General features: G+C 35.6%; 44 protein-coding genes (2 of these 44 running past the window's edge). 25 read left to right on the top strand and 19 right to left on the bottom strand.

All coding sequences use genetic code 11. From position 1 onward, the window contains the following. Nucleotides 1-771 carry the 3' portion of an L-serine ammonia-lyase gene (locus tag ACY0M5_RS06190; RefSeq protein WP_124993184.1) on the top strand. It extends 435 nt beyond the left edge of the window, so only the last 771 of its 1206 coding nucleotides appear in the window; its start codon lies off the left edge, out of view; the stop codon is at nucleotides 769-771. A 64-nt stretch (nucleotides 772-835) separates the two neighbouring features. Here ACY0M5_RS06190 and ACY0M5_RS06195 read toward each other — a convergent pair whose 3' ends face one another. Further along, on the bottom strand, nucleotides 836-2482 hold the full coding sequence (locus tag ACY0M5_RS06195; protein ID WP_461631147.1) for a M28 family metallopeptidase: 1647 nt from the start codon (nucleotides 2480-2482) through the stop codon (nucleotides 836-838). A 191-nt stretch (nucleotides 2483-2673) separates the two neighbouring features. On the opposite strand from ACY0M5_RS06195, the gene ACY0M5_RS06200 reads away from it, so the two are divergent. From ACY0M5_RS06200 to ACY0M5_RS06235, 8 genes are all read left to right on the top strand, one after another. Then, nucleotides 2674-3096, top strand: a complete 423-nt coding sequence (locus ACY0M5_RS06200; RefSeq protein WP_461631148.1) for a DoxX family protein — start codon at nucleotides 2674-2676, stop codon at nucleotides 3094-3096. A gap of 4 nt (nucleotides 3097-3100) precedes the next feature. Then, the gene (locus ACY0M5_RS06205) at nucleotides 3101-3616 is read left to right on the top strand and encodes a hypothetical protein (RefSeq protein ID WP_461631149.1); all 516 of its coding nucleotides are present in this window, start codon (nucleotides 3101-3103) and stop codon (nucleotides 3614-3616) included. Between the two features lie 315 nt (nucleotides 3617-3931). After that, nucleotides 3932-4249, top strand: coding sequence for a hypothetical protein (locus tag ACY0M5_RS06210; protein WP_461631150.1), 318 nt, complete (start codon nucleotides 3932-3934; stop codon nucleotides 4247-4249). A 262-nt stretch (nucleotides 4250-4511) separates the two neighbouring features. Next, a complete protein-coding gene (locus ACY0M5_RS06215; RefSeq protein ID WP_156196041.1) occupies nucleotides 4512-5822 on the top strand; it encodes a sigma-54-dependent transcriptional regulator in 1311 nt (436 codons plus the stop codon). Between the two features lie 72 nt (nucleotides 5823-5894). Continuing rightward, complete coding sequence (locus ACY0M5_RS06220; protein ID WP_124993178.1) at nucleotides 5895-6419, top strand: TlpA disulfide reductase family protein; 525 nt, start codon at nucleotides 5895-5897, stop codon at nucleotides 6417-6419. A 710-nt stretch (nucleotides 6420-7129) separates the two neighbouring features. Next, nucleotides 7130-7756, top strand: a complete 627-nt coding sequence (locus ACY0M5_RS06225; protein ID WP_101311281.1) for a hypothetical protein — start codon at nucleotides 7130-7132, stop codon at nucleotides 7754-7756. A 101-nt stretch (nucleotides 7757-7857) separates the two neighbouring features. Further along, a complete protein-coding gene (locus ACY0M5_RS06230; protein WP_461631151.1) occupies nucleotides 7858-8802 on the top strand; it encodes a tRNA-dihydrouridine synthase in 945 nt (314 codons plus the stop codon). Nucleotides 8803-8806: 4 nt separating this feature from the next. Further along, the gene (locus tag ACY0M5_RS06235; RefSeq protein WP_461631152.1) at nucleotides 8807-9481 is read left to right on the top strand and encodes an adenosylcobinamide amidohydrolase; all 675 of its coding nucleotides are present in this window, start codon (nucleotides 8807-8809) and stop codon (nucleotides 9479-9481) included. Here the strand turns inward: ACY0M5_RS06235 and ACY0M5_RS06240 are convergent. Next, on the bottom strand, nucleotides 9447-9995 hold the full coding sequence (locus ACY0M5_RS06240) for an AAA family ATPase (RefSeq protein ID WP_461631153.1): 549 nt from the start codon (nucleotides 9993-9995) through the stop codon (nucleotides 9447-9449). The two genes, ACY0M5_RS06235 and ACY0M5_RS06240, sit on opposite strands and share 35 nt — an antisense overlap. Nucleotides 9996-10001: 6 nt before the next feature. Next, nucleotides 10002-11474: a cobyric acid synthase gene (locus ACY0M5_RS06245; RefSeq protein ID WP_461631154.1), complete on the bottom strand. Its 1473-nt coding sequence runs from the start codon at nucleotides 11472-11474 to the stop codon at nucleotides 10002-10004. Between the two features lie 375 nt (nucleotides 11475-11849). Here ACY0M5_RS06245 and ACY0M5_RS06250 point away from each other — a divergent pair, with 375 nt between their 5' ends. The 4 genes from ACY0M5_RS06250 to ACY0M5_RS06265 all read left to right on the top strand — a co-directional run bounded on the left by ACY0M5_RS06250 (nucleotide 11850) and on the right by ACY0M5_RS06265 (nucleotide 27668). Further along, nucleotides 11850-12305 (top strand): Lrp/AsnC ligand binding domain-containing protein, encoded by a 456-nt coding sequence (locus ACY0M5_RS06250; RefSeq protein WP_101311276.1) that lies wholly within the window; start codon nucleotides 11850-11852, stop codon nucleotides 12303-12305. 141 nt (nucleotides 12306-12446) lie between these two features. Next, complete coding sequence (locus tag ACY0M5_RS06255; RefSeq protein ID WP_461631155.1) at nucleotides 12447-13832, top strand: aminopeptidase P family protein; 1386 nt, start codon at nucleotides 12447-12449, stop codon at nucleotides 13830-13832. Nucleotides 13833-14199: 367 nt separating this feature from the next. Continuing rightward, entirely contained in the window at nucleotides 14200-26442 is a 12243-nt protein-coding gene (locus ACY0M5_RS06260; RefSeq protein WP_461631156.1) for an Ig-like domain-containing protein, read from the top strand. Between the two features lie 230 nt (nucleotides 26443-26672). Then, the gene (locus ACY0M5_RS06265; protein WP_461631157.1) at nucleotides 26673-27668 is read left to right on the top strand and encodes a PorP/SprF family type IX secretion system membrane protein; all 996 of its coding nucleotides are present in this window, start codon (nucleotides 26673-26675) and stop codon (nucleotides 27666-27668) included. A gap of 91 nt (nucleotides 27669-27759) precedes the next feature. Here ACY0M5_RS06265 and ACY0M5_RS06270 read toward each other — a convergent pair whose 3' ends face one another. From ACY0M5_RS06270 to ACY0M5_RS06280, 3 genes are all read right to left on the bottom strand, one after another. Beyond that, nucleotides 27760-28473 carry a hypothetical protein gene (locus ACY0M5_RS06270; protein ID WP_124993171.1) on the bottom strand — a complete coding sequence of 238 codons (714 nt, stop codon included), beginning with the start codon at nucleotides 28471-28473 and terminating at the stop codon, nucleotides 27760-27762. Between the two features lie 105 nt (nucleotides 28474-28578). Continuing rightward, nucleotides 28579-29349, bottom strand: a complete 771-nt coding sequence (gene yaaA / locus ACY0M5_RS06275; protein WP_461631158.1) for a peroxide stress protein YaaA — start codon at nucleotides 29347-29349, stop codon at nucleotides 28579-28581. A gap of 164 nt (nucleotides 29350-29513) precedes the next feature. Then, nucleotides 29514-32096 carry a S9 family peptidase gene (locus tag ACY0M5_RS06280; protein ID WP_461631159.1) on the bottom strand — a complete coding sequence of 861 codons (2583 nt, stop codon included), beginning with the start codon at nucleotides 32094-32096 and terminating at the stop codon, nucleotides 29514-29516. Between the two features lie 603 nt (nucleotides 32097-32699). On the opposite strand from ACY0M5_RS06280, the gene ACY0M5_RS06285 reads away from it, so the two are divergent. Then, the gene (locus ACY0M5_RS06285; RefSeq protein ID WP_461631160.1) at nucleotides 32700-34136 is read left to right on the top strand and encodes an MATE family efflux transporter; all 1437 of its coding nucleotides are present in this window, start codon (nucleotides 32700-32702) and stop codon (nucleotides 34134-34136) included. Nucleotides 34137-34504: 368 nt separating this feature from the next. Here ACY0M5_RS06285 and rlmD read toward each other — a convergent pair whose 3' ends face one another. Then, nucleotides 34505-35914: a 23S rRNA (uracil(1939)-C(5))-methyltransferase RlmD gene (gene rlmD, locus ACY0M5_RS06290; RefSeq protein WP_124993167.1), complete on the bottom strand. Its 1410-nt coding sequence runs from the start codon at nucleotides 35912-35914 to the stop codon at nucleotides 34505-34507. A gap of 209 nt (nucleotides 35915-36123) precedes the next feature. Between rlmD and ACY0M5_RS06295 the strand changes: the two genes are divergently transcribed. Then, the gene (locus ACY0M5_RS06295) at nucleotides 36124-37239 is read left to right on the top strand and encodes a glycoside hydrolase family 10 protein (RefSeq protein ID WP_461631161.1); all 1116 of its coding nucleotides are present in this window, start codon (nucleotides 36124-36126) and stop codon (nucleotides 37237-37239) included. A gap of 217 nt (nucleotides 37240-37456) precedes the next feature. Here ACY0M5_RS06295 and ACY0M5_RS06300 read toward each other — a convergent pair whose 3' ends face one another. Further along, nucleotides 37457-38050 (bottom strand): hypothetical protein, encoded by a 594-nt coding sequence (locus ACY0M5_RS06300; RefSeq protein ID WP_461631162.1) that lies wholly within the window; start codon nucleotides 38048-38050, stop codon nucleotides 37457-37459. A gap of 11 nt (nucleotides 38051-38061) precedes the next feature. Between ACY0M5_RS06300 and ACY0M5_RS06305 the strand changes: the two genes are divergently transcribed. The 5 genes from ACY0M5_RS06305 (at nucleotide 38062) to ACY0M5_RS06325 (ending at nucleotide 43881) form a co-directional block, all read left to right on the top strand. Continuing rightward, nucleotides 38062-38808 (top strand): AAA family ATPase, encoded by a 747-nt coding sequence (locus tag ACY0M5_RS06305; protein ID WP_461631163.1) that lies wholly within the window; start codon nucleotides 38062-38064, stop codon nucleotides 38806-38808. 85 nt (nucleotides 38809-38893) lie between these two features. After that, on the top strand, nucleotides 38894-40834 hold the full coding sequence (locus ACY0M5_RS06310) for an ABC-F family ATP-binding cassette domain-containing protein (RefSeq protein ID WP_461631164.1): 1941 nt from the start codon (nucleotides 38894-38896) through the stop codon (nucleotides 40832-40834). 58 nt (nucleotides 40835-40892) lie between these two features. Beyond that, nucleotides 40893-42134, top strand: coding sequence for a DUF418 domain-containing protein (locus ACY0M5_RS06315; protein ID WP_461631165.1), 1242 nt, complete (start codon nucleotides 40893-40895; stop codon nucleotides 42132-42134). A gap of 12 nt (nucleotides 42135-42146) precedes the next feature. Continuing rightward, nucleotides 42147-42887 (top strand): 23S rRNA (guanosine(2251)-2'-O)-methyltransferase RlmB, encoded by a 741-nt coding sequence (gene rlmB, locus ACY0M5_RS06320; RefSeq protein WP_124993161.1) that lies wholly within the window; start codon nucleotides 42147-42149, stop codon nucleotides 42885-42887. 133 nt (nucleotides 42888-43020) lie between these two features. Then, nucleotides 43021-43881, top strand: a complete 861-nt coding sequence (locus ACY0M5_RS06325; protein ID WP_156195068.1) for a tetratricopeptide repeat protein — start codon at nucleotides 43021-43023, stop codon at nucleotides 43879-43881. A 278-nt stretch (nucleotides 43882-44159) separates the two neighbouring features. Here the strand turns inward: ACY0M5_RS06325 and ACY0M5_RS06330 are convergent, their stop codons facing one another. The 4 genes from ACY0M5_RS06330 to ACY0M5_RS06345 form a co-directional block, all read right to left on the bottom strand. Next, nucleotides 44160-45245 carry a 3-oxoacyl-ACP synthase III family protein gene (locus ACY0M5_RS06330; protein WP_461631166.1) on the bottom strand — a complete coding sequence of 362 codons (1086 nt, stop codon included), beginning with the start codon at nucleotides 45243-45245 and terminating at the stop codon, nucleotides 44160-44162. Nucleotides 45246-45522: 277 nt separating this feature from the next. Beyond that, on the bottom strand, nucleotides 45523-46077 hold the full coding sequence (locus ACY0M5_RS06335; protein WP_124993158.1) for a chalcone isomerase family protein: 555 nt from the start codon (nucleotides 46075-46077) through the stop codon (nucleotides 45523-45525). Nucleotides 46078-46117: 40 nt separating this feature from the next. Next, the gene (locus ACY0M5_RS06340) at nucleotides 46118-46411 is read right to left on the bottom strand and encodes a PQ-loop repeat-containing protein (RefSeq protein ID WP_101310816.1); all 294 of its coding nucleotides are present in this window, start codon (nucleotides 46409-46411) and stop codon (nucleotides 46118-46120) included. Nucleotides 46412-46413: 2 nt separating this feature from the next. Further along, a complete protein-coding gene (locus ACY0M5_RS06345) occupies nucleotides 46414-47652 on the bottom strand; it encodes a mechanosensitive ion channel family protein (protein WP_124993157.1) in 1239 nt (412 codons plus the stop codon). A 110-nt stretch (nucleotides 47653-47762) separates the two neighbouring features. Here ACY0M5_RS06345 and ACY0M5_RS06350 point away from each other — a divergent pair, with 110 nt between their 5' ends. Then, complete coding sequence (locus ACY0M5_RS06350; RefSeq protein WP_461631167.1) at nucleotides 47763-49046, top strand: M64 family metallopeptidase; 1284 nt, start codon at nucleotides 47763-47765, stop codon at nucleotides 49044-49046. A 79-nt stretch (nucleotides 49047-49125) separates the two neighbouring features. Here ACY0M5_RS06350 and ACY0M5_RS06355 read toward each other — a convergent pair whose 3' ends face one another. Beyond that, a complete protein-coding gene (locus tag ACY0M5_RS06355; protein WP_321320873.1) occupies nucleotides 49126-49461 on the bottom strand; it encodes a DUF6249 domain-containing protein in 336 nt (111 codons plus the stop codon). Nucleotides 49462-49822: 361 nt separating this feature from the next. Between ACY0M5_RS06355 and ACY0M5_RS06360 the strand changes: the two genes are divergently transcribed. Both ACY0M5_RS06360 and ACY0M5_RS06365 read left to right on the top strand, forming a co-directional pair. Next, complete coding sequence (locus ACY0M5_RS06360) at nucleotides 49823-50398, top strand: RNA polymerase sigma factor (protein WP_124993154.1); 576 nt, start codon at nucleotides 49823-49825, stop codon at nucleotides 50396-50398. A 30-nt stretch (nucleotides 50399-50428) separates the two neighbouring features. Beyond that, entirely contained in the window at nucleotides 50429-50851 is a 423-nt protein-coding gene (locus ACY0M5_RS06365) for a hypothetical protein (RefSeq protein ID WP_124993153.1), read from the top strand. 98 nt (nucleotides 50852-50949) lie between these two features. Here ACY0M5_RS06365 and ACY0M5_RS06370 read toward each other — a convergent pair whose 3' ends face one another. From ACY0M5_RS06370 to ACY0M5_RS06395, 6 genes are all read right to left on the bottom strand, one after another. Next, entirely contained in the window at nucleotides 50950-51324 is a 375-nt protein-coding gene (locus ACY0M5_RS06370; RefSeq protein WP_124993152.1) for a DUF3127 domain-containing protein, read from the bottom strand. A gap of 20 nt (nucleotides 51325-51344) precedes the next feature. After that, nucleotides 51345-51782 (bottom strand): peptidylprolyl isomerase, encoded by a 438-nt coding sequence (locus ACY0M5_RS06375; RefSeq protein WP_101310809.1) that lies wholly within the window; start codon nucleotides 51780-51782, stop codon nucleotides 51345-51347. Nucleotides 51783-52132: 350 nt separating this feature from the next. Next, the gene (locus ACY0M5_RS06380; protein WP_124993151.1) at nucleotides 52133-52834 is read right to left on the bottom strand and encodes an FKBP-type peptidyl-prolyl cis-trans isomerase; all 702 of its coding nucleotides are present in this window, start codon (nucleotides 52832-52834) and stop codon (nucleotides 52133-52135) included. Between the two features lie 31 nt (nucleotides 52835-52865). Then, nucleotides 52866-53468 (bottom strand): FKBP-type peptidyl-prolyl cis-trans isomerase, encoded by a 603-nt coding sequence (locus tag ACY0M5_RS06385; RefSeq protein WP_101310808.1) that lies wholly within the window; start codon nucleotides 53466-53468, stop codon nucleotides 52866-52868. Nucleotides 53469-53625: 157 nt separating this feature from the next. Then, entirely contained in the window at nucleotides 53626-54318 is a 693-nt protein-coding gene (gene mnmC2 / locus ACY0M5_RS06390) for a tRNA (5-methylaminomethyl-2-thiouridine)(34)-methyltransferase MnmC2 (RefSeq protein ID WP_461631168.1), read from the bottom strand. Further along, nucleotides 54293-55810 carry an MATE family efflux transporter gene (locus tag ACY0M5_RS06395; protein WP_461631169.1) on the bottom strand — a complete coding sequence of 506 codons (1518 nt, stop codon included), beginning with the start codon at nucleotides 55808-55810 and terminating at the stop codon, nucleotides 54293-54295. Before ACY0M5_RS06395 ends, mnmC2 begins: the two co-directional genes overlap by 26 nt. Nucleotides 55811-55975: 165 nt before the next feature. On the opposite strand from ACY0M5_RS06395, the gene dinB reads away from it, so the two are divergent. Both dinB and ACY0M5_RS06405 read left to right on the top strand, forming a co-directional pair. Continuing rightward, on the top strand, nucleotides 55976-57043 hold the full coding sequence (gene dinB, locus ACY0M5_RS06400) for a DNA polymerase IV (protein WP_461631170.1): 1068 nt from the start codon (nucleotides 55976-55978) through the stop codon (nucleotides 57041-57043). Nucleotides 57044-57146: 103 nt separating this feature from the next. Beyond that, nucleotides 57147-57671: the 5' portion of a 5'-nucleotidase C-terminal domain-containing protein gene (locus ACY0M5_RS06405; RefSeq protein WP_461631171.1), read on the top strand. 258 nt of this gene lie beyond the right edge of the window; 525 of the gene's 783 nt are visible here — the first part of the coding sequence; its start codon is at nucleotides 57147-57149; its stop codon lies off the right edge, out of view.

The following is a 57671-nucleotide window of genomic DNA, read 5'->3' on the forward strand; positions in this document are numbered from 1 at the left end:
TACGTGGAATTGATGGAGGGAGACGGTATTTGGGACTATCTGGATGAGGTTTGGACTGCAATGAAAAAGGCTGTAAAAAGAGGAATGAACAAAGAAGGTGAACTTCCGGGAGGTTTAGAGCTGGAGCGCAAGTCTCATTCATATCGATTAAAAGCGAAAACTTTAAGCGGGCCGATGAGAAAACGATCCATGTTGTATGCATTTGCCTTGGCTGTTTCAGAAGAAAATTCTAGTGGAGGTGTAATTGTAACTGCTCCAACATGTGGAGCCTGTGGTGTTTTACCTGCAGTTCTTTACTATCATAAGAAATTCTATAAGTTTGGGAAAAAGGATGTATTGAAAGCTTTAGCGACCGCGGGATTAATTGGAAATTTGGTCAAGACCAATGCTTCAATTTCGGGAGCAGAAGTTGGTTGTCAGGGAGAGGTGGGAACAGCTTGTGCCATGGCTTCCGGAGCTGCTACTCAGTTGCATGGAGGAACTGTATATCAGGTTGAATATTCTGCCGAAATGGGTTTGGAACATCATCTGGGGCTTACTTGTGATCCCGTTCTTGGTTTGGTTCAAATACCATGTATTGAACGCAATGTTTTTGCGGCAGCGCGCGCATTAAACCACAATACCTACGCGTTACTTTCAGATGGCCGTCACAGAATTAGTTTTGATCAGGTAACTGAAACAATGATGAAAACCGGACTTGATTTACCATACACGTACAAAGAAACATCTTTGGGAGGATTGGCTTCATTAAAGGTCTTTAATTATAAATAAAACACGAATAAAATGAGCTTGATTCTATTATAAATCAAGCTCATTTCTTTTAATGGATCTAAATTTATTTTAGATCTTTTTCTCGTCTTGCTTTAAATTCCGATCCGTCTTTCCATTTCGGAAATTCATCTTGATTGGCAAGTTCCCAGCCAACGCGAAAAAGTAACCGGGCATCTTCGGCAACACCATCTAAATTCCACCATTCTTCGTATTCATCAAAAGGTTTGTGGTAATTGTTGCTTAGCCATTCTTTTTCTTTTGCAGACATGTATTCTATGCCTTTTTCTCTGCTATCGTTGTTGCCACGAGCAAATAATGCCGGAACACCTACGCGGGCAAAGCTGAAATGATCCGATCGGTAATACATTCCCGATTGAGGATTAGGATCAGGCAGGATATATCTATCTTGTTTTTCTGCTTCGATTTTTACTATGTCTTCCAGATCTGATTGTCCATATCCTGTAATCATTACATCTTTCATGCGCCCATAAGGCAACATCAGATCATTGTTAATATTTGCAACAGTTTTGTTTAGCGGAAAAATTGGATTGTCTACATAAAATCCGGAACCATTTAATCCTGACTCTTCTGCAGACGGAGCTAAAAAAACAATTGACCGGCGAGGTTGATGAGGCATGGCTTTAAATGCTCTGGCAATTTCAAACATCCAGGCAAGAGAGGTTCCATTGTCAACAGCACCATTGTAAATTGAATCTCCATTCATTTTTGGACCAATTCCAAGATGATCCCAATGTGCAGAATAAAAAACATATTCATCTGCCAGATCTGTTCCTTTTATTATTCCGAGTACATTGTGTGTAACGTCAAAATGCGCTGAATTTTTAAAGACAACACTTAATTTTGTGCTTAAATTAAAACCTGTAAATTCTTTTTGCTTGGCTAATTGAGTCTCAGTGTCCAGATTCTTATCTGCATCAGCAAATAATTGTTTGGCAGCATCAAAAGTTATCCAGCCTTCAACTAAACATCTTGATTGATAATTATCCTTAGCTTGCTGATATAATTTTGGAACCGATGCCGAATTTAAGACAACTGACCATGGGTATCCCGCTGGTCTGTCTTGATGAATAATCAGTATTCCTTCGGCTCCTTGACGGGCTGCTTCCTCGAATTTATAGGTCCACCGGCCATAATATGTCATTTCATTGCCTTTAAAGAAACTTTTATCAGTTGAGCCAAAACCAGGATCGTTCACCAAAACAATTACGGTTTTTCCTTTAACATCCAGATCTTTATAATCGTTCCAGCCGTATTCCGGTGCTACAATCCCGTAGCCTGCAAATACTAAGTCAGATTCTGTTAATACGATTTCATCCTGAATGCGTCGCGAGAACGTGACAAAATCCTCCCCATAAGTTAGTTTTTTCACCTTGCCATGTGATTTTAAACTAAGAAATTGGGGAGCTGTAAGTGATATCTCGACTAATGGAACGTCCTGAAAATAGGATTCCTTGTTGATTGGATCAAGCCCTATTTCTTTATACCGCTGCGCGATATAGTTAATTGTTTTTACTTCACCTTCAGAAAATGGTTTTCGTCCTAGATATTCATCAGATCCCAATTCTTTGATGTAATTGATCATTCTCTCTGTTGAGATAACCGATTCTGCATTTTTTAAACTTTCATCGGAAGAACTGCACGCCATTGTTAGTGCGGCGATTGTTAGTGTTAGTAGTGTTTTTATTTGCATGTTGTTTGTTTTGCTTAAAAGTAGGAAACAAAGTTTAAATAATTGTAATGCATAACATATATTGTTTCTGTCTTTTTAATGTGATTCAGCTTACAATTTATGATTGGGATTCAAGCTATCTTGCATTTTAATAAGAAACTTAGAATACGTCTTGCAATTTTTGTAGTTTTAAAAAAAAAGTAAAAATTATTATGAAGCCAAAACGAAAATATCGAACTGTTGAAATGTTGCTAAGAATAGTAACAGCTATTATATTGATTCAAACATTACATTTTAAATTTACAGGTCATCCGGAGGCTGTTCATATCTTTTCTGCAATTGGGATGGAACCTTGGGGACGGTTTGGTATTGGAGCAATTGAATTGATTACGGGCATTTTGTTTTTTTTACCTAATTTATGGAAAGCAGCAGCTGTAATAACCTCAGGATTGATGATTGGGGCAATTGGGATTCATTTATTTACTTCGGTAGGTATTGTTGTTGAATATGATGGTAGTTCTGATGGAGGTCAGTTATTTGCAATGGCGGTTGTTGAATTACTCTTTAGCTGTATATTAATGTATAGGGCTAATTTGCCGGAGATGTATAAGGACTATTTCTCTAAAGAAGATTAGGTTAATGGTGGAAAAGCTTTCATATCAGGAGAAATGTGCTTGTTCCCGTAGTAGTTTTTGTAAGTATGTGGAGCGTCAGGAATATTTTACTGTTTACGAAAAAGAATATCTGGTAAAGATTATCGTGAATGATAATTTGTCTGGAGTGTTATACGTTAGTTCTGTTTTAGTTGTTTGGAGTTTTATTGCAGGAATAATTGATGCAGTGCTTTTTCCTGGAATTATTGCTTATGCCATTTTTCATGGAGTTGTCGATTATAAAGTTCTTACTCCGCCGGTTTTATTTCTGCTTGTTAATTTTTTAGTCAAGTTAATTTACATTGCAAGCAACTTAAAAGACAGAGTAAAGCGCAATGATATATTTATTTCAGCCTTGCCGTATACTGGTTCTGCTTATCTTCTGAAAAAATTTCTGATTGATGATAAATTACTATCGAAAGCTGTAGTTCTTTACTTGAAAGAGAAAAAGCTACAAGCTAAAGATTATTTTCTAAACTTGATTATTAAAAGAAATAAGTAATCGAATAGATGTTCTTTATAATACACCCTTTGCTCCAATTCTTTATAATTCCCTTTAATTTATATCTAAAGAATAAATAACGTGCTGTAAATTTATTTTATAGTAAATAAAAAGTGGAATTTATCCCCACATAATTGTGTAGTCTACAATTTTATGATGAAGTGTTTATTAATGCTTGTATTTATTTAAGATTTGTAATTTTCACAAATAGAGTGTTTTGCGGTGTCGCTTGTCGCTGTATGTCATTTGTGGCATAGAAATTTCATAATAGATCATGTTATTATATTTTAATATTTATATAAAAATTGATTAGTTATGAAAAGAGTTTTGATTGTATCAGCAGTAGCATTAATGTTTAGTGTAAGTATTCCAACATCAGTTTCGGCAGCAAATTTAGTTTCAGGGACAAGTTTTGTGCAGGAAGATGTTAAATATGAGGAATTAAAAGCTGAAGAACTTCCTAAAATGGTTCAGACAGCAATTACGGAATCATATTCGGATTATGCAATTCTTAAATCATTTATTGGAAATGATGGATCGTACAAGATTATCTTATCAAAACCAGAGGGAAATATTGCTGTTTATTTCAATGCGAAAGGAGAATTTGTAAAACAGGAAGATCTGGCGGTTTAAGGAATAGATCCATTTAAGCAATTTACCCAAATTTTTAATGCTTATACCTCTATCGAAGTTGTATTTCAATATTTCGATAGAGGTAATCTTGTTGTCTTTTAAATATCAGAGGAGTTACATTTTACAAAACAAAATTGATCAGTATTGTGAAACGTCTATGACAAGGATATTTTGATACGCAGGGAAATTATTTCAGTATGGCAAGTTCTCCCGAAAAAATTTCGGGACAGGCTATATGGCAAAAATATACAATTATAATGATATGAATAGTATTCTTATTGTGGATGATGATGCAACACTTTGTTTGATGCTGAAAAAATTTTTTGAGAGAAAAGAGTTTTTTGTTACTACTAGTTTTTCATCGGTTGAGGCAAAAAAAAAGATTCAGTCGAAATTTTATGATATCGTACTTACTGATTTGAGAATGCCGGAGGTGTGTGGTATGGAAATCATAAGTTTTGTGAAGAAAATAACTCCAAAGACTGTAGTGGTTATGATGACAAGTTATGCAGATATCTCATCTGCAATAAAATCGATTAAATTGGGAGCTTATGATTTTATATCGAAACCATTTGGACCCGATGAAGTTTTGGATATTGTTAATAAGGCTCTTTTACATCAAAATCCCGTTGTAAAATCGAAATCGCAAGTATCATCAGGTATTCAGGATTATTATCAGGGCAAAGGAAAATTATCGAAGCAATTACTAAAACATATTGATTTAATTGCACCAACTCTGATGTCAGTATTAATTGTAGGTGAGAGTGGTACCGGAAAGGAAATTGTAGCGAAAATGATTCATGAAAAAAGTGATAGGTCTCAAAAACCATTTGTTGCCGTCGATTGTGGATCTATTTCAAAGACGCTGGCTTTGAGTGAATTTTTTGGACATGAAAAAGGTGCTTTTACAGGTGCTGTTACTGATAAAATCGGACATTTTGAGGCTGCAGATGGAGGTGTTCTGTTTTTGGATGAGGTAGGAAACCTTAATCATTCTACGCAAGTTCAATTATTGCGTGCTTTACAAGAAAGAAAAGTAAAGCATGTAGGCAGTAATAGAGAGGTATCGGTTGATGTTAGGATTCTGGCTGCAACAAATGAGGATTTAAATGAGTCGAAGCAGATTGGTGCTTTTCGGGAGGATTTATATCATCGCTTAAATGAGTTTCAGATTAATGTTCCTCCTTTAAGAGAAAGAAAATCCGATATTATGCATTTTGCAGAATTTTTTTTGAATATGGCCAATAACAACCTTGGGAAATCGGTAGTTGGTTTTGATAAAAGTGTAGAATATGTTTTTACTAATTATGCTTGGCCAGGTAATTTAAGAGAAATGAAAAATACCGTTCAGCGTGCAACACTTCTTACAAAAAGGGAGTTAATTACTTTAAATGAGTTGCCGTCTTCTTTTTATGAAAATACTCAGGAGTATCTAAATCCTTTATTTGAATCCGAAGGTGAGAGGATTAAAAGAGTTTTAAATATTTCGGATTATAATAAAAGTAAGGCTGCACGCTTGTTAAATATGGATAGAAAAACCCTTTACAGAAAAATTAAGATCTATAAATTATGAAGTAGATGGTAAAGCTTATCTGAATTTTATCTTTATTTGTTTATTGATATTTTTTTTAATCTGAGAATAGAAATGAATAAGGTAATTATAACAATTGGTTTTATTATGGGATTGGTTTTTTCAGGAATGGCGCAAGTTCAGGATTCCAGAGGGTATATAGTGAAAGTAGGAGATATGGCACCTGATTTTGAAATGAATTTGACCGATGGAAGTAAATTAAAGTTGTCTGACTTAAAAGGAAAAGTTGTGATGTTGCAGTTTACGGCTAGTTGGTGTGGAGTTTGTCGCAAAGAAATGCCGTTTATCGAGAAGGAGATTTGGCAGAAGCATAAAGAGAAGGATTTTGCCTTGTATGCTTTAGATTTGGACGAGCCACAAGAAAAGGCTGAAAAATTAATAGCCGCAACAGGAATAACTTATCCGGTTGCATTGGATGAAGGGGCAGTAATATTTACTAAGTATGCACACAAGGAAAGTGGTGTGACTCGTAATGTAATTGTTAATAAAGAAGGCAAAATTATTTATCTCACCAGATTGTTTAATCAGGAAGAGTTTGAAGGGATGAAAGTGGTGATCGAAAATGAATTAAAAAAATAATTTGTTTTTTAAGGAAAATGCAACAGGTGAAATTAATTGCATTTTTTTAGCGTTTATACTTCCATGTAAGGAGCAAAATGGATTTTCTTTTGCTTAAATGAAATGCATCTAAAAAGAAAAAGGGCGGTGACTAGCCGCCCTAAACTACTACTTAAATTTACTTATGAATTAGTACAATCAATCACCTAAGTGTTTAACAGACTTTCTTCACCAACAAAGATAATGTATGATGTTAATTTTTATTGTTAAAACACATCCTTTTTTATGAACCAATGATTTTGATAAATGAATCGCCATTTATTAATGAATAGTTATTTCTTTTTTTGGGAGAGGAACTCTAATTTTTTTTGCATTTGCATTATTGTGATTCATTTCAGGTCTTAGTTAGTATAAAAAATAAATCAGAAAGTCTGATATGTTAAGATGGATTAAATTCATCAATAGGTTTATCATTAATTACTCCATTCAGCCCTGTTTAGTTCTTCGTAATAAAATCTTTTAAAACCCTAATTCCTCTTGGATAGCTAATTTGTCCCCGATTGCCTTTGTGAATATATTTTCTCTTTTTCTTAATTTTTAGTTACAGATATTTAAATCACTAAAATATTCATTTGTTTTACTTTCACAATTGAAAAATGCCTAATTTTATGCCTATCTTAAGGGGATCAAAAAGATTTTGATTTAGTTTAATTATTTAGCAGTAATAGTTTATGGACAAGGATTTTATTCATATTATAGAGAAGGTAAGGGCTTATTTGTTCAAAAATGGTTTAAGCGGCTTTTCTTTTGATAAAGTTAAAGATTTTGGGGTGTCGCCATCTGATGTATCCAAATTTGTTGATTCAGTAGAGGAGTTGGTAGAAAAAATTCTTGAATACGAACGAAAATCGTTTGAGTCCATTTTTACTCAATACAATTTTGAAGGTCAGAATGCGATTGATATATTATTTATCGTAAGTCAGGAGATGAATGATCGTTTCGAAAATTTAACACCATCCGTTACAATGGAATTTGAGAGTCATTTCCCGGAAGTGTATAAAAAGCATATGGATGAGCGGATGGAATTTATTTTTGATAAAATTAAAATAAATGTTGAAAAAGGAATAGCTCAAGGCATGTATCGCGATGATCTTAGCAGCGAGATTGTTGGACGGATGTATCTGGCGAGACTTGAAGACATGCATAATCCTGAACTATATCCTCCGGAGAGATTTAAGTTTGGTACAATCTACGATACAATGATTGATCAATTTGTAAAAAGCATTGGTACCGAGGATGGAATTAATTATTATCGTCAGCGTAAACAATTACTGGGTGTTTTAAGTTTTGGACGATAAAATGATATTTGCAGGAATAAGTTCTCCTGTATTTTGGACTATTTATTCAGGCGATTGCTTCCAAAAATATTTGGGAGCGACAAACAAGAAATTATAATCACATGAAAATTTCATTAGCACCTCTTCAGGGATATACTGATTGGGTGTTCCGACAAGCATATGAAAAATGCATTGGGGGCGTAGATGAATTCTATACCCCTTTTCTTGTTCTTCAAAATTCAGGAGAAATAAGAACCTCGCACAAAAGAGAAATAGAACCTTTTTTGGAGAGAAATAATCGATTGGTGCCTCAGTTTTTAAGTGGATCTGTTGAGGAGTTTCAATTTTTTGAGACGTATCTTTCAGATTTAGGCTATGAAAAAATGAATTGGAATTTAGGTTGTCCTTTTCCTATGGTTACCGGGAAAAAGAAAGGATCTGGCTTGTTGCCATATCCTGAAAAGATAAAGGATATTCTGGAATGTGGATATTCCGGGAAAATTGACCTGTCGATTAAAATGCGGTTGGGTTTGGAAGATAAATCGGAGATACTTTCGGTCTTGGATGTGATGAAAAACTTTAATATTGATGAAATTATCGTTCATCCTCGCATTGGCAAGCAAATGTATAAGGGAAGTGCCGATCGGGATTATTTTCAGCAAATACAGGAGGGTTTTAATAAAACAATTGGTTTTAATGGTGATATTGAGACACTTGATGACTTTGAGAACTTGAATGCTCAATTGCCAAATCTAAATCATGTAATGATAGGAAGAGGAGTTCTGAAAGATTATTGGTTGCCGGCAAAAATAAAGGGAATAGAAATTCCATCTGCAGATATTCGTAAAAAAGCATTGCGTAAAATGTACGATGAAATTTTTTCTACTTATACTTCATTTTTAAGTGGGGATACGCAAATCTTACAAAAAATGAAGCCGTTTTGGGAGTATTTCTCCAGTCATTTTGAGAATGAGAGAAAAGTTTACAAAGGAATCAAGAAATCGGGAGGCTTAAAAAAATATCACGAGGCTGTTTCGTTTGCATTCCAACAAAATGTAAAGGAGTAGAAGAATGAAATTTTCAATCGAATTAACGGATCAATTCCTTCATGTTGAGTTTCAGAATCCGGTTAGGATGGTAAGTTCTGCAATTTTAAAAGGAGGTTGCCAAATTGTTGACCATTTTTTGAATACAAAGGTTGATGCTAATTTTAAAGGAGAAAGAACTGATTTTGAATCTCCGGATATTACACTTAAAGGAATAGCTGACTCCCAAAATTGGGAAGGGAATTGTGTTGGAATGATGACTGCGGCCTTAATGAGTTCATTCCGAAGAATTCGAGTTGAAAAGCAGGGGGTTTGGATAGAGGTTTTTGTTACATCCGGAGTGTCAAATGCCCGCAGGGCAGGAGATGAGGCCGATTATCAATTCGTGAATGAGGAGTGTCAAAAAATAGGAACTATTAATATTCTGGTTACTACTAATGCTAATCTTTCTGATGCAGGTATGGTTGAATGCATTATGATGGTGGCGGAAGCCAAAGCAGCTTGTCTGCAGGATTTGAAAGTTCTGAGCCCGGTTAGTGGATTATTGGCAACGGGAACAGGAACTGATTCCACGGCAATTGCATGTGGAACAGGTCCTGTAGTTCAGTATTGCGGCAAACATGTTTTGTTTGGGGAAATGTTGGCAAAACAACTTATGAAGCCATTTATAAATCATTATCGGTGGCTAAATAATTGGTAATAAATTGAGCTCTTTCTGTTGCTGAATATTTAGGAAGTTCAATAACAGTAAAACCCAATTCTTCATAGGTGTTTTTTAAGAAAACAGATATTTCCTTTGCTTCTTCAAATGATTCAGGTCTTTCTGCATCGTTAATAAAAATTTCTTTCCAAGGAGGGGCAAGAAATACAGTTTTGTTGTATTGGTCGGATTTCTTAAAATATTTTAATGGAACAGTCAAGCCTCCTCGTCTTACGTAGGCAATAATGTCAGGTAACCCACGATCAAAAAAACACTTTCCTTCGGCTTTGCATTCAGTAAGTTGATAACTCATGCGCTCATAACAAATTTCAGCAAATTCGGATAGATTCTGCCAGGGAACTTTGTCTCCGCTAATTTGATGTTGTTCCTGAATAACAATCCTTGATATTTCTTCAAAACACAGATAGCCTTGTTCTGATAATTTATTTAACAGGGTCGATTTTCCTGATCCCGGACCACCAGTAATTATGTATCGATTATGGTACTTGTTCATGTTCAGTTAATCTTCTTTTAAATGAGCGTAAAATAGATCCATATCGATGTTTTCTCTTATTAAATCAGCCAGTTTGTCGTATTGGTTTTCTTTAAATTCCTGATAATTAAAATCACTTTCTTGTTCCAGATTGAATCCGGATAACAGATGTTGAATCACAATTTTGTTGTCCAGAATACCATGAATATAACTTCCCCAACAGTTCTGGTTTAGAAAATAGCCATCAGTTTTTCCATTGGATAAAATGCATAGTGGTATGTTATTCTGGACAGCAATAGTTTCTCCCATATGAATCTCATATCCAAAGCAGTCTTGATTTGAATCCCTGAATTTGAAAGCGCATTGTTCTGTGAGTTTTTCATTAGTGATCGTTGTTTCTATTGGCAGAATCCCAAGACCTGCAATGTTTTCAATGTTGCCTTCAATTTGAAGTGGATCGCTAATCTTTTCACCCATCATTTGATAGCCACCACAAATACCAATTACTTTTTTCCCATTTTTGTGTGCTTTAACAATAGACAAGGCAACACCGTTTTGTTTTAGTTCCTGAAGATCAGAAATGGTATTTTTGCTTCCTGGCAGGATTATGATGTCGGCAGTTTCTATTTCTAAAGGATTGTTTGTATAGAAAAGATGAACTCTTGGATCATGTTCCAGAACGTCAAAATCAGTAAAGTTGGCCATGCGTGGTAAAATAACAACAGCACAGTTAATTTTTTCTTTACTGGATGTTTTTGATTTTTTTCCGAGACTAACAGAATCTTCTTCCTCAATATGGATATCTTTAAAATAAGGAAGGATTCCGATAACAGGTTTGCCGGTAAGATCTTCAATAATCTTTTTCCCGTCTTCGAATAGTTTTATGTCTCCTCTAAATTTATTGATAATAATTCCCTTGATTTGCTTTCGCTCGTTTTTATCAAGTAACTGAATACTTCCATAAACACTCGCGAAAACACCACCTTTATCTATATCAGCTATTAAATAGGTAACCGCATTGGCTTCAACAGCCATTCGCATGTTGGTGATGTCACGGGTTTTTAAATTTAGTTCGGATATGCTGCCCGCTCCTTCCAATACTACGGGATTGTATTTTTGGTTCAATCGATGAAATGCAGATTTTGCTTCTTCAAATAAAGCATGCTTATTATTTCCCATAAAATATTCGACCGCAGTTTGAGTACCAATAGGTTTTCCATTCAAAACAACTTGTGAACTTTTATCATTTGTAGGCTTTAATAAGACAGGATTCATATCGGTATGACAAGCTAATCCGCAGGCTTCAGCTTGAACAGCCTGCGCTCGGCCAATTTCAAATCCTTCCGGTGTTGCGAAAGAGTTTAGTGACATATTTTGAGCCTTGAATGGAGCCGGTTGATAGCCATCTTGCTTAAGAATCCTGCAAAACCCTGTGTTGATAATGCTTTTTCCAACATCCGATCCTGTTCCGACAAACATTAATGGTCTTAATTTAATCATAAAGTGTTTATTTTTAATTCAACTAAAGAAGATAGTTGATATTTAAAAAGAGCAATTTCAACTGGCTTCCAAAATTAGTCTTTTTTTATCGAGTTGTTTTTGTTGTAAAACAGTAAATTTGGGAAATTTAGTGAAGTTTGACTAAAATAAAATGTAAGGTTGAGGCCTGAGTGAATTGGTTCTAAATATTGTTGATTTGTAGTTTTAGATTTTATTTGCTTATGAATTAGTAATAATTTTGCTAATATTGTAATGAATTGTAACAAGTGGTCTCTTTATAATATTAAACTAGCTACATGACAATGTGGCTTATGTAGAATATTTAAATTTTTTGGAACCATTGACTAACTATTTAAATCTAAATCATAACTACTAATGAAAGTTCAAATTGATGCTGTAGATCAGAAGATTCTATCTTACTTGATTAAAAATGCAAGGATTCCATTTTTGGAAATAGCCAGAGAGTGTGGAATTTCTGGTGCAGCAATTCATCAAAGAGTTAAAAAACTGGAAGATGCAGGGATTATTGATGGATCTAGATTTATTGTTAAACCACGAGCTTTAGGGTATGAGGTGTGTGCCTTTGTTGGTATTTCTCTTGATCATGCGCATCAATATAAAATGGTTGTTGAGAAAATTGATGCTATTCCTGAAATTGTAGAATGTCATTTTACCACTGGTAACTTTACATTTTTGGTAAAGATGCTTTGCAGGGATAATCAACATTTAATGGATATTTTAATTAATACACTACAGAATATTCCCGGGATATCAAAAACGGAAACATTTATTTCTCTGGATCAAACAGTTGACCGGGAAATTAAACTGTAATAATAATTTATTGAATTAGGAGGCTTTCATTATCGGAAGCCTTTTTTTGTATCTATAAATAGTTGTTATCGTTTACCAAATAACTCTCTTTTTTGTATCTTTCGAATTCATTTTACAAAACACTTATAAATACAAAGCAATATGTTTCCAAAAGAAGTATATATTAAAAGACGTAACCAATTACGTGAAATAATGAAAGACGGAATTGCATTGGTATTAGGTAATCCTGAAGCGCCAATGAATTACGCCGATAATGTTTATCATTATCGTCAGGATAGTACATTTTTGTACTTTTTTGGTATCGATCATCCTGGTTTTGCCGGTGTTTTTGATATCGATAATAATAAAGATTACATTTTTGGTAACGATGTTGATATTGATGATATAATTTGGATGGGACCACAGCCAAGTGTTGCAGATCAAGCTGCACGTTTTGGTGTTGAAAACACAGCTCCGTTTAATGATTTGAAATCTTTTGTTGCTGAAGCAATAAAAGGAGGTCGAAAAATTCATTTCTTACCTGTCTACCGTGCCGAAAATAAAATCTTGATTCATGAAATGATTGGCACACCATTAAATGCAATTAAGGAGAATGCATCTGAAGAATTTGTTAAAGCTGTTATTTCGCTTCGAGAAATAAAAGATGAGTACGAGATTAAGGAATTGGAGCGTGCGGCTGCAATTGGTTATGAGATTCATACCACAGCAATGAAAATGGCCAAAGATGGAGTTTATGAAAGAGAAATTGCCGGAGAATGTGAAGCCATAGCATTAAGAGCGGGAGGACTGCTCTCATTTCCAGCTATTGTTTCAAGAAGAGGAGAAACCTTACACAATCACGAGCATGGTAATCTGCTTAAAGCGGGAGATTTATTGCTTGTGGATAGTGGTGCTGAAACCGATTCTCATTATGCTTCTGATAATACCCGAACAATTCCTGTGGGAGGAAAGTTTAGTCAAAAGCAGAAAGAAATATATGAGATTGTGCTGGCTGGAATCAACAAAGGGAATGAGTTGATTCGTCCATGGGTTACTTATCAGAGTATTCATCTGGAGGTTTGTAAAGTACTTGCCAAGGGCTTAAAAGAGGTTGGTTTAATGAAAGGTGATGTTGAAGAGGCTGTGAAAGCTGGAGCTCATGCCTTATTTATGCCGCATGGGCTTGGGCATATGATGGGCTTGGATGTGCACGACATGGAAAATTTCGGTGAGAATTTGGTTGGATACGATGAAAAGGTACAACGGATTGATCAGTTTGGAACTGCTTATTTGCGTCTTGGAAAAGAGCTAAAGCCAGGTTTTGTAATCACTAATGAGCCGGGGATTTATTTTATTCCGGCGTTAATGGACAAATGGAAGCAGGAAGGATTGCATTTGGACTATATCAATTACGATAAAGTTTATGAATATCGTAATTTTGGAGGTATTCGCTTGGAAGATGATGTGTTGGTAACTGAACAAGGAAATCGTTTGATTGGAAAGAGGATTCCAATTAGTATAGAGGAAGTAGAGAATATAATGCGTTAAATACACGTAGTAAGAATATTTTAAAGGCAGCATTTCTGGAGAATGCTGCCTTTTATTATTATCGTTAATTCGTTTAATTTTACTTAAACTTACTTTTTTATAATAATCATGTAACAAAAACCATCTTTTATCAGTTTAAACAGATACTTTGCGGAACTTTTTTAGCCCCACAAGGAAATGATAAATTGATTTACTGAATTGTGTTGTTTAAATCTGTTTAAACTATCCATTTGGCTGATTTTGTGAGTTGTTTTGATTGATTAATTTATGTTGCTTTTTCAATGTAGAGTGTCTTTCATTGCAAATTAATTTCGTTTTAACTTTGAATCTTAATGACATGAAGAATGGTAAAATTTCTACCCTATTAATGAAAGTATTTAAGTTAGTCTTTGTTGGTTTATTGTTTATTTTTCCATTCAGTGGAATGGCTCAGTATGACTATGAGCATTATGTGCCGCCGTTTTATTGTTCTGCTCAGGTGGGAAAACAAGAACTTTTCTTGTCAACCAATTCAGAAAAAGACCTTAAGGTTTTTATTGAAGATGGACAAGGTAATACAGTAGCAGGTCCGTTTACAATTAATCGTAATCAAAGCAAAACTTATGTTTTTAAAACTCCGGGAGGAGATACGTATAGTTCGCATAATTCGAGTACTTATCCTGATGGGTGTAGTTATTCGTATGGAATTATAGGTCCAAAGGAATTAAACAAACCTTTAAATGGGCAGGGGTTAAGAATTTACTCGTATGATGGTCCTTTCTTTGCAAATATAAGGCATGGCTTTAGTAATGGTGGGGAATATGGAGCATTAACGCATGGAGGTTCTCTTTCGGCAAAAGGAGCTTATGCCAAAGGGAAAGATTTTTATTCCGGGCATTTGTATAGCCACACAATTAATTATTCAGATCCTTCGTATAGTGGAGGTTATCCTATTCGAAGCCACTTTATTTCAGTGATGGCTGTTGAAGATGGGCAGACAACCGTTAATTTTTCTGGAATTAAATGTAAGTACATTACAAAATACGATGGTGCAAATGTAGTTTTAGAATCAATAGATCCTTCTGATGTTATAACAGGAACACTAAGCAAAGGGCAGAGTTATGTTATTGGGGTAAATTTGCATGCTAATCAATTTAAGAACGAATCGATACAAGTTCGCAATGGAATGAACGGGACTCATATTACATCAACTCAAAAAATTGTTGTGAATTGTGGTTCATGGACAGCAGGGGCGAAGCCATCTCAGGATATTGGTTTCGACCAGATTGTTCCGGTGGATCAGGTGCGAGACACATACATAGTAATGAAAGGAGAAGGAAAGGCTGAGCCAGATCCTACTGCTTATTATGCTGGACAGGAAAGAACTATTGTTGTGGCAACCCAGCCAAATACTGAAGTAATGGTAAATGGAAACAATAAAGGTACACTGGCTAATGCTGGTGATTTTATCATTTTGGATGACATTGTTAATCCTAAAGCACTACCAACACTTTACATTGATACAAAAGGTAAAGATGTATATGTTTACCAAACCATGTGTGGTACAAATCAAGACTGGACAAATATTGGGCTTAATTTTATTCCTCCTCTTACAGGATTGGGAATTAAGGAGGTTGTGATTCCTCAAGCTAATTACATTACTACCGGTGCCGGAGGTCTTATAAATCCAACGGTTACGGTTTTGTCGCAAAAAAATGTAGATGTACAACGTAATGGAACATCTTTAAGCAATCCTCAGGATGTGCCTGGAACAACCGAATGGGTATATTATAAAGTACCTAATATAAGCGGTGATTGTCGTTTTACAGGGAGTAAAGCTATAAATGTTGCCTGGACAGCGAGTTCAAATACTCTTGGTGCTGCAGGATATTATTCTGGCTTTACAAAGGCAGTATCTCCAATTCATCCTGTGTTAAATATAGATAAAGAAATAAGTCTGGTTTGTGAAAGTTATGATGAGAATATAAGTGTTGCTCTTGTAGAACCATTCCCTGACTTTTATGAATGGTATGTAAATGATTTTACAGGGGATCCAATTATTGAAAATGGACCGCTGGTTGTGCCAGCTCCGGATGTAGAAACGATCTATTCTGTTTTGGGATATTACCGAGATCCAAGTTTGGATATTTTATTTAATGGTGATTTTTCAGATGGTTTTAATGGGTTTGAGTCTGATTACGATATAGTTACCAGTAATCTTGTTGACCCTGGGAATTTCGCACTGGCATCCACCCCTGTAGCAGAAAATCCTGTTTTAGCTGACTTTGGAGCAATGGACGGAGGAAGAATGTTCTTAGGATATTCTGATAGGCAAGGAGAGGTGGTTTATCAGGTGAATGAATTGCCTGTAGAAGAAAATTTCAGTTATATTTTTAAGTTGCACGGGCGTTTGGCAAAAGAGAATTCGACTTATAATCAGTCGCTTAAAGTGCTTGTTAACGATGAGACAATTATTGAAGATTTTAAAATAGATAAATCTACAGAGTGGCAATCAGTTTCAGCTCTTTGGAAACCGGGAACAGCAAGGAAGGCAACAATTAAGATACTTAATCATAATCTTGATACTCAGGATGCTTTTTTTGCTTTGGATAGTATATCATTCGTTCAGGCAGTTCAGGATACTGCAAAATTCATCGCGAAGGTTGTTCCAAATTTTAGTTATGGAAGTGATGGCGATATTGTTCATTTTTGTAAAGATGTACAGAATTCATTGGATGTTTCAAATGGAGATGTTAGCTGGTACGATTATTCATGGTCGAAAGACAGTGTTGATTTAGTTGATGGTGATGTATATAGTGGAGTTAAGTTCCCTGAATTAGTTTTTGCTAATCCTCAGAAATCACAAGAGGGGGAGTATATATGTACTATTGGATTTAAACCGGAATATCAGGACTGTGGAACCTCAGGAGCTACAGTGGATGTTACATTAAATGTATTAGTTGATGAGGAAGCAACAGTAAGTATTGATACAGACAAAACTAATTTTTGTTCGGGATCAAGTACGATATTAAATGCGTTGGTAACTGGAGATGCTGGTGATGTAAAATGGTATGTTGATGGAGGAACTTCTCCTGTATCATTGGAAAATCCGTATACATTTAATTACCCAACCGGAACCTATACAGTTCGTTGCGAGGTTGAGAATGGTTGTGGGGTTGCAGCAGATCAGGTTGTTATTAATGTGTTATCAACACCAGTATTAAATAGTATAACTTCAAATGATGATTTGTGTGTGGGGCAAGATATTGTTTTAACTGCTCTGGCAACAGGTGATGGTGTTTTAACTTATGATTGGAAAAGAGGATCTCAAACTCTATCAGAAACAGGAAATGTATTGAATTATACAGCTTCAATGTTAGATAGAGATGTTACATTTAAAGTTAAAGTAACCAGTGTTTATACAATTGCCGGAGAAACAGTCGAGTGTCCAAATAGTTTGGGGATGGCTGTATTTGATTTGGATATTTATCCATTGGTAGAGTTTGATAAACTACTGCAGGATGCAACGGTCTGTGAAGGGAATAATCATTCATTTAGTGTGGATATGAAATATCCAGGTGATTTTTATACCTATAGTTGGAACAAAGACGGGGTTGATTTATTGAATAATTTATCTTCTCTTAATTTATCAAGTGTTAAGAATGCTGATGCAGGAAATTATAGAGTAGATGTTACAAATCGATGTAATTCTGGATTTTCGGCCGCAGATTTAATTGTAACCCCTAAAATTAAAGTAAATGGTTTTAGTTTGGATAAAACAGGGCCATTTTGTAGTGCAGCAAATGTAACTGCATCCTTCAATGTTGATAATAATGGAGCTGTATATATCTATCAGGTAAAAGAGCCCGATGGAACAATTAAAACCATAACTAATCCATATACCTTTACGGTTGATGCAAGCCATCAGGGAATCTGGGAATTTTTTGCTAGTAGTTCTTGTGATGCTCCGGTTTCTTTTAAGCGTACATTAAATATGTTTTCTGATTTTGGTACTCTTTCAGTTGCTGATGTTGGAACTTGTATTGGTGAGAATGTAACCTTTGAAGCTAAAGTATCTACAATACCTACCGCCACTGTTCTTCATTATGTTTGGACGGACAATTTAGGAAATCCAATTGGAACAGATTCTGATAAATTGGAATTGTCGAATGTTCAGGATGCTGACTTTGGAAACTACAAAGTTGTTGTTACCGATCAGTGTGGAAATACGAAAACAGCAACTGCCAATTTAACGAAAGAAGCTGTTACTTCTCCGGCATCAGGAACATCGACTGTTTGTGTCGGCGATAATTTTTCAACGACAATAACTTATTTAGGATCTCCTATTTTCGAATGGAGATTTGGGGATAAGGATTCAGGCCCAATAGTTGGAACAACAGAAACTTTGAGTTTAACAAATGTTAGTTTGGCGGATGCGGGAGTTTATTATTGTAATGTTACTTTGAGCTGTGGAGATGCGGTTATTCAAAGAGAATTGAAAGTTAATACACATGTTTCCCTTGTTGATCCTTCTGATAAAATAATTAATATTTGTGAGGGTGAAAAACCATTGCTTAGTTTACTTACTACTGAGATTAATGGTAATCCTGCTGATTATTCAATTGTTTGGAAAAACTTTGCCGGTACGAATATAGGAACAGGAACTTCTATTCAATTGGATGCTCATAATATTGTTGGCTCATTTATATATACCGCAACTGTTGTTGGAAAGTGTGAAACTCCGATAAAGACTTATCGTGTAGTTGTACATGCTAAGCCAGTAATAAGTACTTTAGACAATACTCTGGCAGAGTGTTCAGGATTAGTTACTTTAGAGATTTCGGCATCAGGAGAACATAAAGGGATTGTGTGGTGGAAAGATGGAGCTGTAATCACTGATGGTAATGCTGATCCTGCTGATTTTGTTATTAATCCAGCCACAAGTCCTTCGGATGATGGTGATTACATTGCAAAAGTGGAGTCCGATTATTGTGGTGATGCGCAGGTTTCAATCAATCTTGATATTAGAAATACAATTGTGGTATCGAATCAATCACCTACCAATACAGTAGTTTGTGAAAATGTTGCCACCAATTTATTTGTAACGGCTACAGGTGACAATATCGTGTACAAATGGTATAAATCATCGGATCCAGCCACTACCTTATCTGATAAATCTAATTTAGATTTAGGAAATATTTTATTCACACAGGCAGGACAATATAAATGTGAATTAAGTAATGATTTAAATTGTGGAAATCAGACGCTCACATTTGATGTTCAGGTTAATAAACATGCTACGGTAACAAATCCGTTAAGTGTAACAATGTGTGAAACGGATGCAAATCCTGTATTTTCTGTTGTTGGAACTGGAGAAGCGCCAGTAACTTATCAGTGGTATGATAAAAATAATGCTGCAGTAGCTGGAGCAACCAGTAATTCATTAACAGTAACTACACCAGTAAACGGACAAAGTTATTATTGTGTCGTTTCGGGTAGTACTTGTAATGCTGCTGCTTCAGCAAAAGCAACACTTACTATAATAAAGAATGTATCTGTTACTGATCCTTCTGATTTAACAATTTCAGATGGTGCAAATGCTAGTTTCAGCGTTGTGGCTTCGGGTGAACCATCTTATACCTACAAGTGGTATGAGAATTCGGGGTCTGGATGGAATCTCCTTACAAACGGAGGAAAATATTCAGGTGTTAACTCGGCCAAATTGCAAATAACCGGTGCTGATAAAGCAACTTTTAATGGAAACCAATATCGATGTGAGGTTATTAGTTCTGGAGCGGTTTGTGCTTCATCAGCAACCAGCAATCCTGCAACACTAACGGTTACAGAGGTTACAAAGATTGCTGTTCAACCAACAAACACAACTGTTTGTTTTAATACCAATGCCAGCATTAGTGTTGAAGGTGCAACAGCAGGATTAACTTACACCTGGTACTACAAAAAAGGAGCAGGTGCATACGAAACAGCATATGGAAAAGATGGAATAACGATATCCAAAGTTGGACAGGTATCGACATTAACAATTCCTGCGGATGATTTGGATATCAACAATTGGAAGTTTAAGTGTTTGGTTAGCGATGGCGTTAGTACCGATCAATATTCAAATGAGGTAATTGTAACTGTTTTAGAAGATATTGCTGTTGCAACAGCTGATGCAACTTATAATCCTTGCGTTGGTCAGCCACTTTCTTTGTCGGTTAGTGCTACAGGTGATGCAATTAATTACAAATGGTATAAAGTAGGAGCCGAGTCAACAATATTATCGACAAGTGCTTCCTATAATATGGGGACCATTTCATCAGCTAAGGCAGGGACTTATATATGTGAAATTTATAATGACTTAGGTTGTTCTTTAATAACGAGAAGTTTTGTTGTAAATGTAAAAGCACTTCCAACAGTTACAAATCCTGCTGATGTTACTATGTGTGCGAATGATGTGGATCCTACTTTTACAGTAACAGGAACTGCAGAAGGAACTGTAAATTACGAATGGTATGATAAAAATGATATTCTTGTTGTTGGAGCAACAAGTAATGTTCTAACAGTAACTAGTCCTGTTAACGGACAGAGTTATTATGCCGTTGTATCAGGTGATTATTGCTCAACTGCAAAATCGAATAGTGCAAGTCTAACTGTTTTATCAGAGGTTAGCACAACTAATCCGGTTAGTGTTACTGTTGCAGATGGTGGTAATGCAAGTTTCAAGGTGGTAGCATCAGGAGAACCTACTTATTCTTACCAATGGCAAGAGGATGCAGGTTCTGGATTCGCTAATTTATCTGATGGTGATGAATATTTAGGAACTACATCTTCCCAATTAAAACTGACAGGAGTTTTAATGGCAAATGGATTTGATGGAAACATATACAGATGTATTGTAACCAGTTCCTCTTGTTCAGGAGTTGCTACCAGTTTAGGAGCAGTTTTGACATTGAGTAATGTGATTAAAATAAAAGATCAACCAATTGATCAAAAGGTTTGTGAAACCCAATCAGCTAGTTTTTCTGTTGAAGGGACTGCTGCAGTTGACAATTTTGCATGGCAATATGATGATGGTTTAGGCGCTGGGTATGTCAATGCAGATGGAGTTCTTGGAATGTTTGTAACAAATATTGGACAGATTTATACATTAACAGTTCCAAACGCAAATACAAGCATGAATACATGGAGATTCAAATGTGTATTGAGTGTTGGTATAGCAAGTGATGATACTAATGAGGTGCAGTTGGAAGTTTATGAAACAATAAATGTTACTACCCCTCTTGTTAATAATCTTCAAGAATGTGAAGGAGAATCTCTGGTTCTGTCTGCAGTGACAAGTTCTGGTAGTAATATTCAGTACAAGTGGTACGAAAGTACAACTCCAGGAACTGTTCTGTCAACAAGTGCAAGTTACGATTTGGGTAATGTTTCATTAGCTAATGAGAAAACATATAAATGTGATGTTTATAATGATCTTGCTTGTGGAGATGTTACTATTGATTATATAATAGATATAAAGGAAAAGGTAACAGTTAGCGATCCTACTGATAAAATAATGTGTGCTAATGATGCTGATCCAGTGTATAGTGTAACAGGTGAAGGTGAAATGCCGATTACTTATCAGTGGTACAATTCTTCCGGAGCAATTAGTGGGGCAACAAGTAATAGTTATACTGAGACTTCTCCAGTAAATGGGGATTCTTATTATTGTGTGGTTACTAATTCATGTAATTCTGTAACATCTGCAGTTGCAACCTTAACAGTTTACGAAGAAGTTTCGATTGTTGATGATCCTTTGAACAGTACAATTCCTGATGGTGGAAATGCAACATTTACAGTAAAAGCTGCAGGGGAACCTGATTACATTTATCAATGGCAAGAAGATACTGGTTCAGGATGGAGTAATCTTTCGAATGGAGGGAAATATGCCGGAGTTACAAGTGCAACTCTTAGTATTACCGGAGCAGATCAGACAACTTTTAATGGAAATCAATACCGTTGTGTTGTTGGAAATACAAAATGTTCTGCAAATGCAACAAGTAATCTGGCAACATTAACAATTACTTCTGTTGTTAAAATATCCGGACAACCACAGAATATGGAAGCCTGTTTGGGTGGAGCTGTAGATTTTGAAATTACAGGAAAATCTTCTGGATTGATTTACAATTGGGAGTACAGTACAAATGGTACTACATTCAATACAGTAACCGGATTTCCTGAATTATCAGTTTCTCCAATTGCGAACGGTTCCAAATTGGAAATAGCTGCAACAACTCTTGCAATGAATAATTGGACTTTCCGATGTATTGTTCGAGATGGTGTGAGTGCTGATGAAACATCTGGTGTTGCTTCGTTAAATGTTGTTGAACCGGTTAATTTTGATCCTATTGCTGATGAAAATTTATGTTTTGGCGTTGAGAAACAAATCAGTTTGGCTAATCTTTCGGGAACAGAGCCAATCTCATTTTCCTGGATGAAAGGTGCTGCTGAAGTTTCAACCACATCAACAGTAAGTATTGCGGCTTCAGATAATGGAAATTATCAGGTAACTGCTGGTAATGGCGGTGTTTGTCCTGATAAAACAAATAATTTTGTAGTTGATCATTATGACGAACTTGAAATTGCAGCTTGGGGTAATTCTACTCAGGTTTGTATTGGAGATACCGAAGTGTTATCTGTTGGTATTACAACAATAGATGCAGCTAAGACTGCAAGCTATAGTTGGTATAAGGATAATGTGCTGATAGGTACAGATCCAAGCTTCAGCTTGACTGCGACAGATAAAGCGCAGACGGGTCAGTACAAAGTTGGAGTTTCAGACGGATGTACTACTAAAACAGTTCCTGGTTATGTAAGTGTTTATGAACCAATTTCAGCAGGTAATACATGGAATGCAGAAACAACCTTGTGTATTGGTGCAGAATTAAAATTGGAGACTAAAGTTACTGGTGATGTTACAACATATGTGTGGACGAAGGATGGTGCAGGCTTTGCAGCAAATGCAACCTATTTAAAATCTGCTGTTGATGCAACAGATGCTGGTACTTATGTTTGTACTGTTTCTGGAAATTGTGGTGGCCCTATCGTTTACACAATTAAAGTGAATATATTGGCAATACCTGAAATTACAACAGGTATAGATGCAATCGCTGAAGTTTGCGAGGGAAATCCTTTAGTTCTGGGACCAATTGTGGTAAGCGGAACTTATAATGATCCCGTTTGGACACTAAATGATAATTCATTAGTGACTACTACAGTTGATTATTTGGATTTAGGAACGGCAGAATTATCAGAAGCTGGAAATTATTTAGTTACAGTCAGCAATATGTGTGGTTCGGATGCTTCTTTGGGCAATCAGGTAATTAATCCAATTCTAACTCTTGATCCAATTGCACCGCAAACTGTTTGTGCAGGAAACGACGTTGTGTTTAGAGCAAATGCAACAGGAACAAGTTTGAATTACCAGTGGTTGGTTGACGGCGTGGATCAATCAGTGAATTCTTCGGAATTGGTTATTGATGCTGTGGATGTTATAACCTCCGATTTGAATGCATCTGAAACATATAATGTTGAATGTAAGATTACCAGCACAACAGGTTGTGGTGACGATTCTCAATCAACAACGTTAACTGTTAAACCAAACACATTACTTCATACAACACTTAAAAATGTTCCTAAATATGTAGGTGAAAGCTATACAATGACAGTAGACGTAACTGGTATTGATTTAGTTTTTGAGTGGACTCATGAATTAACCGATGGAACGAAAGTACCTTTGACAGAAACAGGGCCTTCTGTAACTCTTACTAATATTACGATGGCTGATGCCGGTTATTATACTTGTAAAATTATTGGAGCTTGTGGTCAAAGATTGGCGTCAGGTAAATTAACTGTAAAGGAACCTGTCACTATTGTTTCCGGGTTGAATACTTTAGAGGAAAAGTGTGTTGGAGATCCTTTAAGTTTGTCAATATCTGCAACAGGTCAAATCTCATCAGTTAAGTGGTTTAAAAATGATATTCTGATTCCTTCTGAAACAAGTCTGAATTTATACTTTGCAGCTCTTGGTTTGGCAGATGCTGCAGTTTATAAATGTGAGATTGAAGGCGAAGGAATTTCTGTAATAACTGAGACAACAACAGTACGGGTTTATTCTCAAACAGTTTTAAATACTTCCTTAAGTGATACGACTCTTTGCGAAGGAAGTGTTTTGGATTGGGTTCCTGATATTGATGGAACATCGAGCATGACATTTGAGTGGACAATGGATGGAGTTAACGTATCTGATCAGAAAATACTTCATTACGATGCTCTTGCTTTAAGTAACGAAGGCAATTACGAAATTCAGGTTACGAGTATGTGTGGTGATGTTTCTTCCAATGCGAATTTGGAAGTTATTCAGTTGCCGGTATATGTCTCTTCAACAGTTGGAAAAGATGTTTGTGAAAATGAGCCATTGGTCGAATTTACAGTTGAATATACCGGAGAACAGCTAAAATATCAGTGGAGGAAAGATGGTATTGATCTTCCCGGAAAAACAAGTGAAACCTTAAGCCTTACAAATATTCAGCTTTCGGATGCCGGAGACTACAATTGCAGAGTATATTCTACTTGTGGAGAAGAATTTAGTCCGGTTGCGGCATTGAATGTAACACCGCAATTGCAGGTTCTGTCAGATCAGGTTGATATGAAAGTTTGTACTGGTGAAGATGTATTGTTTACAGCAGATGCGGTAGGGAATAATGTAAATTACCAGTGGAAAGTTGATGGAGTTGATGTGGTTGATGTTCCAGGAGTTATTAGCGGAGCAAATACATCATCATTATCGATTGTTTCGGCTCAGGTTTCCCATAGTGGTTATTATACTTGCATTTTATCTGATGATTGTACAGATTACCGATCAACGAAACCAACAGAATTAGTTGTTCATGCTCTTCCAAATACTGCGATTTATGGTCGAATGGTACTTTGTGCTAAAGAGGATCGTGTAACTTATGTGCTCAATCAGGTAAATGCTGATGTTTACAGTTGGAATGTTAACGGTGGTATATTTGCCGGCCCCGAAGAAGGAGCCAAAACAAGAGTTACATGGGAGGAACTTTCTCCGGGCAGTCTTTCAGTTTCGATTATGGATTGGGCAACAGGTTGTCAATCTCGAGTTGATTCTGCAGTTGTATTAAATGCACTTCCAAACGTGAACTTAACAAGCTTAGGCTCTAAAGGAGTTTGTGAAAAAGAATTTGTGTTAACCGGAGGTTTCCCTGAAGGTGGAATTTACTGGATTAATGGAATCTCGCAAACAGAATTTAATCCTTCGGAACGTGGTGCCGGAACCTATGCAGTACACTATTCTTATACTGATGGATACGGATGTTCGAATGTGACACCAGTTGCTAATTTAACGGTAGATGTTTTACCTGTAGTTGATATTACAGATGATATTACTGTAGGTAGTTGTATTCCGACACCGCTTAGTGCTAAAACAGACGAAGATAATATCCAGTGGTTTAAAATACAGGATAACAATAGGCTTTTACCGGATAATTTAGATAATCCGAATTCGATGAATCCTACATTTACACCTGGAAAATCACAGGTATTATTGGCAATGGTTAAGGACGAGCATGGTTGTGAAGGAATTGATTTATTAAACCTTTCAGTAGCTCCTCTTCCTGTTGTAACAACTATTAATGATACAACAGTTAGTCAATGTAATCAGTTGGTTTTGCAAACTGATATCGTTGGAGATCAAGATGTAATTAGTTGGACAAATCCAGATCATTTGGATCATTCGGATATAAGAAGTCCTAGAATTATTGATGCTCCTGAGGGAACTCATACTTATGCTATTAGTGTAACCGATTTATATGGTTGCGATGCAGAAGGGGAAGTAACTGTTACCATGCTTGCTGATCCAACTTTACCTGAGGATAAATTTGGTTGTGAAGGTGATAAATATGAGATTGACATTACAGGGATGGAAAATCCTGTTTGGAATGATGATGATAGTTCACCGGTAAGAACGATTGACAAGCCAGGAGAATATAAATTGGAAGTTTCCAACGATTATGGTTGTGGTGATGAGCAATTGTTCGTGATTAATCCAAAACCAAACTTAGGATTGAAAGATACTTTGATTTTTGAAGGACAAACAGTGACCTTTGGTCCAAATCTTCCTTCGGATTACGCACCTTACTTTTTTGAATGGCAGGATGGTAGTATTTTCCAAAGATTTGAAGTGTCAGAGACTGGAACCTATAAGCTTAAGGTTGAAGATAATTTAGGTTGTGTGGCTATTGATTCTGCCTATGTTGAAGTGAAACCTGTTGGAATAGAGTCGTCAAATGCATTTCTACCTTTAGCCGATGATGGAACGAATGATAGATTCTTTGTTGGCGATAATGAGAATATGGGAGGAAATGCCGATGAAAGATTCTCAATTATTGAAGAGTTTGAGATGTATGTTTACGATCGTTGGGGTGAATTGCTGTATAAGACTAACGAGCAAGGGTATAAAGGCGGATGGAATGGACAATACAAAGGGAAACTTTGTCCGGCCGGAGCATATGTCTGGGTTGTATTTGTAAATGGGGAACTCACCAATAAAGGAACCTTTATGTTGATAAGATAATTTGAAGAAAGTTTTATTTTACGTGTGTTTGAGTTTCTGTTAGCAGAAACTCAAACTGCGTGAAATAACATTCATTACTAATGACGATTTAAGGAATTGGAAATTTGTTTTTGTAATGGGTAAATAAAATAATGCCGGAATCTATTAACAAAATAATTTTCGGTGCGTATAGTTTGAATTAACCACTAAATGAAAATTCTCCTTCGGGGAGAACTTTAATTATAAAATTTATGAAAAAGGCACTATTCGCTTTTTGTATATTGATTGCAGGAATTGTTACTACGGGTAAAGCTCAGGATATTCGGTTTTCTCAATTTTATGCCAATAAACTCTATTTAAATCCAGCTCTCGCTGGTTCTACTAATTACTCCAATGTTAGCCTAAATTACAGGAATCAATGGCCAAATTTGGATTTACCCTACGTAACCTATAGTGTTTCATTTGATAATTTTTATGAAGCTGTAAACGGGGGAATTGGAATCATGGTTATTCAGGATGATCAGGGGGACGGAGCACTTAAAACGACAAATTTTGCAGGAATGTATTCATTTTACCTGCGGATTAATGATGATTTAATTGTGAGACCAGCCATTCAAGCGTCTTTTCTGCAAAAAAGAGTAGATTGGACAAATTTAGTGTTCCCCGATCAGGTGTCACCAATTCATGGTAAAATATTTGAGCATAACAATAATAATGATCCTGCGAACAGGAAAAAAGATGGATGGGATTTCTCGTTGGGAGCAATTGCCTACTATAAGGATTTTTATTTTGGTATTGCTGCTCATCACCTGGCAAAGCCGGATCTTAGTTTTGATGATGAACATGAAGATAAATTGGAAACCAAATATACCTTTCATGCGGGAGCTGAATTTGTATTAGGTGGAAGAAGCCGTAGTTATGTTGATAAATGGATTTTGGCTCCGGCACTGTTATTTCAAAAACAAGGTGATTTTTCTCAGATGAATTACGGTTTATATGCCAGTAAGAGTTCAATGGTTTTTGGATTGTGGTTTAATCAGAATTTTGAGCTGAATTACGATTCATTTATAGCTATGGTTGGTTTTGTTACCGAAAGGTTTAAAGTCGCTTATAGTTACGACTACGCAATTACAAAATTGATTCATACCAATACGGGGGCACACGAGGTTTCGTTCTCATTTCCCTTGGCATTTGATACCAGTAAAAGGAAAAGAAAGATTAAAGCCGTTCGTTCTCCGGTATTTTAACAGCATTGTAAGACAAATAGAAAATAAATAAAACTCATAAAGAAAGGGCTGTCGTTATCGACAGCCCTTTTTATATTTGATTCAAATTTAATTATTTAATTCTTTCAATAAATTTGACTCTAATCTTTTTCAGTAATTCAAGGTCAAGATTTTCAGCATAAATGCGGATCATGTCTACAGCTTTAAAATTGTCGTAAATAAAGCCTAAAGAGGCATCAAAATGAAACATCTCCATATTGTATTTCACTTGCTGTGTTAAGTGCTCAAATTGCTTCCAGCTTAGCTTCTGTGGAATGGTAAAATAGCCATGGTTTGGTTCAATGTGATCAGAGAAATATCCATTACCAAGTTCATCCAATGCAAAAAATTTATCCAATTGAATCATTGCTTTGGAGTTGTGCGGTATTGTTGCATTCGATTTTAAATTAATACCTTCTTCTATGTAGCACGATTGCAAATCTTTTATTTGATCATACTTGGTTAATCTTCTGATTCTAATTGCATGATAAACATCGTTATAAATTGTAATGGTACCCATCGCGGCATGAAAATCTACTTCAAAATACGACATGATTTTTTGAGTAACCCGCGTAAATTCTTCTAAATCACATTTTTTGTCAGTTACCAAATAAATGTAATGAGGCTTAATGTCTTTTTGAATTCCTTCATAATATTCATAGTAGCCGGGAAAAGGGTTGGTAGCTTCTAAAACAATTGTACCAGGCAATATTTTGCTGTCAATAACTTCAAGGGTTTCCTCTTTAAGCAGGCTTCCGAATTTAACTACAAAGTTCTTATCAGTCATAGGAGAAGGATTTTCAGGTTTTTATTGAGATTGTCTTATTTAAACTTAGTAAAAATTGCGAGTAAAAACAAGGCCTTAAAAGCTTTTAAATAAGGTAATTTTTCTTTAATGATCTCTTGTGAAAACAGGATTGTTTTCATTTGAAAGCATTGGGTTGTACATGTATCCATCCAAATCAAAAGCTTTTAATTCTTCGGGATCAGTAATTTTATTCTGAATAATGAATCGAGTCATTAATCCTCTTGCTTTTTTGGCAAAGAAGCTAATCATTTTGTATTCTCCATTTTTTAAATCCTTAAATACAGGAGTGATAATTTCAGCTTTTATTTTCTTTTTATTAATTGATTTAAAATATTCGTTGGATGCTAAATTGATTAAATGTTTGTGATCGTTTTCTTTTAAGCTTTGATTAATTGATTTCGTAATCGTATCTCCCCAAAATTGGTATAAATTTTCTCCTCTGCCTGTTTTTATTTTTTTGCCCATTTCAAGACGATAGGCCTGAATCAAATCCATTGGTTTGAGAACACCATACAAACCGGAAAGAATTCGAAGATCTGTTTGAGATCTGTGAAAATCTTCTTCCGAGAAAGTGAAAGCATCAATGCCCGTATAAACATCGCCTTTAAAGGCCAATAAAGCTTGTTTTGAATTCTCCGTAGTAAAGGGAGTATTCCACTCGTGAAATCGTTGAAAATTTAATTGTGCAAGCTTCGGACTTATTCCCATCAGATCCGCAATGTTGTCGACTTTAAGTTTTCGAAGCTCTTTGATTAAAAGATTGGATTCTTTTAAAAATGAAGCATCAGAATGTATGTTTGAGAGTGCCGGACTTTCGAAATCCAGTGTTTTGGCGGGCGATATTACAATTAGCATAGTGTACTTTTTTAATGTTGAATTTAAAATTACTTATAATTGACTGAAGCATCAATAGTGTTTATCATTATTGATAAAGACTTAGGTTTTGTCTATGAACTGGTACTGAAAAACAAAAGGGTGCTCTGCTTAAGAACACCCTCTGATTTAACCGCCTCAAATTGCTATAAATTTTTATCCGGATATAAATCTTCCCACCATTTTGGCTGGTTTTTTAAGTGTTTTGCGAAATAGGCAAATATGGTGTTGTTCCAAAGTATTCGTTGGGTATAATTCTTGATGTGATGATCTTGATTTTTTACCTGAACAAAATCGACATCTTTCCCCAGCAATTTTAATGCCTGATACATTTGAATGCTTTCACCAAGAGGTACATTCGTGTCAACACTTCCGTGAATTAGTAACATTGGTGTTGCAACTTTATCAGCATTGAATAATGGACTTTGATCGATATACAATTTTCGATTGTTCCATGGAAATGATTTGCCGGAAGCATTCACACTATAGGAATATCCCCAATAACCTTCGCCCCAGTAACTGGTAATGTCGCTAATACCGGCATGCGAAATGGCGGCTGCAAAAATATCGGTTCTGGTTTGCAGCAACATGGTCATAAATCCACCGTAGGATGCTCCAATACAGCCAACATGATCTGCATCAGCAAAGGAATGGGCTTTTAAGAATTTTTTGGTTCCTTCAATAATTTCATCAGCAGTGGTAATTCCCCAGTTGTTTTGGTGTTCTGCTGAGAATTCCTGCCCAAAACCAACGGCTCCGCTTGGCTGAAGCAGATAAACAACATATCCCATTGATGCATAAAGATTCAAAGGATATCGGCCACCGTAACTTCTTTCAACAGGTGATGTACCTGCATAATAGTTTACAATTACCGGATATTTTTTGTTGGAATCGAAATTTGGAGGATAGTAAACTCTTCCAATAATGGTTTTGCCATCTTCTTTGGTGAAATTCCAGTCTTCTGTTTTTCCAAATTTCACGTTTTTTAGATTCTCTTTTTGCGGATCGGAGATCAGTTTACTTGTATTCGAAGCCAATTCATAAACAAAAGCTTTGTAAGGTGAAGATATGCTGCATGCTGTACAGGCAATGTTTTTTCCGTCGGCCGAAAGGCTAAAGTTGCCAATAACATCTGAATTTATTTGTAAAGCGTTGAATTCCTTATTCGCTGGTTGGTAACGATACAGCTGGATGTAATCTTTATCATTTGCTTTCAAATAAATATTCATATCACTTTTGTTCCACACAGCCTGGTTAACCGATGGGTCGAAATGAATTGTAATTGGATCGGCTTTTTTGTTTTTCAGATCGAAAATGTACAATTGTCCGTCGTAATTATTGGCTAATGGCTGTTTTCCAATGTTTTCGCCAAGTTTTCCAAAGCAGGAAGGACCTGCCTGAACCAAAAGCTGAGTGCCGTCAGGAGAGTATTGTGCCGAACCACCAAAAAGTTTGTCTTTCCAGATGGTATCAATCTCGAAAGTTTCGAGGTTCATCTGATAAAGATTTTGTTTATCGTAGGGATATTCCTCGTAATCGGGACGTGATTGAGAAAAAAGAATGTATTTGCTGTCGGGACTGATATCCTGCAAGCCGGTTGTTATCGTTCCATAAGTTAAGCGTTGCTTTACGCCGCTGGCAACATCCAGTTTGTATAAGAAACTTCGGGTTCGAAACCAAGGCAAACGATCTTCCATTCCTTGAATTTTTCTGATCTTCCAATCTTCCGAATAATCTTTCGTTACTGAGAAAATGATTTGTTTTCCATCGGGAGTCCAGTTGTAATCCGAAAAATCAGCAATACTATTGGCTATTTCCGTTTCTCTTCCGTTTTCAAAATCAAAAATAAAAAGGCTTGTTTTTTCGTTGTATTCTTTGGTGTACGAAATACGGTTTCCTGTAGGCAGCCACTGAATATTTGCCAGTTGACTTCCCCGAAAGGTGTATAAGATTTTTCCGCTCTCAATTTCCTGAATTTCTTTCCAGTTCTCACTATTGTCCGATGGAGGAAGTGTTCTGCTGTAACTAAGTAAGGCAAATTTACCATCAGAAGATAATTCGATGTTTCGTACATTTTCGCCATCCAATATTTTATGAATGGTAACGCTTTGTTGCGGCGATAAGGATAATTTTATATTGTTTTCATCCCAGGGCTTATTTGGAGTAATACCAAGTTTAAAGTCGTTCTTTTTCCCGCTTATAACTTTTACAAGGATGCAGTGTTTTCCGGGCTCAATCTTAAGTTCTTCCGAAAGCTCCTTGGCATCATCAGTTTCTGCCTTGTAGTGTGAAATTTTTTTTTCTCCATCGATATACACTTCAAGAAGCGGATAGGCTTCTACAATTAATTTTGCTTGCATCCATTCATCCGCAGAGAAATAAGACGCATAAAACAAAAGACTGTTTTCGGCAGATTTGCTGCCTGTAAAACCTTTTTTATTGGTGGTTGTTTTGCTCCATTGTAAGTTTTCACCGTTCCACTTTAAATTGTCTTTTTCAGCAGGTTGAAGTTCATCTATTTCAAGCTGATTGTCCTGTAAAAGGTTTTGTAATTCGAAGGTTTTTCCTTCGATGTTTTTTGTAGAGTGGAAAGCTGGTAGTTGTAAACTTACAGGATCGGTTTGAAGCCAGTTTTCAATTGTAATGCTTTTGCTGTTCTCTTTTTGTGCGAAGCTGCATGTGGTTGCAGTTAGCAGTACTATCATTGTAGGTACAAAATATTTTTTCATCTGTTTATAATTTTAAATTTTTGTCAGATAGCCTGTCCCGAACTTGTTTCGGGAGAATTTAGCATGCTGAGATTATCATTTCCCAGTGTGTTAAAATCGCTTTGGCATTTTAAACATCAATACTATGGAATTTTAGTTTGATAAAAAAGGATATTTATTGGGAAACCAGTCCTTTTTAGATATCTGTGCCGTTTAACACGATAAGTGTAAATTCATTTGTTTTTTATTCAATATTCAGGGAGTTGTAAAAAAAATAAAGGTCAAGTTATAATGAATTAATGAAAATGACTTATATTTGTTTTACTTAAAAAACGGAGGAAAGCTATGAATACAATTGTCACATCATCACCTTGCACTTATAAGAGCTAAATCAGCTTAAGCTTTCCGTATTCACATTATTTTTTATTTTTTTTATTGTAACGGGGGTGAAAGCCACCCGATACGTATATCAACACACCTAAAATTTTGGAGGGTAAATTATGAGCACATCAATGTATTGTTGCGGGCAAGCCACGGTGAAAGATCCGGTTGGCAATAAAACAAATTGTTTTAGAATAAGAGAAAGAGTAAACGAGTTTATTGAACATCAAAAACGAAAACAGAATGCACCATAATATAAGAGTAAGGGAAGGAATTTTAAATCAATTAAATAAGCTTGGGAGACTGTGGAACTATTTTCTGGAGGCACTCTCGGGAAGTGAAAAAATATATACCAACGGGAAGATTAGCAAAGCGCTTTTTATGCTTTCGATTCCTATGGTATTGGAAATGATTTTTGAATCGGTATTTGCTGTGGCCGATATATTTTTCGTTTCCAAATTGGGTGACGACGCTGTGGCTACAGTAGGAATTACCGAGTCGGTGATCACCATTGTGTATGCAATAGGTTTTGGCTTATCGATGGCAACAACCGCTTTGGTTGCCCGGCGCATAGGCGAGAACAAACCAGAAGAAGCATCAAAGGTTTCATTTCAGGCCATTGTAACAGGTGTGTTTGTATCTGTATTTATTGCGTTTGCCGGGATTTTTTACTCGAAGGATTTATTGGCTTTAATGGGAGCTAATTCAACCATTGTGAATGAAATGTCGGGCTATGCGACCATTATTTTGGGAAGTAACGTGATTATCATGCTTCTTTTCATCAACAATGCCATATTTCGTTCGGCGGGTGATGCTGCTTTATCGATGAGGGTATTAATTGTTGCGAATTGTTTGAATCTTGTTTTGGATCCATTGTTGATTTTTGGTTGGGGACCAATCCCGGCCATGGGAGTAGAAGGAGCCGCTATTGCTACAAGTCTGGGACGAGGCTTGGCGGTAGTTTACCAATTTGCTATGCTTGGCAAGGGAAAAGGGAGGATTCATTTAAAATGGAAACATATTCAGCTAAAATGGGCGACAATTAAACAATTGGTCAGCTTATCGGTTGGAGGAATAGGGCAAAGCATCATTGCTACATCGAGCTGGATTGGCTTGATGAGGATCATGGCAGAATTTGGAAGTGCAGCCATAGCCGGTTACACCATTGCCATTCGGCTGCTGATATTCATTCTTCTGCCTTCCTGGGGATTGAGCAACGCTGCCGCAACATTGGTTGGTCAGAACTTGGGAGCAAATCAGCCGGAAAGGGCTGAGAAATCGGTTTGGGCTGCAGGAAAAATTAATGTTGTATTTTTGGGCATAATGGGAATTGTATTTTACTTGTTTCCACGTTTTTTTATCGAATTGTTTACACCTGATCAATTCATTGTTGCTAATGGAATTCAGGCTTTGCAGATAATCAGCATGGGGTTTGTTTTTTATGGTTTGGGAATGGTGCTGTTGAATGCAATAAACGGAGCCGGTGATACCCGGACACCAACCTATTTCAATCTGATTAGTTTCTGGATTATTGAAATTCCACTTGCTTATTTCCTGGCCATTCAATTGGGTTGGGATCAAAAGGGAGTATTTTATTCGATAATAATAGCAGAAATGACGCTTACATTAATAGCCCTTTTTTGGTTTAAACAAGGGAAGTGGAAGTTGATGAAAGTATAGTGAATAAAGCCTGAGGAACAACGAATGTTTCTTCAGGCCTTTTTTACAGTGAAACAGTTAATAGCCGGATTTTGGTTACTAAGCAGAGAAATTTTGTTTTATAATGAAGGAGAATACCGCATAGTGAGGCAGCGTTTGAAGGATGCTTACCGCAAAAAGTTGCGATGCTGTTCGCAAAAAATTGCGGTAACGTTCGCAACTTTTTGCGGTAAGCATAAAATGTGAAGGCTATGGTTTGTGATCGTTTTTTTCAAAATAGCTGTTCAATTAACTGACATTGCATATTCAAATGTTGTGTTGGGAATTAATTCTAAATAAAAATCCCTCTTAAAGCAATTTAAGAGGGATTTTCTGTTTGTTTTGAATGATTATCTTCTCTCCAGCTGCACAATGTTCTCCACATGATGTGTGTGTGGGAACATGTCAACAGCTTGAACTTTGGTTACTTTGTAGGCTTCGTCCATCATGGCTAAATCGCGTGCCTGAGTTGCTGAATTACAACTTACATACACAATTCGCTTTGGAGCAGCGTGCAGAATTGTTTCTACCACATCGGCATGCATTCCTGCTCTTGGCGGATCAACAATAATGGTATCCGGCTGACCGTGAAGTTCAATAAATTCTTTGGTGAGAACATTTTTCATATCCCCGGCAAAAAATTCGGTGTTGCTGATTCCGTTAATTTCAGAATTCACCTTAGCATCGGCAATGGCCTCGGGAACGTATTCAATACCAATCACTTTTTTTGCCTGTTTAGCAATAAAATTAGCAATGGTTCCGGTTCCGGTATACAAATCGTAAACTACTTCGTCACCTGTTAATTCGGCAAATTCTCGTGTTTTGCAATACAAATTGTAGGCTTGCTCCGAATTGGTTTGGTAGAACGATTTTGGACCAATTTTAAAACGCAGATCTTCCATTTGCTCAAAAATATGATCTTCTCCTTTGTACAGGATGGCTTCCTGATCGGTAATTGAGTCGTTGGCCTTTTTGTTAATCACGTACATTAGCGAGGTAATTTCCGGGAATTTTTCTGCCAGGTGTTTTAGTAATCCTTCTCTCTTCTCAACATCTTCATGGTAAAAAACAACGATAATCATTATATCGTCGGTTGTTGAGGTTCTAATCACTAACGTTCTTAGAAAACCTTCCTGATTCCGGATATCAAAAAAGGATAAATCATTAGCGAAAGCATATTCTTTTATGGCCAAACGAACCGCGTTTGATGGTTCGGGCTGCAGGTGACATTTATTAATATCAACCACCTTGTCGAATAATTTTGGTACGTGAAAACCAAGTGCAGGAGTTCTTTTTATATCATCGCTAAGTGCAATTTCCTCGTTGGTAAGGTAACGCTTGTTCGAAAACGTATATTCCAGTTTATTGCGGTAAAATTCAGTTTTTTCTGATGCCAGAATATCATTTATACCATTCAGTTCTACTTTGCCAATCCGTTCTAAATTGTCAATAACTTCCTGTTGTTTAAATTTTAGTTGTTCTTCGTAGGGTAGATTTTGCCATTTGCAGCCACCGCAAACTCCAAAATGCTCACAAAATGCATCTATTTTCATTGGAGAATGTTTGTGAAAAGCAACAGGATAGCCTTCCATAAAACTTTTGCGCTTCTTGTTGACCTGCACATCAACAATATCGCCAGGTATTACACCGGTAACAAATACAATTTTGTCATCAACTTTACCAATTGCCTTGCCTTCGGCGGCTAACTTCTCTATTACTACTTTTTCCAGAAGTGGTTTTTGCTTTCTATTTCTTCCCACGATTCAATTGTTTTTAAATATGGGCACAAAGATAGATAAAAGTCGAAAGGTCGAAAGGTTGAAAGGCCAAAAAGTCGAATCACATCTTCATTATTATCAGAAATCCCCTAAACTAAAGCCTAAGGGCTAAAAGAGAATCGCTGTTTCTACTTAATTTTATATCTTTACTTCGTATTCCAAAGCCACATTTCAATTTTTATAAAAGTACTATGAACAAGTTACTTGCTGTTTTTGTATTGTTTGTATTGATTTCGTGTGGAACGAAACCAACAACAAAAGTTCCATGTTTTGCATGGGTGGGTGGTCCTGGTGAGGCCACAGATATTGAGTTAAAAGCAAATTTTACTGATTTAAAAGAAAAAGGAATTGATGGTTTGATGTACAACGGAGGTCATGATCCTTTGGTTTATCAACGTGTTGGTAAAATTGCCAAAGAGGCAGGTCTCGAATTTCATACATGGATACCAACTATGGTACAAGGACGTGATGAAAACATTCCTGCGGAATTGTATGCCGTTAATGGAAATGGGGAATCAGCTTGCGAGAAACCTGCTTATGTTGATCATTACACATTCTTGTGTCCGAACAGGGAAGAGGTCTATCAATATTTGTCTGGATTATATACTAAAATAGCTGCCTTGCCGGAAGTTGATGGAATTCATTTGGACTATATCCGTTTCCCGGATGTAATTTTGGCGAAAGGACTTTGGAAGAAGTACGGTTTGGTAATGGATAAGGAGTATCCGGAGTTTGACTATTGTTACTGCGACAAGTGTAAAGCCGATTTCAAAGCTAAAACGGGTATTGAGATTACCAATCAGACCGAAGCAAGAGATATTCAGGAGTGGAAACAATTCCGTCAGGATTTGATCACGAAATTAGTAAACCGTTTGGCTGAGGATGTACATGCGCAAGGAAAAGAAATTACAGCGGCGGTATTTCCCGGGCCTCATTCTCACGCAGTGAAAATGGTTCGTCAGGAGTGGGATAAATGGAATTTAGACGCTTTTTACCCAATGAATTATAACGATTTTTATTTGGAGGGCACAGAATGGGTTGGCAAGATGTGTAAAGAATCATCTGAAAGTGTAAAGGGCGAAAAATCGGTTTACAGTGGTTTATTCATTTGTCCAAAACCGGATTCTAAATCGAAAGAAGCAGACCCTGAAAATCACGGTTTATTGCCGGAGGAATTGGGCGAAGCAATACGCGAGTCGATGGTTAACGGAGCAAAAGGTATTTGTTTGTTTACGCCCGATAGAATGACCGAAGCGCATTGGGTGGAATTTAAAAAAGCGATTTATAAAGATTATTCTAAAAAGTAAAGGGTAATCTTATACCAATTTAATTTCAAAATAGACTTTAATTAAAATGAATTAATTTTTAGCTGAATCGAGGCAAAAAAGTAAAGCACAGCCATGTTACGATGCATCTTTTTTAACGAAGATATAGCTGAAAAGAAACATTTTATATGGCATGATTTGATGTTAATTTGGTATTAAATCTGGAAACAGAAAGGGAGCTCCATTGGAACTCCCTTTTTTATTTTAACACAATTGTGTTTTTAAAGTCTTCAAGCATCGATTTTATTTTGTCAATACTAACATCAGAATGCAGCCAGTTAATAGCTGGTTCGAGTGAACTAAATACTCTTATTGGTATATCGAATACTTCTTTTAAGTCATCAATGAAAAGTATGGTGTTTACAACCTGATTTGGTGTGTTTGTAACAATAGCAATACTGTCAATTTTTAAAGTTAATTCTGATTTCGAATAGAATTCGATAAAAGCATCATTCATTTTATGATAAGGCTTATCGGTATTTTCTTGAATATCAACCAAAATGCTAAATTTAGGCACTTGGCTTAAATTAACTTCAATTTTATTTTTTAATTCAAATACATCTTCAATCTCCGTCTCTCCGCAAAAGCATTCTATCAAAAGCTTATGTTCCTCTACATAGTTGTAATAAGAATTCCCCACTCTATTATTTATTTTGTTAATTAATTGATTTGCATATTCATAGATTGGTTTTTTTAGGGTTTGCAAATGTAATTCTTTTTCTAAAACTACCAAATGATTTTTTCCGGATTGAAGATTAAATGTTAGGTTTGCAAAATATTTAAACACAAACATATAAGCTAAGTATGAATCATTTATTTGTTCCCAATATGGGATGGGTCGATTTTGAGGATATTGTTTTTGATAAGGAGTTGTCGGTTCAAGTAGAGCAGTTTCTAAGAGAGTATGAGCACCTTGAAATACTAAATAGATTTGGTTTGCCCGTAGTGAATAAACTTTTGCTTTTTGGGAAATCAGGTTGTGGAAAAACCATGACTGCCAGGGCTATTGCCAATAAGTTGGGCAAAAAGTTGAAAACGATTAATTTGGGTAATATTGTCTCGTCTAAATTAGGAGAAACCTCAAGAAATATTGCAGCCGCATTTAAAATGGCAGAAACTCAGGAGGCCGTTTTATTTTTCGATGAGTTCGATTCTTTGGGCAAAGAAAGAAACTATGACAATACCGATAGCAGTGAGATGAAACGGGTGGTGAATAGCATGATTCAACAGATTGATTCGTTACCAAAAAACTCGATTCTAATTGCAGCGACCAACCAAATTGACCTAATTGATGAGGCCTTGGTTCGACGTTTTGAGTTGAAGCTGGAATTTCACAACCCATCAAAAATTTATTTGGATCAATTGTACGATCAGTTGATTTCAAAATATCCGAAGGAATATCAGAAAGTAAACCGGATTTATGACATCTCTTTTGCCGAGGCTGAAACCATTGTGATGCTCGAAGTGAAAGAAAATATCATAGAATCAGAATTAATAAAAAAAGCAAAAATTTTGCAGGAAGATAAGCTGACCGTGATTTGTGATAATTAGGATGGTTGTATTTACTGATCAATGATTACGGATAACTGAGAACTGTTGTTATCTTTGTCGCTTTAACAGAAAAACATGAATTAGTATGATCTCTATTAACAATCTTACGGTTGAATTTGGTGGCTTTACCCTTTTTAAGCAAGTAAGTTTTATTGTAAATACTCGCGATCGAATTGGATTGGTTGGGAAGAATGGTGCAGGAAAATCAACTTTGCTAAAAATATTTGCTGGTTTTCAGGCGCCTACAACAGGAACTGTATCATTACCAAATGAGATTAAAATAGGATACTTACCTCAGCAGGTAAATCATATCGACGGTAATACTGTGATGGAGGAAGCTTTGTCAGCTTTTGAAGAGGTTTTGGGCTTGGAAAAGGAAATTGCTGAAATTAATTCAGAGATTGCAGAACGAACCGATTATGAATCGGAAGAGTACATGAAGCTGATAGAAAGATTGACGGATAAAAATGATCGCTACCATATGATGGGTGGTGAAAATATCGAGGCCGAAGCTGAGCGTACTTTACTTGGATTGGGATTTTTAAGAAGTGATTTTATTAGACAGACTACAGAATTTAGCGGGGGATGGAGAATGCGGGTAGAATTGGCAAAAATTCTGTTGCGCCGCCCACATGTTTTCCTTCTTGATGAGCCAACAAATCATTTGGATATTGAATCAATTCAGTGGCTGGAGGATTTTTTGAAAACTTATCCGGGAGCCGTAGTATTGGTGTCTCATGACCGGGCATTTTTGGATAATATTACCAATAGAACCGTTGAAATTTCTGTTGGTAAAATATACGATTACAAAGTTCCCTATTCACAATATGTTGTTTTGCACGCAGAGCGTCGCGAACAGCAAATGAAAGCCTACATTAATCAGCAAAAACAAATAAAAGATACTGAAGACTTTATTGAGCGTTTTCGATATAAGGCAACAAAATCAGTTCAGGTTCAGTCCCGTATCAAGCAATTGGATAAAATTGACCGTATCGAGATTGACGAGGAGGATAGCTCGAAACTAAGCCTGAAATTTCCTCCGGCGCCACGATCTGGCGATTTGGTTTGTGAGGTGAAAAATTTGAGCAAAGCATATGGTGATCATTTGGTTTTAAATGAGCTTGAATTTGTAATTGAGAGAGGTGAAAAACTTGCTTTTGTGGGTAAGAATGGAGAAGGGAAATCGACACTGGTAAAAGTCTTGATGGGCGAACTAGAGCATACGGGTACATGTAAGTTGGGACACAATGTAAAGATTGGCTATTTTGCTCAAAATCAGGCTCAGATGTTGAACGAAAACAAATCGGTATTTGAAACGATTGATGATGTTGCTGTTGGAGATGTTCGAACTAAGATTCGTGATATTTTGGGTGCTTTCATGTTTCGGGGCGAGGATATTGATAAAAAAGTGAAGGTTTTATCGGGAGGAGAGCGTTCCCGTTTGGCTATGATTCGCTTGCTTTTGGAACCCGTGAACCTTCTTGTACTCGATGAACCTACCAACCATTTGGATATGAGATCGAAAGATGTTTTGAAAGAAGCATTGAATCAATTTGATGGTACGGTAATCGTCGTTTCTCACGATCGTGAATTTTTAAATGGTTTGTCATCAAAAGTGTACGAGTTTACCAATAAAAAGATAAAGGAACATTTGGGAGGAATCTATGATTTTCTGCAAACCAAGAAAATGGATTCTTTAAAGGAATTGGAAGTGAAGAAAGCTGTTTCTGTAGTTCAGGCAGATGCTGCGCCTTCTGATAATAAGTTGAATTATTTGGAGCGGAAAGAGATGAATAAGAAGATCTCTAAAATGGAAAGAGCTGTTTCAAATTCAGAAGATAATATAGCACGATTTGAAGAGCAAATAGCACAGATGGAAGAGTTACTTGCAAATCCTGAAAATATGCAGGATCAGTCACTTTTTTCAAGATATGAAAAAGCCAAAAAAGATCTTGAAAAAGAAATGTCTGATTGGGAGAATTTAAATGAAGAATTAGAGCAGCTAATTGCTGAAAAAGGGGAATAGTAAATTTTAAAGTTCGAAGTGTTGATTTTTAGATAATTACTATCTTGGAACAAAAATGATGACCTCACTTTCTGCAAAGCCAACCTTATCCAATGAAAGAATTCAATCTCTCGATATACTTCGGGGATTTGCTCTTTTAGGAATTTTGTTGATAAATATTCAGTTGTTTGGGCTTCCCAATGCCTCTTTTTCCAACCCATTAGTAATGGGAGAGTTGTCTGCATCCGATTATATATTCTATTATTTCGTGAATGTATTTGGTGAATTGAAGTTTATGACCATTTTCTCTATTTTATTTGGTGCAGGTATTCTGCTGTTCATTAACCGGCTAAATGACAAGGGATTTGATGGTTCAAAATTTCACATTCGACGCATGATGTGGTTGCTGCTATTTGGAATACTGCATGCTTATTTAATTTGGTTTGGAGATATTTTGGTTGCTTATGCCATTGTGGGTTTGGTTGCAGTTTTACTTCGGGAAATGAAAGATCAGTGGAAAATTGTACTATGCGTAGTACTATATCTAATTCCAATGGGATTTTTTTATTTAGTAGGTAGTTTTTTTGAAAGTATGCCACCCGAAATGGCAAAGGAATCCATGGCAGATTTTAGTCCTGGTCCAGAATTAGTAGCAGCAGAAATAGATTTGTATCAAATAGGAAGTTGGTTCGATATTTTTGTGAAAAGAGCTCAGTTAAATATGAACTATCAAGTAGGTTCATTTTTCATGCTGTCTTTATGGAGAACAACCGGAGTAATGCTCTTGGGAATGGTATTGCTGAATAATGGAGTATTGGCAGCAAAAAAGTCGAAACTTTTTTATTTTGTAATGGCAATTTTAGGTATTAGTGTGGGAACTTTATTTTCAAACGAAGGATTTCATCGTATTGTTGAAACTAAATGGGAGGTAATTCATTTCTTTAAATACGGTTATCAGTTCAATTATTTTGGCAGTTTATTTTCCTCATTGGGCTATATTGGTTTGATCATTCTGATTTATCAATTGAAAATTTTGCGTTTTTTAACAAAAGGTTTTGAAGCAGTTGGTCGAATGGCTTTTACGAACTACCTTTGTCAATCCATAATTTGTTCCATTATTTTTTATAGTTATGGTTTTGGAATGTTTGCACGTTACTCAAGAATAGAATTATTGATTTGGGTTTTGTTAATCTGGACTTTTCAATTGATTTTTTCCATTATTTGGTTGAAATATTATAAAATGGGACCATTTGAATGGTTGTGGCGATATCTGACATATAAGGAAAAGCCTCAATTATTAATGAATGTAAAACACCAATAAGCAAATTAATCGATGGCTAAACAAAGACAAGAGATGTTGTTCGGAATCAGAGCAACAATGGAAGCAATAAAAAGTGAAAAGGAAATTGAAAAGGTATTGATCAAAACAGGATTAGCAGGTCCTTTGTTTCAAGAATTATTCGATTTAATTCGCGAAAAGGGAGTTGAATATCAATTTGTTCCTGTTGAGAAGTTGAATTCTTTGGATCAACATAACAATCAGGGGGTTGTTGCTTTAATTGTTCCAATTCCTTATCAGGAAATAGAAGAAATTGTACCTGAACTTTTTGCTCAGGGTAAAACACCACTTTTATTGCTTTTAGATGAAATTACAGATGTGCGTAACTTTGGTGCTATTGCTCGTTCTGCTGAATGTGCTGGTGTACATGCCATTGTAATTCCTTTTAAGAATTCAGCAAAGATTACTCCTGATTCTATAAAAACATCCGCCGGAGCTTTGTATAACATACCTGTTTGCAGGGTTCAAAATTTAAAGACTCTTGCCCGTTATTTGAAGAAAGAAGGAATTCGAATTATCGCAGCAACCGAAAAGGCTGAAAAAGTTTATACTGAAGGTGATTTTACATTAGCAACAGCTATTGTTATGGGATCGGAAGATGTTGGTATTGAGGATGCTTTGCTGCGCTTGGCTGACGAGCAGGTTAAAATTCCAATTGTCGGTTCAATTCAATCTTTGAATGTATCTGTTGCAGCATCTTTAATGGTATACGAGGCAGTGAGACAAAGAAGTTAGTCTTCTAAAAAAACATAGATTTGAACGCAGAAATTTAATTTCTGCGTTTTTTTATTGACATTAATCCATCCTAAACTGATTTTTGGATGTCTAATATATAAAGGCTTGTATTTATATTAGATTTTGAAGAATTATGAAAGGGATTTTAACATCAGTATTAGTATTTGTGTCTTTGTTTTTATCAGCTCAGGAATTTGATGAAGTGATAAACAAGGCAAACAGTAAATTTTTTGATGAGCACTATCAGGATGCACTGAAGGATTACCAGGCATTGATAGAAAGTGGTATCGGAGATAATTTTCAGCGTTCATGGGCATTTGGTTACGTTGGAGTATGCCAGCAGGAACTTGGTAAAATAGAGGAAGCTAAAAAGAATTACAGAATTGCAATGGATATGGGGAATTCTGGTGTAAGTTTTTATTCCAGGCTGTTGGCAATATATAAATCGGAAAATGATGTGAAGGGACAGGAATTTGTTTTGAAGGCAAAAATGAAGAATATCCCGCATGAATATAAGCAAACGGTTAAGATTCTTGCGTTTCTGTATGTGAATTCAGAACAATTTGAAAAACTATTACCGGTTTGTGATGAATTGATTGAGTGGTATCCTGAAAATTACAAGTATCATTATTTTAAAGCAATTTCTTATCAGAAATTAAATGATATTGAGAAGGCTAAACCGGAGTATCGTAAAGCAATTGAACTAAAGCCCAATGATGTGAATTCAAATATGAACTTGGGAATTATTTTGTTTTTGAAGGCTAATTCAGAGTATGATTCTGTAGTTGAGAATTATGAGGCGATTGCAAAACCAAGTGATAATGATTATCAACAATGCAAAAGTAAATTGGCTTTAGCCAGAAATAAAATGCGTGAAGCTGAACCATTTTTATTAGCGGCTTATAATTCGAAACCTAATTTGAACCTGAAAAACGCATTGTTTAATTTATATCGGAAATGTCAGGAATATAAAAAATCTGAATATTACCAGTAAAGGTCTATTGAAGAAAATAAATTCTGACCTCGAATAGTCAGTCTGTCTTAAAAAAGAATTACCCGAATCAAACGAATTTGATCGGGTAATTATCTATAGTAATCTTAGGGTTAGAATGCAGTTTGATTCTGACTTCTGAATGTTGTCTATCTCCTCTGTCTCCCTGTGTGTTTCAGATTCAGCTCCGCTAATTTGCTAAAATTAATTTTGGATTGCAAACCTTTTCGAAAATTCTTTTGAAAAAGGTCTTTTTTTTTAAGCATCACTTTAGCTTGTAATTAAACCTTATAAACAAAAGCATTAATATTCATACCAGCACCAACTGAAGCAAAAACAACGTAATCACCTTCATTTAATTTATGATTGTCTAATTTATCTTTGGCAATTTGATCGTAAAGAATTGGTACAGTTGCGACTGAATTATTTCCCATTTCTTTAATAATCATTGGCATTATATCCTTTGGAATATTTTTTTCCTGATACAAACGAAAGAGTCTTTTAGTAATGGCTTCATCCATTTTTTCGTTGGCCTGATGAATAAGAATTCTTTTAATATCCTTAATTCCCAAACCAGCCTTATCAATACTTTCCTTTACTACACCCGGAACATTCGTGATGGCATATTCGTAAATTTTACGTCCGTACATTTTAATGAAAAGACTATTGCTGTTTCCTTCAAAATCGGCATTATCCGAAATGTCAGCACGCAAAAAGAAAGCCTCATTAATCGTGTCGGTTCTCATGGCATGAGATAGTATTCCCGATGCTTCTTCCGCTTCGCATGCTTCCAATATTGCAGCACCGGCGCCATCAGAATAAATCATACTGTCTCTGTCATGCGGATCACAAACTCTTGACAAAGTTTCTGATCCAATAACCATTACCCGTTGCGCATCGCCTGATTTGATATAATAGTCAGCTTGAATCATACCCTGAATCCAACCCGGACATCCAAATAAAATATCGTAAGCTATCGTTTTAGGATTCTCAATTTGAAGAAGATTTTTCACTTTTGCAGCTAAACAAGGCAGCTGATTTGTCAGCGTAGAGTTTGGTTTAACATCTCCAAAGTTTTGGGCAACGATTATATAGTCTAAACTTTCTTTATCTATTTTGGATGATTCCAAAGCATTTTTTGCTGCTAAATAGGCAAGATCAGAGTTTTGTTGATCATCAGAGGCATATTTTCTCTCCGTTATTCCGGTAATATCTTTAAATTTTTCTATTATTACTTCGGGAGATGTTTCAATTTTCTGTCCGTTTGGTTCGAAAAATTCATGATTTAAAAAATGCTCATTTTTAATTTGAACTGTTGGGATATAACTACCCGACCCAACAATTTTCGAAAATCTTTTGGTACTCATTGTTATTGTTTTTGTTTCAAATACTATATGTGCACTTATTTTTAGGTGCACAAATTTTTCTTAAGAGACAATTTTTTAGTGTCCGAAAGACTTGTGTTTATTGATAAGTTGAAAGGTCAACTTACAGTTAGGTATACGTAGCTAAGGTAAATATTTATTTTAAACTTGGTGTTTTTTAAACGAAATTTAGGTGTTCTATTAAAATTTCACCAATCATAAAAGAAATAGGTAATAGTTAAATAAGATAGGTTGAATATGTGTAATGCAAAGGGATTGACTAGTTTACTAATTTCTCTTTTAGGTTTTTATCTGCTGGTTTGTTACAAAGCCATATGCCAAATAGGGCTTGTTTGAATGACAGCCCTCGAATAGATTGTTTTAATTCACCGTTTTTATAGACTAAAGTTCCGTCAGCAGGCGAGTATATAAATTCAAAAACGTCTTTTTTCTCAATACCTCCCAGAAAAACAGAGATAAAATCATCAATTTCCTGTTTAATATTTTCCATTTCACCATTTGTAGCATTCTTAAAACCATCTCTGGTAGCTTTTTCCATTTTTTCTGATGTAATTAATCCGGATATAATTTCTAAGCGGATTCCCATACTCTCATCTGCGGCGATAATTTTTTCAGCATCATTCATATCTTTTGAAAGATACAGGCCCATTGCGTACATGTCCATCCAAAGTTTAACACGAGTTCCTGCTCCTTTTAATTGCAGTTGATGCTCCTTCACAATCAGTTCGTTTGGTAGTTCAACTCCTCCAACTCTTGTTTGAGAAAAACCGTAAAAGCTTGAGAGTAAAATAAAAAGAGTAAGTAGTTTTTTCATCTTTTTTAAGTGATTAGGTTGATGTCTGATGCAATTTTTATTAACTGAATATCAGTTTAGCGTAACACAGGTAAAAGGTAGCAAATATATTTACTAAATAATTAAGCCACAGTGGGTATTGACGCTTATTGGATTTTAAATCTCCGTTTACAATATAAATAAAAGTAAAGAACACTCCAAAAGCCCACATGAGTAAAAAAGGCCAGTTAAAACTTGAAACATCATGTGTTTTGTAGGTTTGTACTACCTGAGGTATTACGCCAATGCTTAAAATAATATTCCCAAACCAACCTAATGATTCAAAGAAATTCAATTTTGGTAATGTTGTTTTCATTCTTAATTTGCTAATTTTTGAAAATCATCTCCAGTTGGATTTTGGAATACTCTTAAATTAAATTCCGGAACAATTGCTAATATATGATCGAAGATGTCAGCTTGAATGGCCTCGTAATTTGCCCATTCCTGGTCGTTTGAGAATACGTATATTTCTAAGGGTAATCCTTTTTCTGATACTTGTAATTGACGCACAAGGAATGTCATATCATTATGAATTTTGGGGTGTTCCTGAAGATAAGCTTCAACATATTTTCGGAAGGTACCAACATTGGTCAATCTTCTTTGATTCACTGGAATTTCACCTTCTGGGTTGTTTGTCCGGATTTCATTCTTTTTTTCAATCAGATAATCCTTTAGTAAACGAATTTTTTCAAAATTTTCGATTTCTTCTTCACTTAAAAAATGAATCGATTTTACATCCAGATTTAGATGGCGTTTTATTCTTCGGCCTCCCGATTCTTCCATTCCTTTCCAATTGTTGAACGATTCAGAAACCAAAGCGTATGTTGGAATGGTACTAATGGTCTTGTCCCAGTTTTGAACTTTAACAGTGTTTAAACTGATATCTATAACAGTTCCGTCTGCTCCTTTTGATGGCATTGAAATCCAATCACCAATATTTACCATCTTGTTGGCAGATAGTTGAATAGAAGCAACAAATCCGAGTATTGTATCTTTAAATATTAATAGAATAACAGCAGCAAAAGCTCCCATTCCAGCAAGAATTGTTAATGGATCTTTCTGAATAAACAGAGCTACAATGGAAATAATTCCCATTGCGTAAAAGAAGATTTTCACAATCTGCAGGAAACCTTTAATCGGTCTGGTTTTACTAATGGGGAGTGTATTGTAAATATCATTTCCAGCATTCAAAAATGTGTCAATCAGCATGATTGCCAATATCACCATATAAACATATGAACTATTTTGGATGAAATTATTTAAGCCTTGATGATCAAGCATTCCTGCACTAAAATATATGATTGCGGCGGGAGCAAAATGTGCGATTTTATTGAATACTTTTCTTTCCAAAAGAATATCATCCCAATTTGTTTTCGTTTTTCGAACCAATTTGGTGATGATTGTGATCAAGATTTTTTTTGCAATAACATCACATATCCATGCAATGAAAATAACAATAGTAATTGCGATGATTGATTGTAGTATTATTGCCCAATATTCGGTTATTCCTTCGTTGATCAACCAATTTTTTAATTGAACGCCCAAGAGTTCTTTCATGAAGTAAAAAGTTATAAATTAAAAATCTAAGATATCTATTCCTTGCAGGAAAAGAAAAGTGTATTCATTATAATTTGTAAATTTAGACTCTAAATGCAAAAACAACTATTATGACGACAAAATCTTTACTGGTATTTGTACTAATTGCAATCTCTTCGGTTTGTTACGGACAAAGTAATTTTGATAAATATTTTGAAAGTAAGACTCTGAGGATTGATTATATGATGGGGGGCGATGCCAATTCTCAGACTATTTTTCTGAAAGAATTGAAAGAAGAGCCTAATTGGGGAGGAAGTAAAATCAATTTAATTGATCAGTTTGGATATGGAACATTCCGTTTTAAACTTTTTGATGTGGAGTCCGGAGAATTAATTTATTCAAAGGGTTTTAACTCTTTGTTTCAGGAATGGCAGTCAACTGCCGAAGCAAAAGAATTAAAAAGAGCATTTTATCAGGTAAACGTAATGCCTTATCCTAAAAAAACAGTACGATTTGTGTTGGAATCCAGAAACTGGGATGGCAGTATGGAGAAAATATGGGAATATAAGATTGACCCGACTAATTATTTTATTGGTAAAGAAAAGCCCCGGAGTGTTTCATTTACAAAGATTATGGGAGATGGTGATCCTGCGGAAAGTGTAGATATTGCTTTTATAGCGGAAGGGTATACTGCTGATGAAATGGAAAAATTTAGGGCGGATGCCAAACGTGTAGCTGGTTATTTGCTTGATGTACCTCCATTTAACAGATATGCAGACCGATTTAATATATATGCTTTAGAAGCCGTTTCGGAAGATTCAGGAACTGATATTCCGGGCGAAAATATCTATAAAAACACGGCTGTAAATACTACTTTTTATACTTTCGATGTCGACCGTTACCTAACAACTTTTGATATTAAATCCATACATGATATTTCTGCAAATGTTCCTTACGATCAGATATTTGTGCTGATTAATACCGATAAGTACGGTGGAGGTGGATTCTACAATTATTATTCAAGTTGTTCGGCCGATAATGTATTGTCCTACGAGGTGTCGAGTCATGAATTTGGTCACGGGTTTGCCGGTTTGGGAGATGAGTATTATTCATCGGAAGTGGCATACGAAGATTTTTATAATCTGGAAATTGAACCTTGGGAGCCAAATATTACCACTTTGGTTAATTTTGAGTCGAAATGGAAAAATATGCTTGATGATTCGATTCCGGTTCCTACACCCCGAACGAAAGATTTTATTGATAATTTAGGTGTGTTTGAAGGCGGTGGTTATATGGCCAAAGGGATTTATTCTCCCATGCAGGATTGCAAAATGAAATCGAATCAAATGAAACATTTCTGCCCGGTTTGTGAGAAAGCTGTGGAGCAGGTGATACTGTTTCATATTGGAAAATAAGTGATATCAAGACCTCTATCAGAAAATAAAAAAATGCGCTCCAAACCGGGGCGCATTTTTTGCAGATGATCTGGGTTACTTATTTTTCTTCTTCTTGTTTTTTAGCAATTCCGTAGAAAACCAGTAAGGCAAGTCCACCGAATAAAAAGATCATAGAAAAGTAAGATACTTCTTCATTTAAACTTGTGTAAGCATCTAAGATGTTTCCAATTAGAATTCCAATTGCAAGACCAATTAAAAGAACACCGTATTTTAAGCTTTCTAAAGTACTGCACTTTTTTTCTCCAACTAAAAGGTTGATATCCATGCCTTTTTCAATTAAAGCTTGTCTTTCTTTGTGACGGTGCACTAAGAAAACGATCAAAGGAATGATTCCAAATACAGAAATGATTGCTACTACTCCTGTTATATCCATGATTTAAGTTTTAAGATTAAACTGTTATTATTTTATTGATTGTGAATGAAAACCAAAGCTTGATTTTTGCATTCAACTTTATGACGCCACCTTATTCAAACAGGTTACAAATATTTTAAGATTTTTTTAACGCTTACAATTATTTCAATAAAAAGCATTGTCTTAACTTGCTATTAATGAATTGAAAAAAAAATATTGAATTTATAGAATAAGCTGTAACCGATTTTAGATCCTTTGCGTCTAAGTTGTAGATGGTTCAATAAAAAGGAAAAAAGAAGTGAATCAACGCAACATTATGAAACGAAACGATGTCTTTTTAGTTGATGACCTTGTTTTTCTAAATTGAAAGCACAATCTGTATATGAAGTTTCAAAAGGATAGCTATTATATAGCCAAGATTAGAGAAGGAGATCCCGGGGCATATGCTTTTCTTGTAAATAAATACAAGAAGATGACATTTAATGTTGCCTTACAATTGATGGGAAATCGTGAAGATGCCGAAGAAATTGCTCAAGATGCATTTTTGAAAGCATATCAGGCCTTGGATAGCTATAAGGGAGATGCAAAATTTTCAACCTGGATATATCGAATCATTTACAATGCAGCGATATCGCGTTTAAGAAAGAAAAAATTAGATGTAAGCTCTATTGATGATGATTTTACAAGTTCGGTAAATGTAAAATCGACTCAATCAGCCTTGCAGGAAGTAAGAAATATAGAAAGGAAAAAATACCTTTCCGAAGCATTGAACAGGTTACCTGCTGATGAAAGGTGTCTGATTACTCTGTTTTATCTGGAAGAAAATTCGGTAGATGAGGTTTGCTCTATTACCGGTTTAAGTGCTTCCAATGTTAAGGTGAAATTGCATCGTGCAAGAAAAAAGCTTTATACTCTGTTGGAGTTGGCTTTACATGGTGAATTAAAAACGATATTATAGATATTCGAAAGAATATAAAATTAGACTACAATGAGCAAAAAAGAAGATATCTATAAAGATGATTTTATCAAAGAATTGATAAAGGATGTTGAGTTGGAGGATCCTTCTGCTCAATTTACGAATAGGGTTATGGATATGGTAATGCAGGATTGGCTTGCAAAACCGATTGAAATGAAGAAGCCGATTTCGAGAAATCAATGGATTTGGATAAGCGGACTTATTTTACTTGTTGTACTTATTCTTTTGGGCACTGATGTGAGAACTTTAATTAGTTCTGCTGAGAATCCGTTTTTACATCAGCTTGATGCTGTATTATTACAACCAATTAATCAGGTTTTAACGAAAGTATTTGATAGTTTAATAAAACTTCCGGTAATGGTTTACATTGTTGCTGTTTCTTTTGGAGGATTAGCGGCTTTTGATAGAATTGTTAATAAATTATTGCATCATTAATAGGAGAGCAAACACAGTCGGTATTGTATCGGCACTTCAGTAATATTTGATTTTTTTAATTGAAAAAACCGCACTTTTCAGTGCGGTTTTTGTATTTTCTAAAAAGGAAGATCATCTTCTTCCGGTGCAGGAGGAACGTCCTCTGCTCTAAATTCAGGCATTTCAGGAACAGGGGAACCAGCAGCTTGTACTTTTTCAATTCTCCAAGCTTCAAGATTCGAAAAGTAGTTTACTTTTCCATCTTTTTCCCATTTACGACCACGAACATTAAAAGAAACTTTAATTTCTTCGTACAAAGAAATTGTTTCCAATAAATCGCATCGATCCTGTGTTAGTTGAAATTTAATAAAATCATTCCATTCAGAATTTCTTTCGTTTTCAACTTCAATAACAAATTCTCTTTTTTTGAAACGATCGCTGATTGATTGAGTTTCCTCTTTCACGATCATTTTACCATTAATTTCAAAATTCATAATGTTCTGTATATTTTGTATTATTCTTTTACGATTACAATTTTATCAATGCTGTCTCCTGCACGAATCGCATCAATAACTTCTAATCCTTCAACCACTTTGCCAAAACAAGTATGCTGGCGATCTAAATGGGAAGTGTTTTCGCGGCTATGGCAAATGAAAAATTGTGATCCACCAGTATTTCTTCCGGCATGAGCCATCGATAAAACGCCTCTGTCGTGATATTGATTTTCACCATTCAATTCACAATTGATTGAGTAACCTGGGCCACCGGCACCTGTGCCATCCGGACAACCACCTTGAATCACAAAATTTGGAATAACCCGGTGAAAAGTCAAGCCATCGTAAAATCCGGATTCTGATAGATTAACAAAGTTTTCAACAGTTTTCGGAGCATCATTCTCAAAGAATTCCACTTTCATAATACCCTTTTCGGTATGAATTTCTGCGTGCATCATTTTTATTTGTTTTAAATTATTTCAATTTTAGTATCAAAAGGAGAATTCCGACTCATTAATTCTCTTACACGAGAATATTGAGAAGTAATTGTTTCCATTTGTAAAAGTCTGGTTTTTATAGAATAGAAGGATTTGCTTTGTTAAAGCACTGGTTGTAAGTGTATTTATATAAAATTAATCCATTCTTCTAAAAACAAGATTTTAAATTTACAACAATGCAATTGCAGTTGCAAAAGAATGCAAATCTAAAAAAAGATTCTTTGTCAAAAAAGAAAAAAGAACCCCTTCTGGAAAACTCCAAAAGGGGTAATTGCTTTTAATAAGTTGTACTAATTAATCAAATTTATTAATTAGTTCTTTTTATCGTCTTTTATGATATCCAACAATTCAACTTCGAAAATTAAAGTTTCGTTTGCTTTGATATCAGCTCCCATTGCACGTGGACCGTAAGCAAGGTTCGAAGGAATAAATAATTCCCATTTAGAACCTACAGGCATTAATTGTAATGCTTCAGTCCATCCTTTAATTACACGGTTAGCCGCAAATGTAGCTGGTTCGTTTCTTTTATAAGAAGAGTCAAATTCTTTACCGTCAATAGTTGTTCCTTTGTAGTGAACTGAAACTTTATCAGTAGCAAGAGGTTTAGGACCGTCTCCTTCGTTGATAATACGGTATTGTAAACCACTTGCAGTAACAACAATACCTTCTTTTGATTTGTTTTCTTCTAAGAATTTTTGACCTTTAGCTAAGTTTTCAGCTCCAATTTTTTCCTGAAGACCTTTGATGTAGTTGTTGATAACAGCATTTCCTTTTTGAGGATCAATTACCAATGAATCTTTGTCAAGAGAAGCGTACAAGGCTGCCAAAAGAACTTCTTCGTTCAAATTAGTAAGTCCGTTACGCTCAAGGTTAGTACCAAAACTAGCACCTAAACTATAACTAACAGAGTCAAGTTCGTTGTTTAGAGCAACATTTTTATTTCTTTTTTGATTACAAGAAGCCAATGTTATTAGTCCAAGACCTAGTGCAATAGATAATACTTTTAGTTTCATTTTTTTTGGATTGTTATGGTTATTAATATAATTATACGATTTCAAGTAATTCAACTTCGAAAATTAAAGTTGTGTGTGGGCCAATAAGGTTTCCGGCCCCCTGTGCACCATAAGCTAAGTCCGAAGGAACATATAGTTTCCATTTTGAACCTAAAGGCATTAGTTGAAGAGCTTCGACCCAACCTCTAATAACTCCATTTACCGGAAATACAGCAGGTTCACCTCTTTTTACAGAACTATCGAAAACTGTTCCGTCAATTAAAGTTCCATGGTAGTGACATTTAACGCTGTCAGTTCCTTTTGGAGTGTCTCCTTTTCCTTCTGTGATAATTTCGTATTGCAGTCCGCTTTCAAGACTTACAACACCTTCTTTTTTAGAGTTCTCTTCTAAAAATTTTGTTCCTGCTTCAACCGCTTTTCCAGCTTGTTCTTCTTGTAGTTTTCCAAAAAATTCCTGAAGAATACCATTGGCCTCTTCCGGAGATAGTTCCGGCATTTTTCCATTAAAAGCAGCATCCAAAGCTTCCATAAATGGCTCAACACTAATTGTTTTAACTCCTGAAGTTATTAAATTACTTGCGATGCTTAATCCAAGGCAATAACTTACCTTATCTTGTTCTTCTGTGTACTTCATTCGGGTATTGTATATTTAATTATAATAATTCAATTTTATTTATGATCAGCAAGATCATAAGAATCGTCTAAGGTAAAACTTTTCTCTCAGAATATCGAAAATCAACTTGTAATTAACCTTTTTTTGCATTTAACTTCCAATAAAAAAAGATCTTCATTCAATTATTTGGTTTTCTATTGATGCATAACTTCTTTGCTCGCAGCATTTGTCGTTTACCGGGTGGGCCAGGTAGACGTTTTACCTCAAATCCTGCACCTCTCAGAGCTTGTTTTATGATTCCTTTTGTAGAGTAGGTTGTTAAAACTGCATCTTCTTTCAGGTGATTGTGCAGTTTTTCAAAAATATCCTGAGTCCATAAATCGGGCTGAATGTCAGGAGCAAAGGCATCAAAATAAATAAGGTCATATATAGCAGGGAAAATAAATTTTCTGAGATCACCCTGCAGTTTGTTTAGTGTAAATGTTTTTGTGATTTCAACTTCCTGATTCCATGCTGCCTGATGCAGCTTTAAAAAAACGTCTCTGTCTGATCCTTCTATTTGATCGGTGTAATTCAGGCTTTGAATGTGTTCTTTTTTTATCGGATACAATTCTATTGAATGATAAATAACGGTTCTGTTTTGTTTTTCGGCTTCAATAAGAGTGAGGAAGCAGTTTAGTCCTGTACCAAAACCAATTTCTAAAATGTGAATTGGATCTTGCTTGCAAAAATTGAATCCTGCATTTAAATACACATGCATCGCTTCCTGAATAGCACCATGAGTAGAATGGTAATGCTCATTTAATTCAGGAACAAAGAGGGTATGAGAACCATCTTCAGTTATTTTAAGCTCTCTTTTTAAATTCTTCATTCTCGATTGGATTAATGATTGTAGAGGACTGGCGCAATCTGCTTGGAATGATTCTTATCCATAAACGTTTTAAAGGAATTGGAGACTGGTTTTCGGGATGTTTGTTCAGTATAAAAAGGAACCACAAAAATAAAATACTTCCTTTTAATATGCTGCTAATGGTTAATCCCCACCAAACACCTGTCGCCGAAACTGACTCAGAAGATATCCAGTTCTGAAATTCAGGTAGATAATCAACTAAAGTGTAGCTCAATATATAGGCAAAGGGAATCCGCATCAGGTTTCCAACAATTCCAACTATTGCAGGTGGAACTGCCCGTCCAATTCCGTTAAAGGCTCCTGTTGCTGTAATTTCAACACACATAAATATCTGTGAAATACCAAGAATAAATAGGTAAACCATGCCCATATGCACTACATTATTTTCACTGTTATTTATAAACAATCCGAAAATATGATCGCCTGCAAAAAGGAAGAGCAAGGTACTAATGAATCCTATAAAACCTGCGATTCCTAATGTGATGAAGAAACCTTTTTGAATTCGTCTCCATTTATTTGCTCCATAATTCTGGCCTGTGAATGTACCCAATGCAGTTGAGAAACCAGAGGCGGTCATCCAGGATAGTGCTTCTATTTGTGATCCTATCGATTGAACTGAAAAAGGAATGGGATTTCCATGAGAAATATTGTTTATCACCCTTGCTAAAATCATAGCGATAAAGGCAAAACAAGCTGATTGGAGGGCAACAGGGCCTCCTATTTTTAGGATTGGGAGGAAGAATTCTTTTTGAATTTTCCCTAAATAGTTTTTGATTTGTAAAGGGTTTTCCTTGATATACAAGTAGTATATAAATAGTAGAAAAACACTTAGCTGAGAAATTACAGTCGCGATTCCTGCACCTTCGGCACCCATACCTGGAATACTTCCCCAACCAAAAATAAGAATTGGATCGAGTATCATATTTATAATCAAGCCGGAGGCATTGATCCAAAATGAGGTTTTGGTATTGCCAACTCCATTATAAATACCAGCCATAGTGATGTTGGAATAGGTAAATGGCATTCCAACGGCAATTATCCGAAGGTATTTGAAGGCAGTCTCGTTTACAAATTCACTTTTAATATTAAAAAGACCTACAATAGGGTCGGCAAATATCCATACTGATAAAGCAAATCCAATGGAGATAATAAAAGATAAACTGAACGCGTTTTTTGCAAATGATTGTGCCCGTTCAAGATTTTTACTTCCTATTGATTGTGAAATTCCTACTTCAGCACCAATTTTGGTAATAAAGAGGAGTGATGAACCAAACCAAACCAGATAAAGAGCAATTCCAACAGCACTTACAGTTTCGCTTCCAACTTGTCCCAACCATGCCATATCCGTCATGTTGTATGCCATTTGCACAAATGAGGTGGCAATTATTGGAATAGCCAGTTTTATAATTTGAGGAAAAATTTTTCCTCTGGTAAGATCTTTAATTTGGTTCACTTTACTTATTTTGGTTCTTACAGGAACGGGTTTGGTTGTATTTATTCCCTATTTTCGCAAAGTGTTGAATAGGAAATATGAATTGATTCGCTTTTTTAAGGCGTGTAAAATTACAAAAATTGAAACGATTATTTTTTTAATTATTTCTGGATATTTGAATTGAAAATGGAAGAGGAATATCGCAAAATAATTCACGTTGATATGGATGCTTTTTTTGCCTCGGTAGAGCAGAAGGATAATCCTGAACTTCGAAACAAACCAATTGCGGTTGGGGGATCCGGAGATAGGGGAGTTGTTGCTGCTGCCAGTTACGAAGCGAGAAAATTCGGTGTGCGTTCTGCAATGCCTTCTTCTATCGCGAAAAGGAGATGCCCAAATTTGATTTTTGTAAAGGGCAGGCATGACCGATACAAAGAAGTTTCGAAGCAAATTATGAGTATTTTTCATGAATTCACCGATTTGGTAGAGCCTCTTTCTATTGATGAAGCTTTTCTAGATGTTACTCACAACAAGAAAAATCTGCCTTCTGCGAGTTTGATTGCCAAAGAGATTAAGGAAAGAATTAAGGAGGTGACTGGTTTAACGGCTTCGGCAGGAATATCAGTAAATAAGTTTTTGGCTAAAATTGCTTCCGATTATCAAAAGCCTGACGGTTTATTTGTTATTCCTCCTAAAGATGTTGAGCAGTTTATTGAGCAGTTATCAATTGATAAATTTTTTGGAGTTGGAAAGGTTACTGCTGATAAAATGCATCAGTTGGGTATATTCAGGGGAAAAGATCTGAAGGTGAGAAGTCTTGCAGAATTGACTCGTGTGTTTGGAAAAGCCGGACTTTACTATTATCAAATTTCAAGAGGTGTTGATAACCGTCCGGTGAATCCCAACCGGGTTCGTAAATCGGTGAGTACTGAGCATACATTTCATGCCGATTTATCGAATAAAGATTTGATCAGAAAAGACATGATTGCAACTGCAGAAGATTTGCTGCGCCGATTAAAGAAGAGTGGTTTTAGAGGAAGGACTTTAAGTTTAAAAGTGAAATACAGTAGTTTTGAACAGGTAACAAGAAGTAAAACCATTCTGCAGGAATTGAATCGGTTGGATCAAATTCTTAATCTGGCAAACGAATTGTTAAACCAAATTGAACTGAAAGAAAGCATTCGACTGCTGGGTTTAACTGTTTCCAATCAAATCAATTTTTCTGAACCTCAGCAATTAACCTTAGATTTTTGATTAATTCAGATTTATCTAATATAGAAATCAAGCTATTTTTATAATTTTACATTCCTTTAAAAAGGACAAGGGTGTGTTTAATCACTCTTTCATCTGTTTTCACATGAAATTATATTTTAATAACTCAATTAGGATACTATTCTTACTGCTGATCTTTTCAGGTTGTTCTGTAAGCAGTAAGATTAATAAGCCTGATCATCAACAGAATTACACGATTGATTCAGTTATGGATTCGAATTCGCAAAAGGACACTGCTTTTGTGAATGTTATCGAAAGCTATAAATCTCAGCTCGACGGGGAAATGAATACGGTTATTTCTGTTTGTGATGAAGAAATGATTACCGGTAAGCCAGAGAGTAAATTGTCTGATTATATTGCCGATGCAATGCTTGCCATTGGGAAAGAATTCTGTGTTGAAAATAAATTATCCCACTCTGTTGATTTGGTGATAATGAATCAGGGGGGAATTCGCACAGGAATGCCTAAAGGGGAAATAACAACCGGGCGAATTTTTGAAATGTTACCTTTTAAAAATAAATTAGTGATTGTTGGAATGAAAGGGGACGATTTAATGAAACTTTTGAATCAAGTTGCCGGGTTTGGAGGTGAAGGTATTAGCGGTGTGAAA

The sequence above is a fragment of the Labilibaculum euxinicum genome (assembly GCF_963678175.1).
GTDB lineage: Bacteria > Bacteroidota > Bacteroidia > Bacteroidales > Marinifilaceae > Labilibaculum > Labilibaculum euxinus.

Bases quoted from the DNA above. Each gene is read 5' to 3' on its own strand.
- ACY0M5_RS06195 (WP_461631147.1), bottom strand. From the start codon at position 2,482: ATGCAAATAAAAACACTACTAACACTAACAATCGCCGCACTAACAATG.
- ACY0M5_RS06200 (WP_461631148.1), top strand. From the start codon at position 2,674: ATGAAGCCAAAACGAAAATATCGAACTGTTGAAATGTTGCTAAGAATA.
- ACY0M5_RS06205 (WP_461631149.1), top strand. From the start codon at position 3,101: ATGGTGGAAAAGCTTTCATATCAGGAGAAATGTGCTTGTTCCCGTAGT.
- ACY0M5_RS06210 (WP_461631150.1), top strand. From the start codon at position 3,932: ATGAAAAGAGTTTTGATTGTATCAGCAGTAGCATTAATGTTTAGTGTA.
- ACY0M5_RS06215 (WP_156196041.1), top strand. From the start codon at position 4,512: ATGAATAGTATTCTTATTGTGGATGATGATGCAACACTTTGTTTGATG.
- ACY0M5_RS06220 (WP_124993178.1), top strand. From the start codon at position 5,895: ATGAATAAGGTAATTATAACAATTGGTTTTATTATGGGATTGGTTTTT.
- ACY0M5_RS06225 (WP_101311281.1), top strand. From the start codon at position 7,130: ATGGACAAGGATTTTATTCATATTATAGAGAAGGTAAGGGCTTATTTG.
- ACY0M5_RS06230 (WP_461631151.1), top strand. From the start codon at position 7,858: ATGAAAATTTCATTAGCACCTCTTCAGGGATATACTGATTGGGTGTTC.
- ACY0M5_RS06235 (WP_461631152.1), top strand. From the start codon at position 8,807: ATGAAATTTTCAATCGAATTAACGGATCAATTCCTTCATGTTGAGTTT.
- ACY0M5_RS06240 (WP_461631153.1), bottom strand. From the start codon at position 9,995: ATGAACAAGTACCATAATCGATACATAATTACTGGTGGTCCGGGATCA.
- ACY0M5_RS06245 (WP_461631154.1), bottom strand. From the start codon at position 11,474: ATGATTAAATTAAGACCATTAATGTTTGTCGGAACAGGATCGGATGTT.
- ACY0M5_RS06250 (WP_101311276.1), top strand. From the start codon at position 11,850: ATGAAAGTTCAAATTGATGCTGTAGATCAGAAGATTCTATCTTACTTG.
- ACY0M5_RS06255 (WP_461631155.1), top strand. From the start codon at position 12,447: ATGTTTCCAAAAGAAGTATATATTAAAAGACGTAACCAATTACGTGAA.
- ACY0M5_RS06260 (WP_461631156.1), top strand. From the start codon at position 14,200: ATGAAAGTATTTAAGTTAGTCTTTGTTGGTTTATTGTTTATTTTTCCA.
- ACY0M5_RS06265 (WP_461631157.1), top strand. From the start codon at position 26,673: ATGAAAAAGGCACTATTCGCTTTTTGTATATTGATTGCAGGAATTGTT.
- ACY0M5_RS06270 (WP_124993171.1), bottom strand. From the start codon at position 28,473: ATGACTGATAAGAACTTTGTAGTTAAATTCGGAAGCCTGCTTAAAGAG.
- yaaA (WP_461631158.1), bottom strand. From the start codon at position 29,349: ATGCTAATTGTAATATCGCCCGCCAAAACACTGGATTTCGAAAGTCCG.
- ACY0M5_RS06280 (WP_461631159.1), bottom strand. From the start codon at position 32,096: ATGAAAAAATATTTTGTACCTACAATGATAGTACTGCTAACTGCAACC.
- ACY0M5_RS06285 (WP_461631160.1), top strand. From the start codon at position 32,700: ATGCACCATAATATAAGAGTAAGGGAAGGAATTTTAAATCAATTAAAT.
- ACY0M5_RS06295 (WP_461631161.1), top strand. From the start codon at position 36,124: ATGAACAAGTTACTTGCTGTTTTTGTATTGTTTGTATTGATTTCGTGT.
- ACY0M5_RS06300 (WP_461631162.1), bottom strand. From the start codon at position 38,050: ATGTTTGTGTTTAAATATTTTGCAAACCTAACATTTAATCTTCAATCC.
- ACY0M5_RS06305 (WP_461631163.1), top strand. From the start codon at position 38,062: ATGAATCATTTATTTGTTCCCAATATGGGATGGGTCGATTTTGAGGAT.
- ACY0M5_RS06310 (WP_461631164.1), top strand. From the start codon at position 38,894: ATGATCTCTATTAACAATCTTACGGTTGAATTTGGTGGCTTTACCCTT.
- ACY0M5_RS06315 (WP_461631165.1), top strand. From the start codon at position 40,893: ATGACCTCACTTTCTGCAAAGCCAACCTTATCCAATGAAAGAATTCAA.
- rlmB (WP_124993161.1), top strand. From the start codon at position 42,147: ATGGCTAAACAAAGACAAGAGATGTTGTTCGGAATCAGAGCAACAATG.
- ACY0M5_RS06325 (WP_156195068.1), top strand. From the start codon at position 43,021: ATGAAAGGGATTTTAACATCAGTATTAGTATTTGTGTCTTTGTTTTTA.
- ACY0M5_RS06330 (WP_461631166.1), bottom strand. From the start codon at position 45,245: ATGAGTACCAAAAGATTTTCGAAAATTGTTGGGTCGGGTAGTTATATC.
- ACY0M5_RS06335 (WP_124993158.1), bottom strand. From the start codon at position 46,077: ATGAAAAAACTACTTACTCTTTTTATTTTACTCTCAAGCTTTTACGGT.
- ACY0M5_RS06340 (WP_101310816.1), bottom strand. From the start codon at position 46,411: ATGAAAACAACATTACCAAAATTGAATTTCTTTGAATCATTAGGTTGG.
- ACY0M5_RS06345 (WP_124993157.1), bottom strand. From the start codon at position 47,652: ATGAAAGAACTCTTGGGCGTTCAATTAAAAAATTGGTTGATCAACGAA.
- ACY0M5_RS06350 (WP_461631167.1), top strand. From the start codon at position 47,763: ATGACGACAAAATCTTTACTGGTATTTGTACTAATTGCAATCTCTTCG.
- ACY0M5_RS06355 (WP_321320873.1), bottom strand. From the start codon at position 49,461: ATGGATATAACAGGAGTAGTAGCAATCATTTCTGTATTTGGAATCATT.
- ACY0M5_RS06360 (WP_124993154.1), top strand. From the start codon at position 49,823: ATGAAGTTTCAAAAGGATAGCTATTATATAGCCAAGATTAGAGAAGGA.
- ACY0M5_RS06365 (WP_124993153.1), top strand. From the start codon at position 50,429: ATGAGCAAAAAAGAAGATATCTATAAAGATGATTTTATCAAAGAATTG.
- ACY0M5_RS06370 (WP_124993152.1), bottom strand. From the start codon at position 51,324: ATGAATTTTGAAATTAATGGTAAAATGATCGTGAAAGAGGAAACTCAA.
- ACY0M5_RS06375 (WP_101310809.1), bottom strand. From the start codon at position 51,782: ATGATGCACGCAGAAATTCATACCGAAAAGGGTATTATGAAAGTGGAA.
- ACY0M5_RS06380 (WP_124993151.1), bottom strand. From the start codon at position 52,834: ATGAAACTAAAAGTATTATCTATTGCACTAGGTCTTGGACTAATAACA.
- ACY0M5_RS06385 (WP_101310808.1), bottom strand. From the start codon at position 53,468: ATGAAGTACACAGAAGAACAAGATAAGGTAAGTTATTGCCTTGGATTA.
- mnmC2 (WP_461631168.1), bottom strand. From the start codon at position 54,318: ATGAAGAATTTAAAAAGAGAGCTTAAAATAACTGAAGATGGTTCTCAT.
- dinB (WP_461631170.1), top strand. From the start codon at position 55,976: ATGGAAGAGGAATATCGCAAAATAATTCACGTTGATATGGATGCTTTT.